This window comes from Acinetobacter sp. AR2-3 (assembly GCF_001878775.1).
GTDB classification, from domain to species: domain Bacteria; phylum Pseudomonadota; class Gammaproteobacteria; order Pseudomonadales; family Moraxellaceae; genus Acinetobacter; species Acinetobacter lwoffii_D.
In genome coordinates, this window is the sequence record NZ_MJIQ01000069.1 from 1 (window position 1) to 46,699 (window position 46,699).

The following is a 46,699-nucleotide window of genomic DNA, read 5'->3' on the forward strand; positions in this document are numbered from 1 at the left end:
ACTCACCCGTCCGCCGCTAGGTTAAGTAGCAAGCTACCTTTCCCCGCTCGACTTGCATGTGTTAAGCCTGCCGCCAGCGTTCAATCTGAGCCATGATCAAACTCTTCAGTTTAAAATCAATAGTGCTTTATTCAAAACACCAAATCTGGCTCATCAATTTTCTGACAAATATTTCTCAAATAAACTTCGAGTAATTTCTACCATCAATCAATGAAAATAATTTCGATCAATCAACCAGTAAAAATCCACACAAGTTGTTCTTCATAATCTCTTAATGATCTTCTTAAAACCTCGCCAGTTTCAAGCTCCAACCCAATCACTTAACGTTTCGTTTCATGCATTGCGTTGGTGTGCTGCGTATTCTATACAGTTTCAAAACGAGCGCAAGGGCTTTTCTTAAAAATATTCAAAAAAACCAATCATGCGTTTATTTTTTAATCTAAAAGGCTATTTTTAACACTTTTTTTGCGTTTTTCTAGCTAATTCCGCATGAAAAGTTTAAGCAAATGTTAATTTTCTAGCCTTCATCTCATAAAAAAAGATCACCTCAATGGTGATCTTTTTGATTCTTCATCAAAATATTTTAATTTGTCTGCTCAGCGAGCCAAGTCATAAATTTTTGACGTTCAGCTTTAGAAGCTTTCTGCCATAATTGAATCAGCTGCTGATCATTCTGTTCTACTGACTGAGTATATATAGCTGCCGGTTGATGAACTGGTGTCGCGGCTTGAGTTGTCATATCTACTTTTTTAGTCAATACGCGATTTCCAAACCATGGTTTCGCTGAATCTTTAGCGCCCGTCTGCTGGACTAAGAGCTGATTTTTCGCATCATATAGGCCAATAATGGGCTGATCTTTATATTTTTGCGCTGCATCAAAATCTTTAGGCGCCTGAATAAGTGCTAAACGGTAAGTTTCACCATCTTTAAGGCTTGGTGTTTTTACCGTAACCACACCTGACTTTAAAATGTCATGTGAATTGTCTGAATGCTGGAAAAATTCGTTATAGCGTACGCTGATCGCATTTACACCTGCATCCAAGCTATAAGTCTGATTAGAACGTAATAGACCCGAGTTCACCTCTTGATCATTTACGGCAACAATTTTTATTTCTTCAGGTACTGTGACGGTCACTGCCGAAAAAACTGGTGTGCTAAACAGAAACACTGCTGCAGTTGCCGCAATACGTAAACCCATATCCTATACTCATTTTTGGTTGTTTATTAAAAATTAGCTGCACTATGCCGCGTCTAAATGACAATCTTATGACAAAAGCTGGAACGATACAGCCTGTGTTCTTAGCATTTATTTGGCTAGACATATTACATCACATCTAAATACAACTCGAAGACATAAAAAAGAAGCATCAACGTGCTTCTTTTAAATCTACTTTTTAATCTAAAATTATTTATGCAAAGGTCTTAAAGCGCTCTGCATCATCCATAAAGGTTTTTTCACCTGCAGGAGCTTCAATCGAACCAAATACCAGTTGAGCGCGAAGTTTCCAGTGAGATGGAATCTCGAAAGTTTGTGCGACTTCTTCATCAATAATTGGATTGTAGTGCTGTAATGAAGCACCAATATTTCTTTCTGCCAAAGCGGTCCAGGTTGCAAACTGTGCAATAGCAGAAGAATGCTCAGACCAGACCGGGAAGTTATCGGCATAAAGTGCAAACTGCTCCTGCATCGACTTCACCACGTTCTGGTCTTCATAAAACAGTGCGGTACCATAACCTGCAGCAAAAGCATTGATCTTGCTATTGGTTGATTCAAATGCATCTGCTGAAACCAGATCACGTAAAGTTTCACGTACAATATGCCAGAAAGTATCATGTGATTGACCAAATAAAATCACCACACGCGAGGTTTGCGAGTTAAAAGATGACGGACTGTGCTTCACCGCATCTTTAATGATTTTCTCAATTTCTGCTTGATCCAGCTCTACATTTTTTCCAATTGAATAAATGCTACGGCGTTGTTTGATTTGATCTAAAAATGCCATGAATTCACCTCTATATATTTTGATTATTAAAAAATCGATAAAGTCATACTACGTGCTTTAAGCACCCAAGACAGGTGCATTTCGATAACAATGTGTTTTATTTATAGAACAATCAGATTTAGATCTGGGTAGCGTATTTGTATCTGATTTTATCCGCAGCTTCCATGCTGTCACATATAAAGTTCTCTATAAACTTTTAATTAAATACTTTGAAACGGTGCTGATCCGGCTTTTGTAATTTTTCTTCTACTGCTTGTTCAATTGATCCAAAGCAAAGTTGGGCTCGCAACAACCAGTTCTTTTCAATTTCAAAATGCTCAGCGACCCTTTCATCAATCAGTGGATTGTAGTGCTGTAAGGATGCCCCTAAGCCAGAATCTGCCAGCGTCGTCCACACAGCAAATTGCGCCATACCGGAAGTTTGTTCCGACCATGCTGGAAAATCTTCACTATTTAATGGCATTTTCTTTTGTAATTGTTGAATCACGGCTTGATCTTCATAAAACAAAACCGTGCCATAGGCAGCAGCACATTGATTCAACTTGATTTCCATTCCTTCGTAAATAGATGCCGGCATATGCTGACGCTGTACCTGTTTCACAATTTCCCAGAATTGATGATGAGAATCTGCAAATAACACCACAATGCGCGTAGTTTGAGAATCATAAGCCGAAGGGCAACTGCGCACTGCTTCCTGAATGATTTCGCCAAGCTAAGTCTGACTATAATGTACCCGCTTACCGAGTTGATCGATACTACGGCGCTTTTTCAATTGATCGACAAAAGTCAGTTCTAAATCACCATTCAGTTTATTTTTTCTTGAAAATTTAAAATCCTTGGTTATATCGCTTGTTAATACCTGACCAATCTTATTTAGCAATGCCATTTTCTACCCCACAAAAAACAAGCCAAATCAGCTTAGAAAATCCCCTACAATTATAAGGCCTTTATCAAGATGGGCAGATTTAGTGGTGGTTTTACTGTCGGTTTTTACAACACTCAAACCAGCCAAAAACAACAAACTCCGCACTTGGCGGAGTTTATGTGAAGCATTGCACATTATTTATTTTTCAGTTTCAAATAATGCAGCAACAAAAGATTTGGCAGAGAATGGACGCAGGTCATCAATTTTTTCACCCACACCAATAAAGCGAATCGGCACATGAGTACGACTGGCGATATTAAACAGTACCCCACCTTTGGCAGTACCATCAAGTTTGGTAATAGTTAAGCCCGTCAAGCCTACCGCCTCATCAAACATCTCGACCTGATTAATAGCATTCTGACCAGTACCGGCATCGACCACCAACATCACTTCATGAGGTGCAGTGGCATCGATTTTCTGCATTACACGTTTTACTTTAGTCAATTCCTGCATCAAATGACCTTTGTTATGCAAACGGCCCGCTGTGTCTGCAATCAATACATCCACACCTTTGGCACGCGCACTTTCAAAAGCATCGAAAATCACTGAAGCTGAGTCAGCACCATGACCCTGAGCAACAACCGCAATATTATTACGCTCACCCCAGATCTGGAGCTGTTCAGTTGCAGCCGCACGGAAAGTATCGCCTGCTGCCAACATGACGGTCTTGCCTTCACCTTGCAGGCGCTTTGCCAACTTGCCAATGGTAGTCGTTTTACCGACACCATTCACACCAACTACCAGAATCACATAAGGCGATTTATTCGGATCAATATGCAGCGGTTTTACCCGTGGTGCCAATAAAGCCACCAGTTCTTCCTGAAGCGCTTTATAGAGTGAATGCGAATAGATCAAATCACCACGTGCCGTACGTTCAGTCAGGTTAGCGATAATGGTCTTGGTGGCTTCCACACCGATATCGGCCACCAGAAGCTGCTCTTCGACTTCTTCTAATAATTCATCATCAATTTCTTTACCACCGATCAGGATATTTACCATCCCATCGGCAAGGTTTTTACGGGTTTTGGTTAAACCCACTTTCATACGGCTAAAGAAGCCACCTTTCGCCGCAGAATCTTCATTTTCAGTTTCTGTTTCGACAGGTGCAGAAACTACAGCTGTTTCGCTTGGCGTTTCTACGATAGGCACATTGACCGCAGGTAAGCTCGGTAATGTGACATCATCATCTCCGATATCAGCATCAATCAAAAATTTGTTTTGCCCATTAGATTGCTGTTGCATGCCGAATCCTTGAAAAGCATTGCGTTAAAAACCCAGATTCTACCATAACTTGCCTGCTTTGCAGCTAGCAATGCAAATGCTGGACAAACATACCAAAAAGCTACAGCTCTCGGTTGCTTTCAAGCACGCATTTATTAAAAATAACTCTAAATACAAACGCCTATTTCAGGAGATCTAGTGTTCATCACCTTTTTGACTATCTCCTCTTTCTCGCAAATGATCAAACAGACGCTTTATCCACTCGGTGCAGCAGTCTTGCTTAGCCTGAGTTTTAACTCGGTTCAGGCACAAACCCGAAGCGAATTGTCACGGACTACTTTTGAAACCACGTTAAGTAACGGTTTAAAAGTCATTATTCGGGAAGACCATCGTGCGCCCATGGTAATGACACAAATTTGGTACAAAGTCGGCAGTAGTGATGAATCCGGAAATATTCTGGGGGTATCCCATGCACTTGAACATATGATGTTCAAAGGCACTCATAAAGTCCCAAATGATGAATTTACCCGTCTTAGCCGGATTTATGGCGGCAGTATCAATGCGGCCACCTTTACCAATTACACCAATTATTATCAGCTTTATCCTAAGGCCTATTTTCCTATGGCCCTGGAACTTGAATCTGACCGGATGAGTAATTTATTACTTCGACAGCAGGACTTCGAGCCAGAAATTAAAGTCGTCATGGAAGAACGGCGCCAGCGCACCGATGACAATCCGCGTGCGCAAGCCTTTGAACGGTTTAAATGGATCAGTTATCCGACCAGCCACTACCGTCAGCCGGTGATTGGACACATGAAAACTCTGAATAATATTCAGTTGAATGATGTCAAAAAATGGTATCGGGACTGGTACAGTCCGAATAATGCCATTCTGGTGATTGTTGGAAATGTAGAATCTGAAGCTGCTTTGGCTCAGGTACAAAAATATTTTGCTGACATTCCCGCACGTCCAACCCCAGCACGCAATGATGTACTGGAGTTTGAGCGTTTGGGTTATCGCCATATGGAGATCAATAGCAATGTTCAGGTGCCCAATCTGTACATGACCTGGAATGTAAAATCCCTTGGCACTGCCAAAAACCCCCAAGATGCTTATGCCTTGACCATTATTCGCAGTCTTTTGGACAGTGGCATTTCTTCGCGCCTGCAAGACCGATTGGTACGTGATCGTAAAATTCTGACCTCTGTCAGCGTTTCTTATGATCCCTATAATCGCGGCGACAGCCTGTTTGGTATTTCTGCCTTACCTGCGCCGGGCATCTCTTTGCAAGAAGCACAACAAGCAATTCAGGATGAAGTGGATTTACTTAAAACTACAGCGATGACCCAACAGGAAGTGGATCGTATCAGTACCCGCTTTATTTCCAATTTGATCTATAGCCAGGATGATATTGCCGGACAAGCCAAAATGATTGGAAATCTAGAGGTCAATGGCTTGAGTTATCGCCTGATGGATGAATTACCGAAACACTTTGAAAGTGTCAGCGTTCAGGATATCCAGCGTGTCGCAAACGCCTATTTTGTACGTGAAAATCTCAGCACGCTTTATCTCTCTCCTGAACAAAACACCCAGCAACGGGGATTATAATGCTTCAACTTCGTTCATTTTTGCTTATTTCAATTTTAAGTCTTAGCTCGGCTACCCATGCAGAAAACTATCTGGATCCCCAGCCTAACCAAAATGATAATCCGAGTCAGTTACAGTCTATCCCTTTGCTGCAAAGCTTAAAAAATATTAATCAGCAACGGGATTTTCAGGCGCCTTATATTCATGATCTAAATAATCGCTACAAAGTACGCACGCTGTTTGTTGAAACGCAAGATCTTCCCATGGTAGATATCCAGCTGACCTTTAATGCCGGTTCGGCCCGTGATCAGGAAATTGCCAAAGGCCTATATGGTCTATCCAATATGGCAGCCAAGTTGATGCGTGAAGGAACCGACAAATATAGCGCCAATCAGGTGGCGGAAGTTTTTGACCAAACCGGAGCACAATTCAGCGTACAAGCCTATCGGGATATGTTTGTGGTTCGTCTGCGTACGCTTTCAGACCCGGAAAAACTGGAACCCGCATTGGGCATGCTGATGGAGGTTCTCAAGAATGCATCATTTAAACCATCCAGCATTAATCTGGCTTTAAGCAATACCCAAGTGGGACAAAAACAGCTGCAGGAAAATCCAAGCCGACTCATGGATATCCGTTTTTATCGCGCTTTATATGGTCAGCACCCTTATGCAGAACCAATCAGCGGCACCCAAGGCAGCACCAAGAAAATTAATGCAGAATTATTGAAAAAATTTCGTGATCAGTTTTTGGTGGCGCAAAATATGAATATTGCCATTACTGGCAAACTCAGCCCGAAACAGGCACTCGAACTGTCTGAACGAATTGCCGGCAACTTACCTCAAGGGCAAAAAGCAGAAGCATTGCCACAGCCTGAAATTCAATCTGGTTTTGAAGTGGTACATCTACCCTATAACTCGTCTCAGGCGCATGTCACCTTTGGGCATTTAGGCCCAACCCGCTTTACTGAAGGTAAACTGGCTTTAGAAGTCGCCAATCGCATGTTTGGCGGTAGCGGATTTAATGCAGTATTGATGCAGGAACTACGGGTGAAACGTGGTTTTACTTATGGCGCTTATAGTTCATTGAGCTTTAGTCAGGCACCCGGCGTATTCAGCTTTAAGTATTCCACGCGTCAGGATCAACTGCTAGACAGCATTCAGGTCGCACATCAAGCATTTATCCACTTTGTCAGCCAACCTATTGATACTCAGCGTCTGGAAGAAACCAAAGCAGGCATGTTACGTGCTTTTCCTAATAATTACAGCAGTAATGCCACCATTAATGCCCAGCTAGGCAATATGGGTTTTTATAGTGAGCAAACTGATTATTTATCCAGTTATCCAGAACGCTTGGCTAAAATCACAGCGGCAGATGTACAAAATGCAGTGCGCAAGCATTTTCATCCTGATCACTTAACCCTAGTCGTCGTCAACAAAGAACTGGATCAAAATGCCTTGAAAATGCGTTTGGAGCGAAATTTAATGGATGCCAATTATTACTTACCAACAAACCCTATGCCTAAGGCATCTCCACAGAGACCGGCGGAAGCTGACGTGCCCGAAGTGATTCCTGCTGATAAGCCTGCATCAATTTAAGATATTGCCCACGACGGATATGCTGCTGCTCTAATAAAGCGAGTGCCATATCCTGAGTTTGGGGAAGGTTTTGCTGTTTAGACAGTTGCTGAATCTGGGTGACTTGAGCAATGCTCAACGGACGATATAGGGCAAATGCGGCTAAAAGTAGAATGATCGCAATAATAAAAATAACCACACTGTTATAAATCTGTTCCAGTTTGATTCTGCTGAAAAATTGGCTTAGTTTTTCTGTATCTATAGACATACACTACCTCAGGTTAGAGGTAGTGTATGGTCGCAGTTACATAAGTTCAAGTCAGCGCACTGAATATTCATAAGAGCTGAATCCTGCTATTTCGAGGACTAATTCATGATTCTGGTAATAATTGTTGAATACAGCACCAATGCAACAACAAGCAATACCAGTGCAATTGCAAATTTACTTAAACCCGCTTCTGCTTCAGGCGGATGCAGACGATCCTCATCTGCAATGCGGACCAGCTCACCATTATAAAGCTTATAAAACTGCTCACGCTGGTTTTCATCCAGCGCACGGGTAAATTCGTAGACTTCTTTACGTTGTGCCAGTCCATAATCACCCAGATGGGTATGTTTACTGAATATAGCTTGATCGAGTTTTTTACGATGCAAATCGGCAAGTTCCATAATTTGACCTGCAGTCGGAGGCATATCAAATTTCACACCATCTAAAGTTCTTGTCATCATGGCCTTCTCCTTATTGTTTGCTATCCATTTACAATGTAGCTTAATAATATTTATAGTTGTGTATAGTTTAATCAGTTAAACTATAACTTAAGTAAACAAATAAAATCGAATAGTTGACTTTTCCATTATTTTGTAATATTAGTTTAACAATACTAATTTATATTTGTATTTAGACTAAATAGTCTATCCTGTAATCATAATTAAAATTAAGGAGTTTTTATATGATACAACAACTCTCTCAACACGATCTGGAACATCTGTACGCAGATGCCGTGAATACCATTCAATCGCAAATGAACTTTGCTGATGCAGTAAAACAGCTTGAAGAAGCCGCTCGTGCTGGCCATGGTAAAGCAGCGCTTTTTTTAGCAGAACTTTATTATCAAGGTTTCCGTGTAGAACGAGATTCACTCAAAGCCCAGTACTGGCAGAACATGGCCACCATGCAAGCATAAAGAAACGTCACCTAGGTGGCGTTTTTTTATGCCCTTTTTTCAATAAGTAGCAATCAATACATATTTTCTTACGAATCCTTGCAAAGCTGAAACAGTAATTTCATATAAAGTTTCTAGAATAGACCCTGAACTCCAATAGCACTTTATTCTAATGAAACCACGAAAAATTATTCAATTTGATCCGATCTGCAAAAACTTTCTGTTAAAGATCACGATGCTTAAATCTTTGATGAATTGTGGCGAGCTATGGGGCGCATATCACCAAGGCTGGGCGATGATGCGTGACCAGGAAGACTGCATCTTCCCATTCTGGCTCAATCCGCTGGATGCTAAAAATTATGCCCAGCAGCATTGGCCGGATTACATCCCGCGTAAAATCAATTCTGAAGATTTTGAAAATGCATTATTGCCGACCCTGTCGCGACTGAATGTTACGCCAGCCCTGTTCAACACCAATGGAACCAAACTCAAACTGACTGCTGCACAGATGCGTCATCTGTTTTTTTCGCAACAAAGACTGCACATTGCTTAAATAACATGCTATTTATAAAGACTAAAACCTAAACACTTAGAGATGTTCAGGTTGAATACATACTCTAGGATTAATAATAGGCCTCTTTCATAAATCAAAAAACAAACAGTCTCTTGCTGATTATTTGTACCGAAGAATTTTAAATATTCATGCATAATCTGCGGATGAAATACATCGATTCAAAGAAGCTTTCTGAAACACAGTTTAAGCGATACACAGGCATCTCATGGTCAACCTTTGATTTAATGGTGGAACAACTGAAAATGCATGTTCCTGCTAAAGGTAGACCCACCAAATTAAGCATAGAAGATCAAATCCTTCTGTGCTTAAGTTATTGGCGTGAATATCGAACATTGTTCCATGTTGCAACTAGTTATGGTGTGTCAGAGCCGACTGCTTCAAGAATTGTCCGTCATGTAGAGGACTGCCTGATCAAGTCTAATCTATTTAATTTACCGAAGCATTTACCTAAGGGCGAAGGCATCGACTGGAACGTGGTGATTGTTGATGCCACAGAAATTCCAATACAAAGACCTAAAAAAACAGAAGAAAAGCTATAGTGGCAAAAAGAAGGCACATACTTTCAAAGTACAGGCCATCATTCATTATAGAACTCAACAAATTCTGAGTTTATGCACGAGTCGTGGTGCTGTACATGATTTCGCACTCTTCAAACGAAACTTGCATCAGATTCCGGCAGGTGCCTTTATCCTTGCAGATAAAGGCTATCAAGGGATTTACTCAGTGTATCCAAATAGCCTATTGCCATTAAAAGCAAAAAAGCGCTGTAAATTGAATCCTGAACTAAAAATCTATAATCAAGAAATCAACAAAAGAAGAATTGGGATTGAGCATGTATTTGGCAGTTTAAAAACCTTCAAAATCCTTGCTGAGCGATATCGTAATCGAGGAAAAAGACTGGGTTTAAGATTCAATTTAATTGCTGGAATCTACAATATGGAACTGAGTAAAAAATGACTTATGAAATAAGTCTAATAAATTAACCAATAAGGATGATTAAGCATGACCAATGTGGCACAGGTGCTCAGTGAAAAAATGCATCAAGCTATTTATACCATCCGTCCAGATTCTACTGTTTTAGAAGCCATCACCTTGATGGCGGATAAAGGAATCGGGGCGCTTGTGGTAACCCATGAAGACAACGTGGTGGGGATTTTGTCAGAGCGGGATTACACTCGTAAAATCGCGCTGATGCAAAGAACCTCATTCGACACCACTGTTAATGAGATCATGACCTCTAAAGTGATTACCGTAAATACAGCTACTAGCGTAGAAGACTGTTTATCTCTGATGACTGAACGCCACCTACGCCACTTACCCGTGGTCGAACATGAAAAACTGATCGGTCTGATTTCAATTGGGGATTTGGTCAAGGCCGCCATGGATGACCAACGTAAATTGATTGAACAGTTACAGCAATATATCTCAGGTTAAAACATCATCTAGCTTTCTCTAAGGCATTTGAAGATCACTTAAGTGACACCAAGATAAAGTTTTATATCTGATGCATAAAAAATCCCGGTACGTGTATCGGGATTTTTTTATATGAACATTCTGAATAAAATCAGTTTAGACCTAATTTTTCTGCGACGTAATCTGAGTCTTTATCACCACGACCCGATAAGTTCACCACAATTTTGGTATCTTTTGACAATTTACCCGCTTCACGAATTGCCCAAGCCACCGCATGCGAACTTTCTAGTGCAGGCACAATCCCTTCTACACGGGACAAGGTCATAAATGCATCCAGACATTCCTGATCGGTTGCAGTCGTATACTCAACCCGACCCAAATCTTTAAGCAAGCTATGCTGCGGCCCCACACCCGGATAATCCAGACCAGAAGCAATTGAATGCACTGGCAATGGCTCGCCTTGTTCATCTTCAAGCACATAACAGGCCATCCCATGTAACTGGCTCGGTTTACCTAAAGTCAATGTTGCTGAGTGCTTGTCAGTATCCAGACCATGACCTGCCGGCTCAACGCCTACCAGTTTCACATCTGGTTCATTTAAAAATGCAGTGAATGCGCCCACTGCATTAGAACCGCCACCGACACAGGCAACGACATAATCAGGATTTGCACCAAAACGTTCATTGGCCTGAACTTTAATTTCATCACCAATAATCGACTGAAAATCACGAACCATCATCGGAAATGGATGCGGTCCAACCACCGAACCGATAGCATAGATGTAATTTTTCGGATCTTTCAAATATTCTTCAAAAGCACTGTCGACTGCATCTTTGAGTGTGGCTGTACCGCGAGTCACAGAAATCAGCTTGGCACCCAGAATTTTCATCTTGACGACGTTTGGATGCTCTTTTTCGATATCCACCTGCCCCATATGAATTTCACACGGAATACCCACCAAGGCACATGCAGTTGCCAAAGCAACACCATGCTGGCCGGCACCAGTTTCTGCGATGACTTTGGTCTTGCCCATATATTTGGCCAGTAGTGCTTCACCTAGGCAATGATTAATCTTGTGCGCGCCAGTATGGTTCAGATCTTCACGTTTCAGATAAATCTGCGCCCCGCCAAGCTGTTCAGAAAGACGTTTGGCATGAAATAAAGGACTTGGGCGACCGACATAATGGGCAAACAGATCTTTCAATTCATTCTGAAACTCTTCAGTCTGACGAATTTCCTGATAGGCCACATTAATATCATCCATGGCCTGTTTCAGATCGGGTGGAATAAACTGACCGCCATACTGACCAAAAAAACCCTCTTCATTCGGTAACGCAATACCATTAATTTGATGAGCCATAATCATGCCTGAAATTTTAAATAAGAGATAATGAGTGACTTTATACTAGAATAATTTTTTTTAAATCACTAATAACTCTAACTAAAGTCACTTATAGATAAATGGAATTAACGCGCCAGATATTTAGTCATGTCTTCAATGCCTTTCAGCGTCATTGGAAACATATGATTTTCAAATATTTGCTGGATCAGACCAATAGTATGGGTGTAATGCCAGTATTTTTCTTCTTCAGGATTCAGCCAAGCGGTTTTATCAAAATGCTGACGTAGACGCTGCAACCAGACTTGCCCAGCCTCATCATTCATATATTCAACCGAACCACCGACAGAATTCAGCTCATAGGGTGCCATGCTGGCATCACCGACTACAATCACGCGATAATCGCGCCCATAGGTATTGAACAAATCCCAGGTATTCATACGTGAACTGGAACGACGGACATTGTCTTTCCAGACATAGTCATACAGACAGTTATGGAAATAAAAATATTCCAGGGTTTTGAATTCGGTTTTCGCAGCACTGAACAACTTTTCACACTGGGCAATATGCGCATCCATCGAACCACCGACATCGAACAGCATTAAAACTTTGATGCGGTTACGACGCTCCGGCATCAGTTGTACATCCAGAATACCCTGCTTAGCCGTTTCACGAATCGTACCATCAATATCCAGTTCTTCGGCTGCACCCTGACGGGCAAACTTACGCAAACGGCGCAATGCCATCTGCATCTGGCGGCTACCCAAAATCTGCTCATCGTCCAGATTGCGGTATTGACGCTGCTCCCAGACTTTCACCGCAGAACGCTTACGCCCCGGCCCGCCAATACGCACGCCTTCAGGATGATCGCCATAAGCACCAAAGGGTGAAGTCCCACTGGTACCAATCATCTTGTTACCACCCTGATGTTTTTTATGCTGTTCGCGCAGACGCTCTTCTAGCATTTTCATCAGCTCTTCCAGCGATCCGGCTTTTTTCAGCTCTTCGCGCTGCTCTGGGGTCAAATGCTTTTCCAGCAACTCCAGATCAAACCAGTCTTTGGGCAGCTTATGCACCTGATTTAGCAGTTCATCCAGATCAAAGGTCGCGATACCATCAAAATAGTCTTTCATGGCGCGATCGAACTTATCGAAATAGCGCTCGTCCTTGACCATGACGGTTTTGGCCAGCTGATAGAATTCATCCTGATCGGCAAACACCAGACCTGCAGCAACCGCCTGATTCAGGTCAATCAGCTCACGAGTCGATACCGGCACGCCGTATTTGCGTAAGGTATAAAACAGTCGCACAAACATGCGTGTTTCTCCCTTAACGACGTGACATAAATGCTAGACGTTCGAGCAACTGCACATCTTGCTCATTCTTGATTAATGCACCGTACAAAGGTGGAATTGCTTTAGATTTATCAGTATTGCGCAGAATATCTTCCGGCATGTCGTCAGCCATGAGTAGACTGAGCCAGTCGATCAGTTCAGACGTTGAAGGTGGTTTTTTTAAACCCGGAATCTGGCGCAATTTAAAGAAAACCTGTAAGGCTTCATTCACCAGTGTGGTCGAGATATTGGCAAAATGCACATCAATGATTTCACGCATGGTGGCTTCATCTGGGAATTCGATGTAATGGAAGAAGCAACGACGCAGGAAAGCATCTGGCAATTCTTTTTCATTATTTGAGGTAATGATCACGATTGGGCGCTGAGTTGCGGTAATGGTCTCGCCTGTCTCGTACACATAGAACGACATTTTATCGAGTTCATGCAGCAAGTCATTTGGAAACTCGATGTCTGCCTTGTCAATTTCATCAATCAGCAGAACACAGCGTTCTTCACTGGTAAATGCTTCCCACAATTTGCCCGGCTTGATGTAGTTCTTGATGTCATAGACACGGTCATCACCCAACTGGCTATCGCGCAAGCGCGATACTGCATCATATTCATACAGACCTTGCTGTGCTTTGGTAGTAGACTTGATGTGCCAGGTGATCAGTTCCAAACCCAGACTTTCTGCAACTTGCTCGGCCAGTAAAGTCTTACCTGTACCCGGCTCCCCTTTGACCAGCAACGGTTTTTGCAAACTGCGTGCAGCTTTCACCGCAAGTTTTAAACTGTCAGTCGCGATGTACTGATCGGTACCTGAAAATTGTTGAATATCAGCAGACATGATTGAACCTTATTTTTTACTTACAGCGGTGAACTTTTCTCGTGAACACGAATATTGCTTTTGTTCGACACATAAGTCGACCAGCAATAGCCAATCACAGATCCGATCCCAATGACAAATAAAATAAGTGACGCATTAATCCAAACCAGGGATTGCTCTTTGGTCAACACCCCAAATAACAGACCGAAGATCGCAGGTGCAATAGAAGCATTCGCCCCCTCAGATACCGTCGGTGTCAACAGAATGGCAAAGGCCACAATCCACAAAAAACCGCCCATAGGTTTAGGTAGACGTTTGGTTACGCCATACCAGCACCATAAAGCAATCAGGCTGCCGAGCAAATAAACTGCTACGGCAATGCTCTGTTCAGGAATTGAGTCTAATACAGCCACATAACCATTCATTTCACAACTCCTGAATTAACATTAAGCACCGCGTAAACCTTCTGGTGCGACCGCATTTGGATCAATCAAGCCTTCTGGTGGCATTTGCAGGAAGAAACCGCGGGTTTCAATAGAATCCATGACATGCAAGACATTGGCACGTGCCAGTTTACGTGATTCGCTTAATTCAAGATGCATGACAAAAGTCGCACGTCCAAATGCTGCCTGTACTGCTTCAGTCAATACGCTTAAAGGTTCGAATGTTTCAGCTTCGCTTTCATTCGCAGGACGCGCCACATACAGATACATTTCACTTTTTTTACTGGATTTGTAGATAGACACTTGCATATTTCAAACGACTTTTCTGGAAAAACAACCGCAAGGATACATCAAAAAAAAGACAGAAACATTAGCCACGTCTCATGCATCAGTCGTGATTTTGTATAATTGCTTTTTCTTTAACCAATCCTGTAGCTAATCACTCGCTGACTTTCATCTGGGTAGACAGATAAGATTCGTCCTGATGCAATACCTGAATCAGTGGCCGAGTTAATAACTCATAGCGCCACCCAAGCAGATAATCCGGCAGATCCTGTTCATCCTTGTGAAAAACTACATGCTGATACAGTGCATTCAACCATTTCTTGCGCATCAGCACTTCTTTGGGAATCGAGGTTTCATTGACCACATGTTGAATAATTGAATCAATTTTTTCGCCAATATCTTTGGAAGAATGGCGAATTGGACGTGCCAGACGTAAAGGCCAATTTGCCGGCTCCGGCAGGAATTTCAATAAATCTAAAATGGTTTTGCCATGCTCACGAACCACATTCGAACGAATGTCTTTCACATGACTCAGCTGGAAATTATTGCGCGGGAACTTTTCCACCAGATCAATCATGCTGGCATTTTTTAAAATGAAACTGCGCGGTTGATTTAGTGCCTTGGCAATCTGATCACGCCAAACCATCAATTGCTGCAATTGCATCAGCTGACGGCGTGAATGCCGGTAATTGCCGACATCCTGATATAACAAGGCGGTTGGGGTATCTTCACCAATTTCCTGAGTCAGAAAACGACAATCTTGCAAGGCAAAATCCAGCAGATCTTTCGAATCCAGATCCTGTTTAATTTTCTCTGACAGTTGCACCAGATAATGCACATCATTGGCAGCATACAGCAACTGTTCGGAACTGAGTGGACGCGCCAGCCAGTCAGAACGGGTCTGGTCTTTTTGGATATCGACTTCCAACATCTGCTTCAGCGCATTTTGATAGCTGACTTGCAGACCATGCCCCAAAAATGACATGCCGACCTGGGTATCAAACACATTACTCAGCGATTTCTTCTGGGTATAGTGATAAATCAGATCGATATCTTCACTACAGGCATGAAAAATATTCTGCTGTGCGTTAAAAATTTTATTAAGGAACTCAGTCAGATCCAGCGTGGTTCCATCCAACAAATAGACCTTGTTGTCTACGTTAATCTGAAAAACACCCAGCTTAGGCCATAAGGTATCAACCTTGATAAACTCGGTATCCAGCCCATACACTGAATTCTGATCCATCAGCTTCAGTACATGAGTTAAGTCGTTTTGATGTTGAATAAATTGAAACATAGAACTGAGTCTAAGATTAGATTCTCGATAGATCCATATTAACTGATCTATAGAATTTTTGTATAAAAAATAAGGTCAATTCTGCCCTATTTCCCAAAAAATGGCGCTTACTTATCAGGTTTTATATTCTAATTAATATCTTTTTTATATTAAAACTAACAAGATATTTAAGCTCAGCTTACTTCATGCGCATCCGGTTATGTACTGCCTGACTCAAGGTATGGCTATCGACATATTCCAGCTCACCACCTTGAGGTACGCCTTGGGCAATTCGGGTCATCTGGATCGGCAAATGTTTGCTGGCCTCAACCAGATAATGCGCCGTGGCCTGACCTTCTACCGTAGCATTGGTCGCCAGAATCACTTCTTTCACCTGACCATTGGCCAAACGGTGCAATAAGTACGGAATACCGATTTCTTCTGGTCCAATACCATCCAGTGGCGATAAATGTCCACCCAATACATGATATTTACCTCTGAAGCTGCCACTTTGTTCAATCGCCATGACATCTGCAGGTGATTCTACTACGCAAAGCAATTCATCATCACGATCCAGCGAAGTACAGATATTGCAGACTTCGTCTTCGGTCAAAGAATGACAGACTGAACATTCATGAATGTGATTGGTTGCCTCAGTCAGCGCATGTGCCAGACCAATAGCACCCTCACGATTTTTCATGATCATATGCAATGCCATACGTTGAGCCGATTTTGGCCCAACGCTTGGCAAAATGCGTAATGCTTGAACGAGTTGATCAAAACGATCACTAAACATTGCGCATTCTTCCTTAGAACATACCTGCAAGACCAGGCGGTAAACCCATGCCTGAGTTCGCTGCTTTCATTCTTTCGTCAGATACCACTTCTGCCTGACGTGCTGCATCATTCATTGCAGCTGCAATCAGGTCCTCGATCATGTCTGGATCATCCTGAAGTAATTCAGGATTGATTTCGATACGCTTCACTACGTTACGGCAAGTCATGGTTACTTTCACCAGACCGCCACCCGCCTCGGCATGCACTTCAGTTTGCGCAAGCTCTTCTTTGGCTTTTTTTACGTTGTTTTCAACTTCTTTCTGCATGCGCTGAGCTTGCTGCATCAACATGTTAATGTTCATAAATATCTCCGAACATAAATTTATAAAATTAAATCAGGTCTAAACCGCGACGAATATCCTGGATAATATCACCAATCTCTTCCAAACCAACAGATACGCGAATTAAACCTTCACGAATACCAGCGGCTTCTTTGGCTTCAGGCGACAATTTACCGTGTGTCGTGGTCGCCGGATGGGTAATAGTCGATTTTACATCGCCCAGATTGCCGGTAATCGAAATAAACTGGGTATTGTCAATGACAGTCCACGCTTCCTCACGGCCACCTTTGACTTCAAAAGACACAATACCGCCAAAACCGCTCTGCTGTTTTGCTGCCAGTTCATGACCGACATGCTCAGGCAGGCCCGCATAATATACTTTTTCTACTTTTGGATGCTGATTCAAAAATTCAGCCAGCTGCTGTGCACTTGCTGAATGTTCACGCATACGCAAACGTAGTGTTTCCAAGCCTTTTAGGAAAACCCAGGCATTAAATGGGCTCATTGATGGGCCGGTAGTACGCACGTAGCCGAAGATTTCTTCAAGCAGCTTGTGATTACCTACGACAGCACCACCTAGCGCACGGCCTTGGCCATCCAGATATTTAGTCGCAGAATACACCACCAGGTCTGCACCAAATTTGAGTGGTTGTTGTAACACAGGTGTACAGAAGCTGTTATCAATCGCCAGTAAAGCATCATTGGCATGCGCAATATCGGCGAGTCCCTGTATATCAGCTACTTCTGCTAAAGGATTCGATGGAGATTCAACAAAGAGAATTTTGGTTTCAGGCTTAATGGCATTTTTCCATGCATCAAGATCAGTCAAATCGACGAAATCAACGCTGACGCCAAATTTTGCGACATATTTTTCAAACATGGAAACCGTAGAACCGAAGACTGCACGTGAACAAATCACATGGTCGCCCGCTTTTAAAAAAGCCATCATCACTGCCATAATAGCTGCCATACCCGAACTGGTGGCGACGGCGCGCTCTGCACCTTCAAGTGCAGCCAGACGCTTTTCAAACATGGCAACGGTCGGATTGGTAAAGCGAGAATAGATATTGCCCGGTTCCTGGCCTGAGAATTTGGCTGCGGCTTCTGCAGCATTTTCATAAACAAAGGACGATGTTAGAAAAATCGGTTCGCCATGCTCACCTTCAAAAGTGCGGGTATGGCCGGTACGAATGGCTAAAGTTTCTAATTGGTAAGAAATATCGTCTTGCTGGCTCATCGCTTTACCTCAGCCCTCGGGCTGCCTTTTCTAAAAATTTGCCAACATTTTGAGCGCCTAAGCTATTTCAGGTCAAGGCATAATAAGCGATTATTGCTTAGACTTCGATCAATCCTCCCGCGGATACGGATATTTTATTTACATGATTCAGTTAAAACAAAACTTTCAGCGCCAGCAAAAAAAATTGAAACACCTTAGTACCCGGGTGTTTAATGCCTCCTCACTGATCCTGTCGCAAAAAACCCCTTTTGAATATATTGCCGGCACCGAGTTTTGCAAGATTCGTTATTACGCTTCACCCGAAAAAAAATATAAGGAGCCTCTGGTTTTTATCGCACCCTTGGCGATTAATATGGATATCTATGATCTGTATCCTTATCGCTCTCTGGTCAAGCATTTTCAGCATAGCGGTTTTGATGTCTATCTGGTGGAATGGAAACGCTTTAACTTTAAGCATCGTCACCTGAATTTTTTATCTTTTATCGATGCCGCCATTCCTCAATCCATTGAAACCATCTGCAAGCATTCGGGCAGTCAGTTCATTTCCTTGCACGGCTGGAGTATGGCTGGCGTGTTTGTCACGCTCTATACCGCCTTGCATTCGCCTGAACATGTCAAGAATCTGATCGTGGTGGGCAGTCCTATCGACAGTTATGCGTCAGGACGTGTCGGCAAACTTTTTTCTACGACTAATAAACTGATTTCTAAAAATAAGAATTTGCAACAAGCCATTCATCAAGGACTGATCCCGAAGCAATATATTCATACGCCGGGTATTGTAAATGCCTTGGGCTTCAAGTTACTCGATCCGATCGGCTGGCTCAAAAGCCAGAAGCAGTTTTTGCTGAATCTGGATCATGTCGAAGATGTCTATGAACATGCCACCATGGGAAATTTCCTGAATAAGATGATTGATTATCCAGGTGGGATTAATCAGGACATGGTGCTGCATTTATGGCTGCAAAATCCTTTAAAACAGGGTTCTATCACTTTGGATGGCCGTGTCGTTGATCTTAAAAATATCAGCTGCTCCCTGTTGGTAGGTGCAGGTCAAACCGATCAGATTGTCACAGAACAGTCAGCTAAGCCTTTGATGGAATTGACAAGTAGCCAGGATAAGACGTTTACTCTTATACCGGGTGGTCATCTTGGACTAATGTCGAACCAGAAAACGGCCAATACATTCTGGCCCAAAATGACGACCTGGCTGGTGCAGCGCTCTACACGTCTTGATGCTTAGTGTAGATTCCCCGCACCAGAAAAAATATTAAATAGCTTTAAACATATTCAGAGGGTACAGCATGATTCAGTCAGTGGCATTTATCGGCCTAGGTGCAATGGGTTTTCGTATGGCAGCACATTTACCCAAGCAGTTTGATACGGTCTATGTCTGGAACCGCAGCTTTAACAAGGCAGAGCAACATGCGGCTGAATATGGCACCCAAGCGGTCACACTGGAACAGGCCGTACAGGCAGATGTGATTTTTTCCTGCCTGCCAACTAGCGCTGACGTTGAACGACTTCTGGAAAATCTGTCGCTTAAATCCGGTTCAGTCTGGGTCGACTGCACCAGTGGTGTACCGGATTCTGCCCAAAAATTGGCAGTACAATTGGCTAAACATGGGGTAATCTTTCTGGATGCACCGGTCAGCGGCCAAACCGTTGGTGCTGAGAATGGTACATTAACCGTGATGGTGGGCGGCAATGCAGAGGGCTATGAAAAAGCCCTTCCTGCGATGCAGGCATTTGGCAAGCTGATCAAGCATGTCGGTGAATCTGGCGCGGGTTTTGCAGTGAAAGCCGTAAATAATATGTTAATGGCTGTAAACCTGTGTGCCGTCGCAGAAGGCTTTACTACACTAAAAGCGCATGGGGTAAACTTGCATGAAGCGCTGGATTGTATTAATGCTTCAAGTGGTAAAAGCATGGTGACTGAAACCGTTTTGCCGCAGCGTATTTTAAACCGCAGTTTTCCTGTAACCTTTGCCCTGCCACTCTTGGCCAAAGATACAGGCATTGCAATCGACCTTGCGCGTGAAGCCAAAATTTCTGCGCCTGTGCTCTCGTTGACCCAGAATCTGATTCAAGCGGCCAGCGATCTGTCGGATAAAAACAGTGATTTTTCCAGTGCTGTGAAAATGTATGAATCATGGAGTAATATTACCATCGAGTAATATCTCGCCATTGAATAATGATAACGAAACCTCATATTGTGACTAGTAGGCAGGCACATATAGTGGATAACCCAGAGGAAACTCTCATGAAGAAATTTTCTGTTGCAGCATTGATTGGCTTTGCAACTTTGTTCGGGGCTTCAACATCGGTTCTTGCATCTGAACAAGAGTGCAAAAAATTAAAAAATGATCATGACGTGATTTATGCGTCTAAAGGTTTCTGTTTCAAAGATCCTGAAGCAAAAGCCAAGTTTGGTAATGACAATTGCTATACAACCAAGCCAAAATTCTCGGAAAAAGAGCAACAACGTCTTGACGCGATCAAAGATCGTCAGAAAGAATTGAACTGTAAATAATTCAGTTTAATGACGCTCAAGGAATATACTTATGACTTATGATGATCAGAATATTTTTGCACGAATTCTACGCGGTGAACTTCCTGCGATAAAAGTGTATGAAGATGACCAGGTTCTTGCATTTATGGACATCATGCCTCAGGCAGAAGGTCATACTCTCGTGGTTCCGAAAACTCCGGCGATCACTTTACTGGATCTACCCCCTGAAGCTGCAGCCTATACGATTCAGATCGTACAGAAAGTTGCAAAAGCCATTGAAAAAGGTTTAGGTGTGGACGGTATCGTGCTGATGCAATTATCAGGGGCCGCAGCGGGTCAGACCGTACCACACGTACATTTCCATCTGGTTCCTACCTCTTTGCACAATCTGGGCAAACATGCAGCACAAATGGGCGACCAGGAAAAAATTAAAGCGCTGGCTGAGAAAATTAAAGCTGCCCTTTAAGCTATTCTTAATACCTAAAAATGGAGCCTCGGCTCCATTTTTTATGTCTAATGTATTTCACTCTTGATTAAGCCAATAAAATATCAGTAAAAGTCACCTAGCCTATTTTTAAGTTTTGCAGCAAACACCGAGCTTAGCTGTATTTGCATCAATCCTGCTTACCCCACTCGTAATCCTATAAAAAATAAGACAATGATTGTCTTTAATATTTCTGAAATATTTCCTTAATCATATTGACTTATTTGTAATGAATACTTGGCACCAATAGAGCAGTAGATGTTTCAAAACAATACTGAAACTTGTTTTTAAGACGATGAATAAAAAAGTCTTTATTGGAGCAACACATGAAAAAAACGTTATCTGCATTAGCAATCGGGGCAACAATTTTAACACCAGTGATGGCAGCTGCTGCTGATGTTAAAGTGTATGGTCGTGCACACGTTTCTTTAGATTATCTGGATGATGGCCAGGATTATAACGAAGTAGGTCTTTCTTCAAACTCTTCACGCTTGGGTTTTAAAGCTGAACAAAAATTAGAAAATGGTATGACCGTATTTGGTCAAATCGAACAGGAAATTAACTTTGCAAGTGGTTCTGCAAACGATGATGTTGAATTTGCAACTCGCGATACTTTTGTTGGTTTAAAAGGTGATTTCGGTCAAGCGCGTATCGGCCGTTTTGACAGCCCATTCAAAGTAGCACGTGGCCCGGTCAACTTCTTTGGTGATATGGTCGGTGATGTTCGTAACGTCACACGTGCTGGCAACTTGCGTTTTGATGAACGTAATAACAATACCATTGAATATAAATCACCTAAGTTTGGCGGCGGCTTTAATGTTTTAGCAGCACTTTCTTTACACGAAGGTAATAGCCCTAATAGCGTGTCAACGTCTTCACCAAAAACTACTGTAATTGAAACTGTGAATGGTCCAGTAACAGTAGTCGTACCGGGAACCACAACTACTACCAATAAAGATAATCGCGATGATAAAGCATACGACCTCGCTTTAACTTATAAAGAAGGTAAAGTTGATTTTGCTGCTGCCTATGAACATTATGAAGAAGATGCAGGTCGTGGCGAACGCGATGGTTTCCGTATTGCTGGTGCTTACAAAATCACCCCTGAATTCAATCTGGGCGGTTTATACCAATTCCTTCAACACGATAATTCTGAAGCAAACCCAGATGCACAAGTATTTGGTGTAGCCGGTGAATATAAATTTGCACCAAAAACCTCATTCCGTGGTGAAGTATTCCACCGCGATGTCGATGCCGATGATGCGAATGCAACTTTACTGGCAATCGGACTTGAACACCGTTTAGATCCAACAGTCCGCATTTATGGCAACATAGCAACTGTATTAAATGATGAAAACTCAAACCTTACCCCTTGGGCACAAGGTCGTACCAATGCTGTAGGTGGCGCACGCGGTGAAGACAGCCTAGGTCTTTCTCTAGGCATGCGTTACGACTTCTAAGTCCAGTCTCCCTCACAAAGCTTAAAAAGAACATGCCTCCAGCATGTTCTTTTTTTGGTGTGTTTTTTATCAATATAAATATGGTGAGAATGATTGTGACACTGATATTCAACCCTTATAAAACCAACCAATTTAGTTTGATTAATTTTATTCTTCATTTTAAAACCAAGCACTTTAATCAGATTAAAAAAATAGAAAAAACATTAATCCAACTAAAATAATCCACATTTAAATATATAAATATAAGCATTTTAGTCGGATTTAAAAACCAATAAAATTACATAAAATAATAAAAAATATTTAGAATAAATTTTAACTCATATAAATATATATTTATTATTTTCAAATACTTATAAATATATATTTATTTAAGCTGTATCATCTATTTATTTTTTAGTTACAATAGATTAATAATATATAACAAGTCATATAACAGGCTTAGTCGAATGAGCTTAGTTCCCAAAAATCTAAACCAGAAAGTGGTTAGAGAAATAACTGCTATTTTAATTATCAAGGTTATTTTACTGATGGTAATTAAAAATATCTGGTTTGATGCGCCTACGATTCCTAAAAATTTTGATAACCAAGTCGCCGAGCGTATCGCCGGCAATCCTTCCCAAATCCAGGAGACACGTTGATGATTTCTGAAAGCGTGGTCGATCTCTCGCGGTTCCAATTCGCCATGACCGCGATGTATCACTTTATTTTTGTTCCACTAACTTTAGGCCTGGCTTTTCTGCTTGCCATTATGGAAACCACCTATGTGATTTCCGGCAAAGAAATCTATAAAGACATGACCAAGTTCTGGGGAAAACTGTTTGGTATTAACTTTGCCTTAGGGGTAACCACCGGCCTGACCATGGAGTTCCAGTTCGGAACCAACTGGGCGTATTACTCGCATTATGTCGGTGATATTTTTGGTGCACCGCTGGCGATTGAAGGTTTGATGGCCTTCTTCCTTGAATCAACCTTTATTGGCTTGTTCTTCTTTGGCTGGGATCGCCTGTCCAAAGTGCAACATCTGGCAGTGACCTGGCTGGTGGCTTTAGGTTCGAACATGTCCGCACTCTGGATTCTGGTCGCCAATGGCTGGATGCAAAACCCGGTCGGTTCGGCATTTAACTATGAAACTATGCGTATGGAAATGGTGGACTTTGCTGCATTGATCTTTAACCCGGTCGCTCAGGTTAAATTTGTGCATACAGTATCTGCCGGTTATGTCACAGGTGCCATTTTCGTACTGGCTATTTCAAGTTACTACATGCTGAAAAAACGTGACCTGCCTTTTGCACGCCGTTCTTTTGCCATTGCAGCCATCTTCGGGCTTGCTTCTACCCTTTCGGTGATTTTACTGGGTGATGAATCAGGGTATGAGCTGGGCGATGTACAGAAAACCAAACTGGCAGCGATTGAAGCCGAATGGGATACTCACCCTGCACCTGCGCCATTTACTTTGTTCGGGATTCCGAATAAGGAAACCATGACTACAGATTATGCAGTGAAAATTCCTTATGTGATGGGTCTGATCGCTACACGCTCTACGACTGAACAAGTCACGGGTATTAAAGACCTGCTGGTTCAGCACGAAGCGCGTATCCGTAATGGTATGGTGGCCTATTCGCAACTGGAAAAATTACGTGCTGGTGATCAGTCTCCAGAACTGAAAACCGCTTTTGAAGAGGGCCAAAAAGACTTAGGCTACGGTCTGCTTCTGAAAAAATACACGCCAAATGTCGTTGATGCCTCTGAAGAGCAAATCAAAGCAGCTGCTAAAGACACCATTCCACACGTACCAAGCCTGTTCTGGGCCTTCCGTGCCATGGTGGCTTCTGGCTTCCTGATGTTGCTTCTATTTGCACTGGCAACTTTTGCGGTAGCAAAACGTAATGCTGAAAACAAACCATGGTTATTGAAATTTGCTTTATTTGCACTGCCTTTACCTTGGGTTGCTGCGCAAACTGGCTGGTATGTAGCAGAAGTAGGTCGTCAACCTTGGACCATTGGTGAGGTATTACCGACGCATCTTTCAGCATCAAGCTTAAGTACAGGTGATGTCTGGGGTTCAATCCTTGCATTGGCAGCATTCTATACCGTGTTACTGATTATCGAGATGTATCTGATGATCAAGTTCTCACGTCTTGGCCCAAGCTCACTGCATACCGGTAAATACCATTTTGAAAAGCTTGCAGCTGCAGAGAAGGCAAATGAGGAGACTCACGCATGATCGAATATGAATTATTAAAAATCATTTGGTGGGTGCTGGTCGGCGTATTGCTGATTGGCTTTGCCCTCACCGATGGCTTCGATATGGGCTCCATGGCGATCATGCCATTTGTGGGCAAAAATGATAGCGAGCGCCGTGCAGCGATCAATACCATTGCCCCGCATTGGGACGGTAACCAAGTCTGGTTTATTACTGCCGGCGGTGCTTTGTTCGCTGCCTGGCCAATGGTCTATGCAACCGCCTTCTCTGGCATGTACTGGGCACTGTTGCTGGTACTGTTTGCCCTGTTCCTGCGTCCGGTCGGTTTTGACTATCGCTCAAAACTGGAAAATACCAAATGGCGCAATTCATGGGACTGGGGTCTAGCCATTGGTGGTGCAGTGCCTGCATTGGTCTTCGGTGTGGCATTCGGCAACATGTTCCTCGGTGTACCATTTACTTTAGATGAAACTGTACGTTCTACTTATACTGGTAGCTTCTTTGCCCTGCTGAATCCGTTTGCAATTGTCTGTGGGCTGGTCAGTTTATCGATGCTGTGTGCACATGGTGGTGCATGGTTAATGCTGCGTACAGATGGTGACCTACGCCAACGTTCTGCCAAAGCAACGCAAATCATGGGTCTGGTTTATCTGGCTACCTTTCTGGCAGCCGGTGCATGGTTGTATTTTGGTGGTATTCAAGGCTATACCTTGGTTACACCTTTTGATACCAATGGTGTTGCCAATCCGCTTGCAAAAGAAGTATTGACCAATGCTAATCCAGGCTGGATGAACAACTATTCGACTTATCCAATCACGATGGCAGCGCCTATTGCCGGCATTTTGGGTGGCTTGATCATTGTCTTGGCAGCAGGTAAAAACAAAGCAGGCTTGAGCTTCCTGGGTTCATCTCTGGCAGTTATCGGTGCAATTCTAACTGCCGGTTTTGCCCTATTCCCTTTCCTGATGCCTTCAAGCATTAATCCTGTTGCAAGTCTGACCATGTGGGATGCGGTATCTAGTAGAAATACTCTGACTGTAATGACCGTTGCTGCCTGTATCTTTGTTCCACTGATCCTCATCTATACCACTTGGTGTTATTACAAGATGTGGGGCGTGATTACCAACAAACACATTGAAGATAATTCACATAGCCTGTACTAAGGCTATGTCTTAAGGAGAGACAACTATGTGGTATTTTGCCTGGATTCTGGGTGTACTGATGGCATGTTTTGCCAGTGTGATTGCTGCCATTTACATGGAACAACACCAAGACCTGGATGAGGAATAAAACATGACAGAAGCTGCGCTTGAGAAAACCGTTGTAGACAAGAAACCAAACAAATTTGCGATGATGATTTCCTGCCTCCTGGCTTTTCCTCTCGCAGCCGTGTTATTGGTTCATCCTTCCGCAATGCTGGATGCCAATGGTGAATATAGCCATAGTGCCATGATGTATATCATGATTGGTATTTCTGGAGGCTTTGTCCATGGTGTGGGCTTTGTGCCGCGCCACTGGTTCTGGAAATGGCTATTTAGTCCATTTTTAACTTGGCCTTTAATGATCTGGGGCTATTACACCTGGTTTCTCAGTTAAAGTATTAAATTAAAAAGCCCTCATTTGAGGGCTTTTTAATTTAATACGAGTTCTAGAATACTCTTTTTTTCTTCTGGCCAAAACAGGATTTCTAAGACAACTTATTTTAAGTGTATAAAAAGCCGGAACCAGTCCGACTTTTAGAATGATTTATCGATGAGTATGGATCGACATCACAATGCCCATCCCGGCCAGCATGGAAATTACCGCTGTTCCACCATAACTCATCAGCGGCAATGGATCTCCGGTCACAGGTAAAATCCCGCTCACCATGCCTGAGTTTAAGAATACAAAGAAGAAAAAAGTCAGTCCCATGGCTCCAGCATATAAACGGCCAAAGTTATGAAAGCTTTTTAAACCAATCATCAGACAGCGAATAATAATGGCAGTGAATAAACTAAACAGCAGAAAAACACCGATAAAACCGAATTCTTCGGCATAAGTCGACATAATAAAGTCAGTATGATGTTCAGGAAGATAACCTAAATGTGATTGCGTACCTTCAGTATAGCCTTTACCCGTGGAACCACCTGAACCAATCGCAATTTTGGACTGGATAATATTCCAGCCTGCACCCAAGGCATCCGACTCCGGATCAAATAGCGTAGTAATACGCTTTTTTTGATACTCTTGTAATACAAACATCCATGCAGCCGGAGCTGCCACGGCTACTGCAGCGGCTGCACCACCAATCAGACGCCACGACATCCCACTTAAAAATAGAACAAAAATACCGGGAATCACCAAGCCAATGTTCAAGTCAGGCTGAAGCGCCACCAAAACAAATGGTACGCCCAATAAAATCAGAGCCCCCACAATATGCAAAAATTTGGGAGGAAACGGCTTACGTGCAAAATACCATGCCATCATCAAAGGCATCGCAAATTTCATTACCTCACTCGGTTGCATGCTTCCTACCCCCGGCAAGGTAATCCAGCGGGTTGCACCCAAGCGTTTTTCACCAATCACAAAGACCAGAAGCAGCATGAAGATCCCGAAGGCGTACAGGTATGGACTAATCGCCTGATAAACTTTCGGTGGAATCTGCGCACAGATAAACAGCAGCACAAAACCAATTCCAAAACTGATCGCCTGACGCACCACCATGCCAGAGTCTTCGGATGTCGCGCTATACACCACCATTAAACCCAGGATTGCATTGAGAACTAGAAAGCACAATAACCAGGGATCAAGGTGCAACTTGGTCCATCGAGATGAATCTTGCGGGTTAATACTACGTCCATCACGCAAAGAGTGACGTAAAAACCGATACTGCTGTGAAGGTATCATTGGCCAAAAGGTGAAAAAGAATGATGGCAAAATTATAAGTGAAAGCTATAGCGAATAGATCGCTATAGCCAGATTTATTCTGCTTTTATTTAAATATTATTTGAATATATTTTTAAGCCTGAGCCTGTAAAATCAGCTTGGCCAGTTCCAGATCGTCCGGATAGGTAATTTTAATATTATCGGAACGCCCTTGTACTACACTCACCTGTTCGCCGATATGTTCCAGCGCACTGGCTTCATCAGTAATCGTAGCACCATCTTGCAAAGCCTGCTCAATCGCCCGTTTCAACACACCTAGCTTGGCCATTTGTGGTGTTTGTGCCTGCCAGAGCATCGAGCGATCCACTGTTTCCTCGATATCAAAATTGGTTACTACACGCTTAAGTGTATCTCGCACCGGGATGGCCAGAATCGCAGCCTGATCATTTGTAATCGCCGTATTGACCAGTTGTTGCAGACAATCCAGACTGACACAGGGACGCGCCGCATCATGTACCAGCACCCAATCATTTTCAGAAGCGATTTGAGATAAATAGTTCAGTGCATTTAACACGGAATTCACCCGCTCGGCACCACCCAAACAAAAATGGGCTTTCTCCAGACTGGAAAATGGCAATGTTTTTGCCACGTTGTCCTGTGCACCAATCGCCAGGACATAACCCATCAAAGGCAGTTGATTCAGACGAGCCACCGTATGTTCAAGAACAGTTCGCTCTTGAATCATCTGATATTGTTTCAGTTCTGTTTTAGAGAAACGGCTACCGGAACCTGCAGCTGGAAGAATGACCCAAAGTTTAAGGTGTGGTTGGTGCTTCAGCTGACTCATTGGTTCGCAGGTCTACTTTAGAATTAGGATTAAGATAGATCGGTTTATATTGAGTACTGATCGTGCTCATTTGAATAAAAGTTTCGCGTGGCTTAATCAGACCAAGATCTAAACGCGCATGTTCTTCGATGGCTTCAATACCATTCTTCAAATCATAAACTTCTGCTGCCAGAACGCGATTACGCTCTTTTAGCTCATCATTCAATTCCATTTGTTGTTGGATTTTCTGGGTCAGTTGCTGATGATCATGATAACCACCTTCACCAAACCAGTATAAATATTGAAACCCTGCGATCAAAATGATCGCAAGGCCCAACAGTACTTTACTCGCAGTCGAGTCGAATACATTTAACATTGACATAAGTCGCTTAGTTCAAACCTTTGAACTCAGCTTTACCGCGATATGCAGCATTAGTCAATTCTTCAATACGAAGTAATTGATTATATTTCGCTACACGGTCAGAACGGCAAAGTGAACCCGTCTTGATTTGACCCGCTGCTGTACCTACTGCAAGATCAGCAATCGTTGAATCTTCAGTTTCGCCTGAACGGTGTGAAATTACCGTAGAGTAACCATTTTCTTTCGCAAGGTAGATGGCATCTAAAGTTTCAGTCAAGGTACCGATCTGGTTGTATTTAATCAGAATAGAGTTACCCACTTTTTCGTTGATACCACGCTGCAGGATTTTCGGATTCGTTACGAACAAGTCATCACCTACCAACTGGATCTTGTCACCAAGAATTGAAGTCAGGTAAGACCAGCCTTCCCAGTCAGATTCGTCCAGACCATCTTCAATCGAGATAATTGGGTACTGGTTTACAAGACCTGCTAAATAGTCAGAGAACTGGTTGCTTGTGAACGCTTTGTTGCCTTCGCCCGCAAGAATGTATTGACCATTTTTGTAGAATTCTGAAGATGCACAGTCAAGCGCAAGCATGATGTCAGAACCTGCTTTGTAGCCAGTTTGACCAATTGCTTCAAGAATAACCGTAATTGCTTCTTCGTTTGAACGTAAGTTCGGTGCAAAACCACCTTCATCACCTACCGCAGTGTTTAAACCTTTTTTGTTTAATACTGATTTAAGTGAATGGAAAATTTCAGCACCGGCACGTAGCGCTTCAGAGAATGAAGTGAAGCCTACTGGCTCAATCATGAATTCTTGAATATCGACGTTGTTGTCTGCATGTGAACCACCATTGATGATGTTCATCATTGGTACAGGCATGGTCAAAATCGTTTGACCGCGAAGATCTGCGATGTATTGGAAAAGAGGAATTTTCTTTTCTTCAGCAGCAGCGCGCGCAGCAGCCAAAGACACTGCCAAAGTTGCGTTTGCACCTAATTTTTCTTTGTTTTCAGTACCGTCAAGCGCGATCATCGTGTTATCGATGTCTTTTTGTTCGAATACTGATTTACCGACCAAAGCGTCACGGATTAACGTATTGACGTTATTTACCGCAGTTTTAACGCCTTTACCTAAGTAACGCGCTTTATCGCCATCACGAAGTTCTAAAGCTTCACGAGAACCAGTTGAAGCACCAGATGGTGCACATGCACGGCCAACTACGCCAGATGCTAAGATTACGTCTGCTTCGATGGTAGGGTTACCACGAGAGTCCAAAATTTCACGTGCACGAATGTCAACGATTTGGCTCATGAACTATTCCTCAGTTGATTAATATGAGCTGCCTATACGGCAGCGCAAGAGTGATAAACTCAGTGTGTATCTAACTTTTCGAAACCTTTAACCAAGGTATCCAATTCTTTTAGCTGTGCCAGGAACGGCTCAAGCTGAGACATGCGCAGCGCACATGGACCATCACACTTGGCTTTTTCCGGATCTGGATGTGCTTCCAGGAACAAGCCTGCAAGACCCGTTGCCATACCCGCACGTGCAAGCGTTGTAATTTGCGCACGACGACCACCGGCAGAATCTGCACGGCCGCCTGGGGTTTGTAAGGCATGGGTCACATCAAAGAAAACCGGGACATTCATTTCTTTCATGATGTCGAAGCCCAGCATGTCTACAACCAGATTGTTATAGCCAAATGCCGAACCGCGTTCACAAATGATCAGCTTGTCATTTCCGGCTTCCAGACACTTATGCAAAATATGACGCATTTCGTGCGGAGCCAGGAACTGGGCTTTTTTGATGTTGATGATCGCATCCGTTTTTGCCATGGCTTCAACCAGATCCGTCTGACGGCTTAAGAAAGCTGGCAATTGAATAATGTCTGCCACTTCCGCCACAGGAGCCGCTTGGTACGGCTCATGCACATCGGTGATGATCGGCACATTAAAGTGTTTTTTAATGTCAGCTAACCACTCGAGACCTTTTTCCAGGCCTGGGCCACGGAAAGAGTTCAGGCTTGAACGGTTGGCTTTATCAAAGCTGGCTTTGAACACATAAGGAATGCCCAAACGTGTACAGATATCGACATAAGTCTCTGCGATTTCAAAAGCCAGGTCTTTAGATTCAAGTACATTCATTCCGCCGAATAATACAAATGGCAAATGATTTGCCATTTGTATATCGCCCAAACGTACAATTTCTTGTGGTTTTAATTGCGACATTTAAACTTCCCTAGTTGTGTCCTACGCACCGATTATTTGGTTTTTTGGTACTGCTTTTTCGCAGCATCAATGAAACCTGCAAATAATGGGTGACCATCACGTGGCGAGCTGGTAAATTCCGGGTGGAATTGTACTGCAATAAACCAAGGATGTGCAGGAATTTCAACAGTTTCTACCAGATGCTGTACCGGAGAGTAACCAGAAATCTTCATGCCTTTTTCTTCCAGCACTGGGATATAACGGTTGTTCATCTCGTAACGGTGACGGTGACGCTCGATGATTTCTTCAGAACCATAAACTTCTGCAGTTTTAGTCCCTGCAACCAGTTCAGATTTTTGCGCGCCTAAACGCATCGTGCCACCCAGATCAGAATCAGCAGAACGTTGCTGAACTTCACCACGCTCATCTAACCATTCAGTAATTAAACCAATCAATGGAGATTTGGTTGAACGGTTAAATTCAGTCGAGGTCGCGTCTGCAATACCAGCAACATTACGTGCGTATTCGATCACAGCCAACTGCATACCCAAGCAAATACCGAGGAACGGCACACCGTTCTCACGTGCGAACTGAATCGCCTTCATTTTGCCTTCAGTACCGCGCTCACCGAAACCACCAGGAACTAGAATCGCATCAGCATCTTTCAATACTTCTGCTACATCTTGGCCTTCAAGCTCTTCAGCGTTTACGTAGTCAATCTGAACTTTCACACGGTTTTGAATACCCGCATGTAAAAGTGCTTCGTTGACAGATTTGTAAGCATCTGGAAGTTCAACGTATTTACCGACCATTGCAACACGTACGGTGTATTCAGGGTTCAGTAATGCTTCTACAACGTTATCCCAATCTGTTAAATCAGCTTCAGGAAGATCGTTATAACCAAAACGTTCACAGATTAAATCATCAACATTTTGTTCGTAGAATGTACGTGGAATCTGGTAGATCGAACGTGCGTCTTTACATACCACAACGGCACGTGCTTCAACGTTGGTAAATAATGCAATCTTACGCGTCGTATCTGCATCTACATCGTACTCTGTACGACAGATGAGAATGTCTGGCTGAATACCAATCGACAGGAGTTCTTTAACAGAGTGCTGTGTTGGTTTGGTTTTTAATTCTGCTGCAGACTTAATGTATGGGAGTAACGTTAAGTGCATTAACATGGTACGTTTATGACCAAGTTCAACCATTAACTGACGTACAGATTCCATGAATGGGAGAGATTCAATGTCACCTACAGTACCGCCGATCTCTACGATCGCAACGTCATAACCTTCGCCTGCACGAAGTACACGCTCTTTGATATTGTCAGTAATGTGTGGAATAACTTGAACAGTACCGCCTAGATAGTCACCACGGCGTTCTTTGTTTAGAACATCCTGGTAAACACGGCCTGATGTGAAGTTATTTAGTTTGGTCATTTTCGCACGACGCAAGAAACGTTCGTAGTAACCCAAGTCTAAGTCTGTTTCAGCACCATCTTCTGTAACAAAAACTTCACCATGCTGGAATGGGCTCATTGTCCCTGGATCGACATTAATGTATGGATCCATTTTTACCATGGTCACTTTTAAACCACGAGCTTCTAAAAGTGCAGCAACAGAAGCAGCTGAAATACCTTTACCTAGTGATGAAACTACACCACCAGTAACGAAAATAAAATGGGTCATTGGGTTTCTCGTACAATCGAGCCTAAATCGGCCTGCAATGTTGCGCAATTTTACTTTACCTTGTACCTAGAAAGCAAAGTCAATCCGCATCAATTCAAAGAACAATAAACAATTGACTATTCTAACAGCAATTCCTATAAAAAATTACAGTAAGTTCATATGATTTCTATCTTGCATTTTGCTGCTATAATAGTGTATCCACTCCACACTTTTATGTTTGATGCAATGATGATGAAGAAACTTTTAATCTCCACCCTAATCCTGACTGGCCTGACATTAACTGCGTGTGTAAAAAAAGAAGCACCAAAAGAAGAAGAGCAAGTAGAAGTTACTCCAGCATCTGAAATCTCGACTCCAGAACCAACGCAATTTGAACCGCTTGAACCTGTAGAGCCAGCGGCAATTGAAGAGGAAGTAGCGCCAACGGTTGAAATTCAACGTGAGCAAACTGAAAACACCACGACTGAAATCCGTCGTGAAATCAAAAAACCAGAAACTACTGAGCCGGCACCAGTGCCTGAAACCCGCGAAGAACCTGCGTCAAAGCCTGCTGCGACCACACCTAAAACCAATTCAAATCCAGAAAACAAGTCTGAGGATGATGCGGTTGCTGACGCAATTGCCGCAGCGATGCCAGCACTTGACTAATTACAGTATCATTCATCAAAAAACCCAGCAGATGCTGGGTTTTTTATTGGAACTTTTTAAGCAGATACTGTTGCCGGTGCACGAGATAAGTGAATCAAATAGTCTGCCATTAGTCGGGTAGCCCAAGATTCGGTTTGCATCAAGCCCTGATAAAAGCCGCAATGACTGCCTTTTTTGGTGGTAATCACCATAATATTGGACATCGCCCGAATTTTTTCTTTATAAGGTTCTAAATTTCGGATGTGACAAACCGGATCATCCTCCGCATTTAAAATCATCAGCGGAATTTTGATACTTTCAAATACATAAATCGGATTGGTTGCCTGGGTATAACTGGCATAATCCGTAAATCCGGCCAGTTCAAAATAGAGTTTTTCAAATTCGGACAGATCTTTAACTTCTAATAACTGTTTCCAGCTTGGGCAGACCTGCCAGGTTTCCTGATAAGGATGAATAAAGCGCTTAATCAGTTTTTTGGCCATAACTTTACTGTAAAACGGATGCACATTGGCAAAACCAGTTTCAGTGTTATAGCCAGGACATAAAGCAAAAGCTGCTTTTAATGGGGTTTGTTCACCCTCTTCGCCCAGATAACGCACTAACAATCCCGTACCCGCAGAAGAGCCAACCCCATAGAGATCGGACTGAGGAAATCTGTCCTGTATATACAAGAGTTGTTCACGCAAATCCTGAGTTGAACCAAACAGGTTCATTTTAGGCACAGGCATGGGTAAGTCTGCATGACCACGGCGTAAACACAATGCAACACGCCAACCCGTATATTTATGCAGATCACGAACCAGTTCACGCATTGATTCAGGAGAACCGGTTATCGTATGCAATAAAACAATGGTAGGGGTATTTGCAGGAAGATCCAGTCCATACCAGGCAATACCGGTAATTCCGCCATCTGACATTTTCAGCTGTTCAAGCGCGTCATATTTCAGCTTAATGGTACGTTTTTTAATTAAATCGAAATACAGAATATGTGCGTGTGCATTGGCTAACCAAGGTGTAGGACGATATTTTTGTTGCAGCTGCGGTAAGCTCTCAATGAGTCCTGAAAATACACCATTCGGATTGTAATACAGGGTCGGCTCGTCTGCTCCACTGAAACGATCCAGATACTCACTGGAAAGCTGACCCAATTTTTTAAGCAACATTTTCATCTGTCATCCCCCTCTAGTTGTACTAGCTGTGATTTACAAATTTCATGCCGACTTGAATCAATAGTTCGAATTAAGTTTTAGCTTGGAATGATTGCATCCGCTGGCCCATCTGTACAGCCAAGGCTTCAAGTCCGGACTTAGGTCGAATCATGACTTCAAAATCAATCATCTGCCCCTCTTCATTAAACTGAATCATGTCAACTCCCTTTAGTTTTTTATCGCCCACATTGGCAGAAAACTCAAGTACGACATTGTTACCATCTTCACTTATAAATTCACGGTGATAGGTGAATTTTTCAAAGACTTGAATGACATTGGTCAAAATAAAAAATACCACCTGTTTTCCAGGATAAGGCTGAAAAGCCACAGGCGAACGAAATACCACTTCTTCAGCAAGTAGTTCATTCAAGATCGACATATCACGGGTTTCCAGCATCTCATGCCAGCGTGCAATGGATTTTCTGGTATTTTCGATGGTCATTTTGGATTCCTTCTTTTTTGATATTTTTTAATAAAAGCTTAAATACTTCTTTCTTTTAATTGAAAGAATTCCCCCTTTTATTAAAGGTGAGAAGTACTGCTTCGCAAGGGGGGATTCTTTCTTACAAATCCTCTCCCTAACCCTCTCCTTTAATAAAGGAGAGGGGAAAAAGCAGGTTTTAATATTTTCAGATCACCGCCGCCAATTCAGCACCCTGACGGATTGCACGCTTGGCATCCAGCTCACCCGCTTCTTTCGCTCCACCAATCAGATGCACATTTTTACCCGCCGCTTTTAGCTCATCAAACATGGCGGTATAAGATTCCTGACCGGCACAAATAATCACGTGATCGACTTCCAACACAGCAGGCTTGTCATTCACGACAATATGTAAGCCCTGATCATCAATTTTTTCATAATTGGCGCCCGCAATCATTTTTACGTCACGGTGTTTTAAACCGGTACGATGAATCCAGCCTGTGGTTTTACCCAAACTCGCGCCGACTGAAGCAGCTTTACGTTGCAATAAATAAATTTCACGTTGCGGTTTTTCTACATTTGCAGCTTTTAAGCCACCGACATTTTCATAGTCAGTATCAATACCCCATTCATCATAGAATTTTTCCGGATTGATACTGCCACTTTCCCCTTCATGGCTCAAGAATTCGGCTGTATCAAAACCAATACCGCCTGCACCAATAATGGCAACTCGCTGACCCACCGGCTTACGTTCTTTCAAAACGTCCAGATAAGACAGTACTTTTGCATGATCAATGCCTGGAATCTCAAGCTGACGTGGTGTCACGCCTGTTGCCACCACAATATCATCAAAGCTTGACTGAGCCAGCTCTTCCAGACTCGCCTTATGATTCAGTTGCAATTTGATACGTGGTTGTAATTCAATCTGACGCTTGAAGTAGCGCAAGGTTTCATAAAACTCTTCCTTGCCCGGAATGGTCTTGGCAATATTAAACTGCCCGCCAATCTGAGCAGCGGCTTCAAATACCGTCACCTGATGACCGCGATTTGCTGCATATACAGCAAAGCTTAAACCTGCAGGACCCGCACCAATCACGGCAATATTTTTTGCTACATTGGTTTCTTTAAAAATGAGCTCTGTTTCATAGCAGGCACGTGGATTGACCAGACAGGTGGCAATTTTCATTGAGAAAATATGATCCAGACAGGCCTGATTACAACCGATACAGGTATTGATCTCATCGCTACGACCCTGCTCCGCTTTCAGGACAAACTCAGAGTCTGCCAGCATCGGACGGGCCATAGAAATCATATCAGCATCACCAGATGCCAATACATATTCAGCCATTTCCGGAGTATTGATACGGTTTGAAGTGATTAAAGGAATCTTCACTTGACCTTTCAGCTTACGCGTCACCCAAGTAAAGGCTGCACGAGGCACTTTGGTGGCAATGGTCGGAATACGCGCTTCATGCCAGCCAATGCCGGTATTGATAATGGTCGCACCGGCTTTTTCAATTTCTTTGGCCAACTGGATGACTTCTTCCAGAGTTGAACCGCCTTCGACCAGATCCAGCATAGATAGGCGATAAATAATGATAAAGTTCTCACCGACCATTTCACGGGTACGGCGTACGATTTCAATCGGGAAACGGATGCGGTTTGCATAGCTTCCACCCCACTCATCATCACGATGGTTGGTACGCGCGGCAATAAACTCGTTAATCAAATAGCCTTCCGAGCCCATGATTTCTACACCGTCATAATCGGCGTATTGAGCCAGCTTGGCACAATTGGCAAAATCATCAATGGTTTGCTGCACTTCAGCCGAAGTTAAAGCATGCGGTTTGACCGGATTGATCGGTGCCTGAATTGGGGATGGCGCGACATTTTCAGCCTGATAAGAATAGCGTCCGGTATGCAAAATCTGCATGGCAATTTTCCCGCCCGCCTCATGTACGGCCTGGGTAATTACCTTATGCTTTTCAGCTTCTTCAAGAGTGTCAAGTTTGGAACCACCATGAAACGTCACCCCATGATCATTTGGTGAAATCCCGCCGGTGACGATTAAAGCGACTCCACCTTTGGCACGCTCTGCATAGAAAGCTGCCATCCGATCATATCCGCCGGGTGCCTCTTCAAGACCAACGTGCATGGAACCCATTAACACGCGGTTTTTAAGCGTGGTAAAACCCAAGTTCAATGGGGCAAGTAAATTCGGATATTTAGACATTTCAACTCCTGAGCGTGCGTTTAGGCTGGCTATTGTTTTAGCAACTGGCAGTTTGATCCCTCAAACTTTCCAGTTTAATGCAACTTGTTGCACTAATTTATATGCCAGAATTGATTTTTATGCAACATGTTGCATAATAATCCTGAGTCACTTTTTTGAGACGCTTATGTCTTTAGCGCATGTTTTATTGACCAGCCTGATTGAAAAGCCCAGCACCGGAATCGAACTGGCCCGCCGTTTTGACCGATCCATGGGCTTCTTCTGGAATGCCACTCATCAGCAGATTTATCGCGAGCTGAATGCCATGCTGCAAAAAGGATGGATTTCGACGATAGAAGAGGAAGATTCCAATAGCCGCAAAAAGACTTATCAAGTGGAACGTCTGGGCCGGGAAGAACTGGCCAACTGGATGCTGCAACAAAGCCCACCGGCACAACTGCGCGAAGAACTGATGGTGCGTTTACGTGCCGAAGCCCAGCTTGGTGGCAATAACACCTTGGCAGAGCTGGAACGCCATCTAGAACTGCATAAAGAAAAACTGAAAACCTATCAGCAGATTTTTGCCAAGGACTTTGCCGAAGCGGACGAAACTGACCGTACCCTGTATATTCATAAAATGATTTTGCAACTGGGGATTGATCAGGAACTGGGCTGGATTTCCTGGCTGGAACAAGTCATTCCGCGACTCAAACAATTTGACGCAAAATAATTCTAAATACGGAGACACACATGCCCTTTTATCGCATGCCCGATGGTGAACAGCTATTTGTACGCGAATATGGTCAGGGACAGCCTGTACTGGTGCTCTCGGGACTTGGCATGCTGAGCTGGCAATGGAAAGCTTTTCTTTATCCGCATCAGAAAAATTTCTGTTTCATTATTCCAGAATGGCGCGGCTTTGGGGCTTCCAGTCGCTGTAAAATTCCGCCAGATAGGGATGCAATTTCCAGTCACTGGCTGGATGTGCGTTCAGTTCTGACCCAGCTAGAATTAGATCAAGTCATCGTCATTGCCTATTCCATGGGTGCAACCACCGCAATGCACGGCATGCATTATGACAACTTTGCCAGTCAGATTTCTGCTTATTTGCACATTGATCAGACTCCCAAAATTCCGGTCGATGATGCCTGGGATTTTGGTCTTTTTGGTCCACGTTATCAGGAATTTATCGACATCCTGCAGCAGCTCTCTGTCCTACTTACGCAATATCAGCAAGTTGAATTGATCCGTGATCTTGACGTTTCTGTCCGTAAACAAATTGCCGCCCTATGGCTAAAATTTATTCAGCTACAAAATCAACAAAAATATAGTCTGAAAGCTTTCGAATTCATTTTGAATCAACCTCGCCTGCAAAGTCTGTTAATGCCTTCCAGCCGGGTGGATTATATGGCGTGGTATATCAACAATTATTTATACCATCGTGAGGATTACCGAGAGGCATTGGCCCAGCTCAGCTGTTCGGTGACTTTCTTTAGCGGCGTACAATCCAAGCTATATCCTTTTGAAGGTCAGCACCTGATTGCAGAAAGCCTGCCTCAGGCCAAACAGATACTTTTCAGCAAATCCGGCCATACACCTTTACTGACTGAACCGCTAAAATTTGCCCGAGAACTTGGCATCTTTTTAAATGAAAATTCACAATCTAGCACTTCAGCTGCCTAAAGATTCAGGAGATAGAACAATGAAAAAGTTGGTGGCTTTTTCCGGTGCAGGCATGAGCGCCGAAAGTGGCATTCATACTTTTCGCGACAGTGATGGACTTTGGGAACAATACCGGATTGAAGAGGTCGCGACACCTGAAGCTTGGGCCAAAAATCCAGAACTGGTGCAACGCTTTTATAATGCCCGCCGTAAAAACATTCTGGAAGCACAGCCGAATGCCGCACATCAATTAATTGCCGATCTTGAAAATGAGTTTGATGTGCATGTAATCACCCAGAATATTGATGACTTGCATGAACGTGCCGGCAGCTCCAAGGTGATCCATTTACATGGCAATATTCGTCTGGCCAAAAGCTCAGGCCCCGATGCACAAAGCACGACCGAGTTTTATCCAATTGAAGGTGCTGAATTAGATTTAAATCAACACTTTTGTAAGGCAGGCTATCCGTTACGTCCGCATGTGGTCTGGTTTGGCGAAGCCGTGCCCGCGTATGAAGAAGCCCAAGACTGTGTACAGGATGCCGATATTTTTGTGGTGATTGGCACCAGCCTACAGGTTTATCCGGTCGCCGGGTTAATTCATGATATTCCTGCGTACTGTCAGGCCTATTACATCGACCCGAAAGCCGAGCAGCAGTATTTGCCTGCACAGTTTTACAAAATCCCCCAAAACGCGACCGATGGCATGCAAACACTGCTAGGTTTACTGAAATCCCCGAATTAAAATCTTTATGCACTACATTCTCTGATTGACAGTATGCAACAATCAATTTTTAATCAGCTTATCGTTGCAAGAATGGAATTAAACCATGCTGTCTGATCTGGATGACTTTTATTGTTTCGCTCAGGTGGTGGAACATGGCGGCTTTAGTGCAGCCGAACGTGCAACTGATATTCCCAAATCCAAACTTAGCCGCCGGGTGTTTAATCTGGAAGAGCGCCTGGGCGTACGTCTGATTCAGCGCAGTTCGCGTCATTTTGCTGTCACCGATATCGGCATGAATATTTACCGGCATGCCCAAGTCATGCTGAGTGCTGCACAGGCAGCGCATGATCTGGTCGACCATTTGAGTACCGAACCACGCGGAACCATTAAAGTCAGTCTACCAGTGTCTATTGCACAGAATGAACTGGCAAAAATTCTGCCGGATTTTTTGAAAAAATATCCTGAAATTAAAGTCCAGATGATGATCACCAATCGCCGGGTCGACATTATCAATGAAGGCTTTGATCTGGCCTTACGTGTCCGTTCCAGCCTGGATGATGATCCGAATCTGGTGATCCGCCAGTTTGAAAAAATTGAGCAGCATCTATTCGCCAGTCAGGGTTATTTAAATGAATTTGGTGAACTGAAAACCCCTGAGCAACTGGCTGAACATAAAATCCTGAGTATGGCTGAAGATCATACCGAACAGTTTCTGACCTTACAAAATGAACAGCAGGAACAGAAAAAAATTCGTGTCAGTCCAACCGTTATGGGTTCTGACTTAAATATGCTGGCACAATTGGCCGCGTCAGGATCAGGCGTTACTTTGTTACCAGATAACGTGGTCGAGCATTACGTGGCAAGTGGTGAACTTGTTCGGGTACTCCCTGACTGGAAAGCGCCGCATGGTATTTTCCATGTGGTTTATCCTTCACGTCGCGGTTTATTGCCCGCAGTACGGGTCTTTATTGACTATCTGGTTGCTGAATTAAATCAGCGCTAAGTGATATGCTGTTGAGGAAAACTGGACAAAAAAATAGCTCATTCTTGGGGAAAAATGAGCTAGAGAAACTTTCACTACAGCATAGTGAGCGAAAAAAAGGTAACCTATGTATCTGACTCTTATTTTAATCAGATATAAAACCCTAAACCACTGTTTAATGTAGTGTTTTGTATTTTTTCGTCAACAAGCACGAGTGAGTTGTAATTTATGTAAGTGGATTATCTAAATAAAGATCATGCAATCAATATTTTAAATCTCCGGATACTCACCTGTGCCTTCAGGCCAAGGCGACAACACTTCAAACCCGGTTTCGGTGACATAGACCATATGTTCCCATTGCGCAGACCAGGATTTATCCGTGGTGACCACAGTCCAGCCATCTTTCAGCTCTTTGACGCGGGCTTTTCCCATATTCACCATCGGCTCAATGGTAAACACCATGCCCGGAACCAGTTTAATGCCCTGACCCGGCTGGCCGTAATGCAGAATGTTTGGCTGCTCATGATAGACTTTGCCGATGCCATGACCACAATATTCGCGCACAATAGAATAACCTTCACGCTGTGCAACCGTTTGAATGGCATAACCAATATCACCTAGAGTCGCGCCCGGCTTCACCGCATGAATCCCGGCCACCATGGCTTCATAGGTGGTATTGACCAGTCGCTTGGCTTCTGGAGAAGGAGTTCCAACATAGTACATCCGGCTTGTATCACCAAAATAACCGTCTTTAATAATGGCAACATCAATATTGATAATATCGCCATCCTGAAGAACGACTTTTGATGATGGAATGCCGTGACAAACCACTTCATTCAGTGAAATACAGGTGGTTTTGGTATAGCCATAATAGCCAATATTGGCTGGCGTCACTTTTAATGTATTTACAATAAAATCATGACAGAGATCATCCAGATATTCAGTCGTGACACCTGGCTTGACATGCTCCCCGATCATCGCTAAAACCTCTGCAGCCAAACGCCCAGATATCCGCAGTTTTTCAACATCTTGCTCAGTTTTAAGACTAATCGCTGGAGCGCGCATATACCTATCCTCACTATGAATCCCTGAATTATAATCCCTTTTTTGCGAAATATGTCGCAGTTGTTGAGTTTCGGCACAGCAATTTTCCTTGAAATAGGACTTTTCACTGCTGCTTATTTGTACAAACAATAACTGACATATTTTGATATCAAGTGCAGATATTTTTTGAGCTTGTAAGGAAAAATATATTTTTCAGCGAATTATCAAACATATATTTCTACCAAGATTTGAATGACCGGTTATGTGATCCGCAAACTCACTAGAATCAAGGCTTCCAGCCTTAAAATAAACTCCAAAAAATTGGACATATACACTAAAATCGCTTTCTTTTGTTCTATTGATCTCCCTTTATGACAAGTCTGCGTACCCGGGATATTGTCGCCCTAGGTTTTATGACCTTTGCACTATTTATTGGTGCGGGCAACATTATCTTCCCACCGATTGTGGCTCAACAAGCCGGTGAACACGTATGGCTCGCTGCTTTAGGTTTCCTTATTACAGCAGTCGGCTTACCCGTGATTACCATTATTGCGTTGTCTCGCGTTGAAGGTTCCATTCAGGCACTAAGCTCGCCTCTTGGCAAAGCAGCCAGCATCTTGCTGACTGTAATCTGTTACTTAGCTGTTGGCCCTTTATTTGCGACGCCGCGTACCGCAACCGTTTCTTATGAAATCGGTTTTTCATCTTACTTTGGCAATGAATCTGGCAGCCTGCTCATTTACAGCATCATCTATTTTGCTGTGGTGACCATCGTATCTTTATATCCAAACAAGATTCTGGATACCGTCGGCTATTTCCTGTCACCACTTAAAATTATTTCTTTGATAATTTTGGGTGTAGCAGCCGTGATGATCCCTGCCAGCAATCCGCCTGCAGCGATCGATAATTACGTTACCAGTCCAGTGACTGAAGGCTTCGTAAATGGTTATTTAACCATGGATACTTTGGGCGCTTTAGTTTTCGGTATTGTGATTGTCAAAGCCATTACTTCACGTGGTGTAACGGATAAAAAACTGATTACCAAATATGCGGTTAATGCCGGCATTATTTCTGGTATTGGTTTAACTCTGGTGTATTTAAGTCTGTTTAAACTTGGACTGGGTAGCCATGAGATTGCACCAAATGCAGCCAACGGTGCCATTATCCTGCATGCATATGTACAACATGCTTTTGGCGATATGGGCGCTTACTTCCTGTCTGGCATGATTTTTATTGCCTGTATGGTCACTGCAATTGGTCTGACCTGTGCCTGCGCTGAGTATTTCTCCAGCTTGACCAAGATTCCATACAAGATCTTTGTCTTTATTCTGGTGGGCTTCTCACTGGTGATTTCAAACCTAGGTTTAACCAAACTGATTGCTGTTTCGGTTCCAGTCTTAAGCGCGATTTATCCGCCTGCAATTAGCGTCATTATGCTGAGCTTCTGTGCGAGCTTCTTCAAGAAACCATCTCATGTGATTGCGCCAGTGACCCTGGTAGCCTTGATCTTTGGTATTTTTGACGGATTAAAAGTTGCTGGTTTTGAATTGGCTGCATTACTGCAAAATTTACCTCTATCAGAACAGAATCTGGCCTGGTTTATTCCATCCATGATTGTATTGCTGATTACAGCTGTGATTGACCGTATTAGAAACTAAAATTTCTAGGATGTCTGAAAAATCGTATTTTTACCCAAAATCCGGTTTGAGCGTGATCAATAATTGTCAGGTTTTACCCAAACGGACATTTATTGTTTCTTAATAATGACATCAAATCACCACTGTAAATCTTGATACTAAGATTTTCTATAAAATATGATGTATAGAATTGAACTTTAATTATTTTATTTTTTATATAAATATAAACAGAACTTTTAATTTCCTGATTTTAGATACTTATTGTTGCCAACTTAAACCAAGTCCCCCTCCGAGTCATACGCAGGCTTACAAAGTATTGATTAACACTACATATCTTTGGCGTAGAATTTGCATTTTCTATCTGGTCGCATTAATCAAATGATGACTACATCTTATTTCCAAAATTAGCTGGAGGTGAAATCTGAAAATATAATTCTTGCCTAATCAAGTGATTATGTAGTTATACGACTAAAGATGAGCATTTTGACTGTAAAAGCCTGCCACAGCAGTTGCAAAGGTCCAAATTAAACAGTACAACTATATATTCAATTCTGACTGATTAAATCTGCTTTAATCTTCAATAATATGAATAAATGGGAGGGATGGAGATGTTATCATTACATTTCAACAAGCAAGTCTTCATTGACGCTCTTAAAGCCAACAACACCAATCTGGTGACATTTATATGCACCACTTTTGCACTCATGCTGACTTTAACCGTCCATTGCTTAATTCAAGGTAATTTAAAACTTGAATACTTTGGCTATGCACTGATTGTCTCAGCTGCATTTTTCCTATGGGCTGCCATAGACCAGAAATACCGATAATCAAATTTTAAATTAGCCCAGATGGATGATATGGCCAGTCATCCATCTGGTGAAAAAAGTGTTTTAATTTTCAGTCATTCCAGCATCCTTTCAGAATAACTATAAAAAGAAGATTAGAATAATCCCGCAAATGCTCCATAGACCAAAATCCCTGTCCCGCCCAATTCTGCGACAATTAAACCTAGCATGGCGAAAGTCATTAAACTTCCTGGCAAATGAAACTTACCCAGCTGATGCGGCTGTTTAAACTGATTCGTTGTGTCTTGCAGGAAACCATGCAGCATATAAGCCCCAATAGAAAAACTGAAAAATACAATATTGACCAGTACGCAAATCAGATTCACCATACTCGGCAACACTGAACAATAGGCCAGCACTGCCAGAATTAAGGTCGCGGGCGCATAAAGCAGGCTGCTGCGATGGGCAATATCGACATAATAATGTGCGCGTGACTGAGGCGATTGACGAATCTGCCAATATTTCCAGACGCCGGTGAACATCCCGACCCACAAAAATATTCCACTAAAAATAATGGCGATTTTAACGGCCAGCTCAAGTTCCATTAGCTGCATAATTTTATTCCATCTCTATTATTTTACTGACTTTTAAGTCATGTTTTCCCCGAGCTACCCTGCTAAAAATCTATACAGTAAAAGCTTCATCAGGATTATAAAAATCATAGTGTATCGTATGTCTGAATTTGAAACATTGACTCTCCAGTGTCAGGATGGCTATCGCTTAAGTGCACGTTTTTATGCAGCTATTTCTGAAACTGAAAAACTTCCAGTATTAGTCTGTCCGGCAACTGGCATTACTAAACAGTTTTATCATCAGTTTTGTGTGTGGTTACAAGCTCAAGGCTATGCCGTTATGGTCTTTGATTTCCGGGGGATTGGTGATTCACTACATGGCCCGTTGAAAAATTCAAAAGCCAGTATTGTGCAATGGGGTCAACTGGATATACCGGCCGCGATTGATGCTTTATTAACGCGTACCAATGCAAGAAAAGTGATACTACTTGGACATAGTGCCGATGGTCAGCTTTTAGGTATTGTGCCAAATTACGATAAAGTCGCAAAAGTGGTGGCCGTCTCTGGCTCTACTGGACATGTGAAAGGACTCAAAGGTAAAACCAAGTTACTTGCGCCAGTGATGTTTAATGTTATTTTCCCACTGGCACGCATCACTAAAGGCTATGGCCCGACTCAAGCGATTGGTATGGGTGAAAACCTGCCTAAAGATGTGGCACGAGAATGGGCGCAGTTCTGTAGTAAACCGGGTTATGTAATCAACGCGATTGGTAAAAATATTGCACCATCCCATGATTATCATGCTCAAGTCACCTGCCCGATTACCTCAATCTGGTCATCGGATGATGAAATTGCCACGGAAGCCAACGTGAAAGATTTACTGCGTTTATATCCAAACGCAAAAACCCAGATAATTGAACTTAGACCTAAAAGTTATGCCTATAAAACCATTGGTCATATGCTGATGTTCAAGAAATCGCATCAGAATTTATGGCCGGTGATTGAACAACAATTGACTGTTTAAATCAGATTTAGATGGTTATTTGCAGGCTGCTGTGTTCTAATACTCTCAGTTTGAGATGAGCCTCTTACAGTATATGGGCTTGACCTATATACGACTAGCCCCTAACCATGGGGCTTTTTATTGTCTGAATATTTTAAAACGTATATAAAAATGGGCTGACGATAACGCCAACCCATGTCTTTCTTTATCGAATTAAATATTATTTTGACTCAATGTCATAGACCCAGTTTCGAGCTTGTTTCTCAGTCGTGGTTTCACAAACATAATAGTCATGATCCCATGAATCAGGATGGAAGATTTCACGTTTGTGATAAGTCACTTGTTTGGTATTTTCAACACAGGTGAAGTTATCACCTTGGTCTTTGACCTGCGTTCCGTTGAGGAAACCACCAATACAGAGGAAGCGGGATTGTTTGGGCATTTTACTTTAACCACTTTTCCAACCAATGTAAAGTTAGATATTACTTTAGTTATTTAGCTTAATAAAAATATTACAATTATTTATTTCCTGTTTTTTAAAAATATCCTACCTTTGGAGTTTTGAGCTTTCTATTTTTGAGCCAATCTTTATACACCTCATAATCCCCCTGTACACTCAACATTTTATCCAAACATGTCTGCATTGTTTCTACACAATATGCCCCTGATCTTTCCAAATATCCTTTTAGAACAGCCTCTTCATAATCTAAAATTATAAAACTTGGCGAATTCAAACATGACTGTCTCTTATACACATCTCCGAGCCCACGAGACAAAAAAAAAAAAACAACGACGTAAATAACTTATGACGCTACTGAGAGTAAAACCGACACTGTATTCACTGTATTTATTTAACAACACTAA

Annotated in this window: 51 protein-coding genes, 1 rRNA gene and 1 pseudogene; 25 read left to right on the forward strand and 28 right to left on the reverse strand. The window is 42.8% G+C overall.

Annotated elements, in window-relative coordinates; genetic code table 11:
• The 5 genes and pseudogenes from BFN00_RS12890 to ftsY form a co-directional block, all read right to left on the reverse strand.
• Positions 1–112, reverse strand: a 16S ribosomal RNA gene (locus BFN00_RS12890); the annotation flags it as partial.
• Between the two features lie 471 nt (positions 113–583).
• On the reverse strand, positions 584–1,198 hold the full coding sequence (locus BFN00_RS12895) for a DUF2057 family protein (RefSeq protein WP_005100087.1): 615 nt from the start codon (positions 1,196–1,198) through the stop codon (positions 584–586).
• A 211-nt stretch (positions 1,199–1,409) separates the two neighbouring features.
• Positions 1,410–2,003 (reverse strand): nitroreductase family protein, encoded by a 594-nt coding sequence (locus BFN00_RS12900; RefSeq protein ID WP_004278677.1) that lies wholly within the window; start codon positions 2,001–2,003, stop codon positions 1,410–1,412.
• Positions 2,004–2,199: 196 nt separating this feature from the next.
• A pseudogene (locus BFN00_RS12905) lies at positions 2,200–2,889 on the reverse strand (nitroreductase family protein).
• A gap of 177 nt (positions 2,890–3,066) precedes the next feature.
• Entirely contained in the window at positions 3,067–4,170 is a 1,104-nt protein-coding gene (gene ftsY, locus BFN00_RS12910) for a signal recognition particle-docking protein FtsY (RefSeq protein WP_004278679.1), read from the reverse strand.
• 177 nt (positions 4,171–4,347) lie between these two features.
• On the opposite strand from ftsY, the gene BFN00_RS12915 reads away from it, so the two are divergent.
• Both BFN00_RS12915 and BFN00_RS12920 read left to right on the forward strand, forming a co-directional pair.
• Positions 4,348–5,757 carry a M16 family metallopeptidase gene (locus BFN00_RS12915; protein WP_082180573.1) on the forward strand — a complete coding sequence of 470 codons (1,410 nt, stop codon included), beginning with the start codon at positions 4,348–4,350 and terminating at the stop codon, positions 5,755–5,757.
• Entirely contained in the window at positions 5,757–7,331 is a 1,575-nt protein-coding gene (locus tag BFN00_RS12920; protein WP_071852052.1) for a M16 family metallopeptidase, read from the forward strand. Before BFN00_RS12915 ends, BFN00_RS12920 begins: the two co-directional genes overlap by 1 nt.
• Here BFN00_RS12920 and BFN00_RS12925 read toward each other — a convergent pair.
• Complete coding sequence (locus BFN00_RS12925) at positions 7,255–7,578, reverse strand: hypothetical protein (protein ID WP_004645254.1); 324 nt, start codon at positions 7,576–7,578, stop codon at positions 7,255–7,257. The genes BFN00_RS12920 and BFN00_RS12925 overlap by 77 nt on opposite strands.
• Before the next feature lie 98 nt (positions 7,579–7,676).
• A complete protein-coding gene (locus BFN00_RS12930) occupies positions 7,677–8,036 on the reverse strand; it encodes a hypothetical protein (protein ID WP_071852082.1) in 360 nt (119 codons plus the stop codon).
• A gap of 224 nt (positions 8,037–8,260) precedes the next feature.
• Here BFN00_RS12930 and BFN00_RS12935 point away from each other — a divergent pair, with 224 nt between their 5' ends.
• The 5 genes from BFN00_RS12935 to BFN00_RS12955 all read left to right on the forward strand — a co-directional run bounded on the left by BFN00_RS12935 (position 8,261) and on the right by BFN00_RS12955 (position 10,481).
• A complete protein-coding gene (locus tag BFN00_RS12935) occupies positions 8,261–8,494 on the forward strand; it encodes an SEL1-like repeat protein (protein WP_004278686.1) in 234 nt (77 codons plus the stop codon).
• A gap of 151 nt (positions 8,495–8,645) precedes the next feature.
• Positions 8,646–9,026 carry a DUF2750 domain-containing protein gene (locus BFN00_RS12940; protein WP_004645256.1) on the forward strand — a complete coding sequence of 127 codons (381 nt, stop codon included), beginning with the start codon at positions 8,646–8,648 and terminating at the stop codon, positions 9,024–9,026.
• A gap of 164 nt (positions 9,027–9,190) precedes the next feature.
• Positions 9,191–9,586 carry a transposase family protein gene (locus BFN00_RS12945; RefSeq protein ID WP_004646478.1) on the forward strand — a complete coding sequence of 132 codons (396 nt, stop codon included), beginning with the start codon at positions 9,191–9,193 and terminating at the stop codon, positions 9,584–9,586.
• The gene (locus BFN00_RS12950; RefSeq protein ID WP_004646477.1) at positions 9,534–10,004 is read left to right on the forward strand and encodes an IS5/IS1182 family transposase; all 471 of its coding nucleotides are present in this window, start codon (positions 9,534–9,536) and stop codon (positions 10,002–10,004) included. The genes BFN00_RS12945 and BFN00_RS12950 overlap by 53 nt, the downstream gene beginning before the upstream one ends.
• A 45-nt stretch (positions 10,005–10,049) precedes the next feature.
• Positions 10,050–10,481: a CBS domain-containing protein gene (locus BFN00_RS12955; protein ID WP_004278688.1), complete on the forward strand. Its 432-nt coding sequence runs from the start codon at positions 10,050–10,052 to the stop codon at positions 10,479–10,481.
• Positions 10,482–10,611: 130 nt separating this feature from the next.
• On the opposite strand, the gene trpB is transcribed toward BFN00_RS12955, so the two are convergent.
• The 9 genes from trpB to BFN00_RS13000 all read right to left on the reverse strand — a co-directional run bounded on the left by trpB (position 10,612) and on the right by BFN00_RS13000 (position 18,318).
• On the reverse strand, positions 10,612–11,820 hold the full coding sequence (trpB, locus tag BFN00_RS12960; RefSeq protein WP_071852054.1) for a tryptophan synthase subunit beta: 1,209 nt from the start codon (positions 11,818–11,820) through the stop codon (positions 10,612–10,614).
• 107 nt (positions 11,821–11,927) lie between these two features.
• Positions 11,928–13,115: a vWA domain-containing protein gene (locus BFN00_RS12965; protein ID WP_071852056.1), complete on the reverse strand. Its 1,188-nt coding sequence runs from the start codon at positions 13,113–13,115 to the stop codon at positions 11,928–11,930.
• A 13-nt stretch (positions 13,116–13,128) separates the two neighbouring features.
• Positions 13,129–13,980, reverse strand: a complete 852-nt coding sequence (locus BFN00_RS12970; RefSeq protein ID WP_005262763.1) for an AAA family ATPase — start codon at positions 13,978–13,980, stop codon at positions 13,129–13,131.
• Positions 13,981–14,000: 20 nt separating this feature from the next.
• Positions 14,001–14,384 carry a hypothetical protein gene (locus BFN00_RS12975; RefSeq protein ID WP_005106668.1) on the reverse strand — a complete coding sequence of 128 codons (384 nt, stop codon included), beginning with the start codon at positions 14,382–14,384 and terminating at the stop codon, positions 14,001–14,003.
• 21 nt (positions 14,385–14,405) lie between these two features.
• Complete coding sequence (locus tag BFN00_RS12980) at positions 14,406–14,711, reverse strand: YcgL domain-containing protein (protein WP_004278695.1); 306 nt, start codon at positions 14,709–14,711, stop codon at positions 14,406–14,408.
• 130 nt (positions 14,712–14,841) lie between these two features.
• Positions 14,842–15,984, reverse strand: coding sequence for a ribonuclease D (locus BFN00_RS12985; RefSeq protein WP_071852061.1), 1,143 nt, complete (start codon positions 15,982–15,984; stop codon positions 14,842–14,844).
• A 178-nt stretch (positions 15,985–16,162) separates the two neighbouring features.
• Positions 16,163–16,759 carry a recombination mediator RecR gene (gene recR, locus BFN00_RS12990; protein WP_005247207.1) on the reverse strand — a complete coding sequence of 199 codons (597 nt, stop codon included), beginning with the start codon at positions 16,757–16,759 and terminating at the stop codon, positions 16,163–16,165.
• Between the two features lie 13 nt (positions 16,760–16,772).
• Positions 16,773–17,102 (reverse strand): YbaB/EbfC family nucleoid-associated protein, encoded by a 330-nt coding sequence (locus tag BFN00_RS12995; protein ID WP_004278699.1) that lies wholly within the window; start codon positions 17,100–17,102, stop codon positions 16,773–16,775.
• A gap of 28 nt (positions 17,103–17,130) precedes the next feature.
• Positions 17,131–18,318, reverse strand: a complete 1,188-nt coding sequence (locus BFN00_RS13000; RefSeq protein ID WP_004278701.1) for an O-succinylhomoserine sulfhydrylase — start codon at positions 18,316–18,318, stop codon at positions 17,131–17,133.
• A 142-nt stretch (positions 18,319–18,460) separates the two neighbouring features.
• On the opposite strand from BFN00_RS13000, the gene BFN00_RS13005 reads away from it, so the two are divergent.
• The 10 genes from BFN00_RS13005 (at position 18,461) to BFN00_RS13055 (ending at position 26,570) form a co-directional block, all read left to right on the forward strand.
• Positions 18,461–19,558, forward strand: a complete 1,098-nt coding sequence (locus tag BFN00_RS13005) for an alpha/beta fold hydrolase (protein WP_071852063.1) — start codon at positions 18,461–18,463, stop codon at positions 19,556–19,558.
• A gap of 61 nt (positions 19,559–19,619) precedes the next feature.
• On the forward strand, positions 19,620–20,492 hold the full coding sequence (locus BFN00_RS13010; protein WP_071852065.1) for an NAD(P)-dependent oxidoreductase: 873 nt from the start codon (positions 19,620–19,622) through the stop codon (positions 20,490–20,492).
• Positions 20,493–20,578: 86 nt separating this feature from the next.
• Entirely contained in the window at positions 20,579–20,848 is a 270-nt protein-coding gene (locus BFN00_RS13015; RefSeq protein WP_004278704.1) for a YARHG domain-containing protein, read from the forward strand.
• A 31-nt stretch (positions 20,849–20,879) separates the two neighbouring features.
• Positions 20,880–21,293 (forward strand): HIT family protein, encoded by a 414-nt coding sequence (locus tag BFN00_RS13020; protein ID WP_004278705.1) that lies wholly within the window; start codon positions 20,880–20,882, stop codon positions 21,291–21,293.
• A 344-nt stretch (positions 21,294–21,637) separates the two neighbouring features.
• Positions 21,638–22,771, forward strand: coding sequence for a porin (locus BFN00_RS13025; protein WP_071852066.1), 1,134 nt, complete (start codon positions 21,638–21,640; stop codon positions 22,769–22,771).
• A gap of 446 nt (positions 22,772–23,217) precedes the next feature.
• The gene (gene cydP, locus BFN00_RS13035; RefSeq protein ID WP_071852068.1) at positions 23,218–23,409 is read left to right on the forward strand and encodes a cytochrome oxidase putative small subunit CydP; all 192 of its coding nucleotides are present in this window, start codon (positions 23,218–23,220) and stop codon (positions 23,407–23,409) included.
• Positions 23,409–24,995, forward strand: a complete 1,587-nt coding sequence (locus BFN00_RS13040; protein WP_071852069.1) for a cytochrome ubiquinol oxidase subunit I — start codon at positions 23,409–23,411, stop codon at positions 24,993–24,995. Before cydP ends, BFN00_RS13040 begins: the two co-directional genes overlap by 1 nt.
• Positions 24,992–26,137 (forward strand): cytochrome d ubiquinol oxidase subunit II, encoded by a 1,146-nt coding sequence (gene cydB / locus BFN00_RS13045; protein ID WP_071852071.1) that lies wholly within the window; start codon positions 24,992–24,994, stop codon positions 26,135–26,137. The genes BFN00_RS13040 and cydB overlap by 4 nt, the downstream gene beginning before the upstream one ends.
• A 25-nt stretch (positions 26,138–26,162) precedes the next feature.
• Positions 26,163–26,264, forward strand: coding sequence for a cytochrome bd-I oxidase subunit CydX (gene cydX, locus BFN00_RS13050; protein ID WP_004278713.1), 102 nt, complete (start codon positions 26,163–26,165; stop codon positions 26,262–26,264).
• Positions 26,265–26,267: 3 nt separating this feature from the next.
• A complete protein-coding gene (locus tag BFN00_RS13055) occupies positions 26,268–26,570 on the forward strand; it encodes a cyd operon YbgE family protein (RefSeq protein ID WP_071852073.1) in 303 nt (100 codons plus the stop codon).
• A 150-nt stretch (positions 26,571–26,720) separates the two neighbouring features.
• Here the strand turns inward: BFN00_RS13055 and rodA are convergent, their stop codons facing one another.
• The 6 genes from rodA to pyrG form a co-directional block, all read right to left on the reverse strand.
• Positions 26,721–27,860: a rod shape-determining protein RodA gene (gene rodA, locus BFN00_RS13060; protein ID WP_071852075.1), complete on the reverse strand. Its 1,140-nt coding sequence runs from the start codon at positions 27,858–27,860 to the stop codon at positions 26,721–26,723.
• A gap of 112 nt (positions 27,861–27,972) precedes the next feature.
• Positions 27,973–28,686, reverse strand: a complete 714-nt coding sequence (ispD, locus tag BFN00_RS13065) for a 2-C-methyl-D-erythritol 4-phosphate cytidylyltransferase (protein WP_071852077.1) — start codon at positions 28,684–28,686, stop codon at positions 27,973–27,975.
• Positions 28,655–29,047, reverse strand: coding sequence for a septum formation initiator family protein (locus BFN00_RS13070; RefSeq protein WP_004645271.1), 393 nt, complete (start codon positions 29,045–29,047; stop codon positions 28,655–28,657). Before BFN00_RS13070 ends, ispD begins: the two co-directional genes overlap by 32 nt.
• 7 nt (positions 29,048–29,054) lie before the next feature.
• The gene (eno, locus tag BFN00_RS13075) at positions 29,055–30,344 is read right to left on the reverse strand and encodes a phosphopyruvate hydratase (RefSeq protein ID WP_004278719.1); all 1,290 of its coding nucleotides are present in this window, start codon (positions 30,342–30,344) and stop codon (positions 29,055–29,057) included.
• A gap of 59 nt (positions 30,345–30,403) precedes the next feature.
• The gene (kdsA, locus tag BFN00_RS13080) at positions 30,404–31,261 is read right to left on the reverse strand and encodes a 3-deoxy-8-phosphooctulonate synthase (RefSeq protein WP_004278721.1); all 858 of its coding nucleotides are present in this window, start codon (positions 31,259–31,261) and stop codon (positions 30,404–30,406) included.
• Between the two features lie 32 nt (positions 31,262–31,293).
• Positions 31,294–32,934 carry a CTP synthase gene (pyrG, locus tag BFN00_RS13085; protein WP_004278723.1) on the reverse strand — a complete coding sequence of 547 codons (1,641 nt, stop codon included), beginning with the start codon at positions 32,932–32,934 and terminating at the stop codon, positions 31,294–31,296.
• A 225-nt stretch (positions 32,935–33,159) separates the two neighbouring features.
• Between pyrG and BFN00_RS13090 the strand changes: the two genes are divergently transcribed.
• On the forward strand, positions 33,160–33,582 hold the full coding sequence (locus BFN00_RS13090) for a hypothetical protein (protein WP_370940779.1): 423 nt from the start codon (positions 33,160–33,162) through the stop codon (positions 33,580–33,582).
• A gap of 56 nt (positions 33,583–33,638) precedes the next feature.
• Here the strand turns inward: BFN00_RS13090 and BFN00_RS13095 are convergent, their stop codons facing one another.
• The 3 genes from BFN00_RS13095 to BFN00_RS13105 all read right to left on the reverse strand — a co-directional run bounded on the left by BFN00_RS13095 (position 33,639) and on the right by BFN00_RS13105 (position 37,444).
• Positions 33,639–34,751: a YheT family hydrolase gene (locus BFN00_RS13095; RefSeq protein WP_044108914.1), complete on the reverse strand. Its 1,113-nt coding sequence runs from the start codon at positions 34,749–34,751 to the stop codon at positions 33,639–33,641.
• A 70-nt stretch (positions 34,752–34,821) separates the two neighbouring features.
• A complete protein-coding gene (locus BFN00_RS13100) occupies positions 34,822–35,232 on the reverse strand; it encodes a nuclear transport factor 2 family protein (protein ID WP_044108912.1) in 411 nt (136 codons plus the stop codon).
• A 187-nt stretch (positions 35,233–35,419) separates the two neighbouring features.
• Positions 35,420–37,444: an NADPH-dependent 2,4-dienoyl-CoA reductase gene (locus tag BFN00_RS13105; protein ID WP_005247222.1), complete on the reverse strand. Its 2,025-nt coding sequence runs from the start codon at positions 37,442–37,444 to the stop codon at positions 35,420–35,422.
• A gap of 166 nt (positions 37,445–37,610) precedes the next feature.
• On the opposite strand from BFN00_RS13105, the gene BFN00_RS13110 reads away from it, so the two are divergent.
• From BFN00_RS13110 to BFN00_RS13125, 4 genes are all read left to right on the forward strand, one after another.
• The gene (locus BFN00_RS13110; RefSeq protein ID WP_005262757.1) at positions 37,611–38,153 is read left to right on the forward strand and encodes a PadR family transcriptional regulator; all 543 of its coding nucleotides are present in this window, start codon (positions 37,611–37,613) and stop codon (positions 38,151–38,153) included.
• 20 nt (positions 38,154–38,173) lie between these two features.
• Complete coding sequence (locus BFN00_RS13115; protein ID WP_044108910.1) at positions 38,174–39,106, forward strand: alpha/beta fold hydrolase; 933 nt, start codon at positions 38,174–38,176, stop codon at positions 39,104–39,106.
• 19 nt (positions 39,107–39,125) lie between these two features.
• Complete coding sequence (locus BFN00_RS13120; RefSeq protein ID WP_044108908.1) at positions 39,126–39,830, forward strand: SIR2 family NAD-dependent protein deacylase; 705 nt, start codon at positions 39,126–39,128, stop codon at positions 39,828–39,830.
• 85 nt (positions 39,831–39,915) lie between these two features.
• Positions 39,916–40,815, forward strand: coding sequence for a LysR substrate-binding domain-containing protein (locus BFN00_RS13125; RefSeq protein WP_044108906.1), 900 nt, complete (start codon positions 39,916–39,918; stop codon positions 40,813–40,815).
• 249 nt (positions 40,816–41,064) lie between these two features.
• Here BFN00_RS13125 and map read toward each other — a convergent pair whose 3' ends face one another.
• On the reverse strand, positions 41,065–41,859 hold the full coding sequence (gene map / locus BFN00_RS13130; protein ID WP_071852079.1) for a type I methionyl aminopeptidase: 795 nt from the start codon (positions 41,857–41,859) through the stop codon (positions 41,065–41,067).
• 350 nt (positions 41,860–42,209) lie between these two features.
• On the opposite strand from map, the gene brnQ reads away from it, so the two are divergent.
• Positions 42,210–43,496: a branched-chain amino acid transport system II carrier protein gene (brnQ, locus tag BFN00_RS13135; RefSeq protein WP_005247229.1), complete on the forward strand. Its 1,287-nt coding sequence runs from the start codon at positions 42,210–42,212 to the stop codon at positions 43,494–43,496.
• A gap of 587 nt (positions 43,497–44,083) precedes the next feature.
• Positions 44,084–44,302, forward strand: coding sequence for a hypothetical protein (locus tag BFN00_RS13140; protein WP_004645284.1), 219 nt, complete (start codon positions 44,084–44,086; stop codon positions 44,300–44,302).
• A 113-nt stretch (positions 44,303–44,415) separates the two neighbouring features.
• On the opposite strand, the gene BFN00_RS13145 is transcribed toward BFN00_RS13140, so the two are convergent.
• On the reverse strand, positions 44,416–44,874 hold the full coding sequence (locus BFN00_RS13145) for a hypothetical protein (RefSeq protein WP_044108901.1): 459 nt from the start codon (positions 44,872–44,874) through the stop codon (positions 44,416–44,418).
• 118 nt (positions 44,875–44,992) lie between these two features.
• Between BFN00_RS13145 and BFN00_RS13150 the strand changes: the two genes are divergently transcribed.
• Positions 44,993–45,856, forward strand: a complete 864-nt coding sequence (locus BFN00_RS13150) for an alpha/beta hydrolase family protein (protein ID WP_071852080.1) — start codon at positions 44,993–44,995, stop codon at positions 45,854–45,856.
• A 199-nt stretch (positions 45,857–46,055) separates the two neighbouring features.
• On the opposite strand, the gene BFN00_RS13155 is transcribed toward BFN00_RS13150, so the two are convergent.
• Positions 46,056–46,277 carry a hypothetical protein gene (locus BFN00_RS13155; RefSeq protein ID WP_044108897.1) on the reverse strand — a complete coding sequence of 74 codons (222 nt, stop codon included), beginning with the start codon at positions 46,275–46,277 and terminating at the stop codon, positions 46,056–46,058.
• Positions 46,278–46,699: the final 422 nt, after the last annotated feature.

Coding starts and splice junctions, on each gene's coding strand:
- ftsY (WP_004278679.1), bottom strand. CDS start 4,170: ATGCAACAGCAATCTAATGGGCAAAACAAATTTTTGATTGATGCTGAT.
- BFN00_RS13120 (WP_044108908.1), top strand. CDS start 39,126: ATGAAAAAGTTGGTGGCTTTTTCCGGTGCAGGCATGAGCGCCGAAAGT.
- BFN00_RS13005 (WP_071852063.1), top strand. CDS start 18,461: ATGATTCAGTTAAAACAAAACTTTCAGCGCCAGCAAAAAAAATTGAAA.
- BFN00_RS13040 (WP_071852069.1), top strand. CDS start 23,409: ATGATTTCTGAAAGCGTGGTCGATCTCTCGCGGTTCCAATTCGCCATG.
- BFN00_RS12995 (WP_004278699.1), bottom strand. CDS start 17,102: ATGAACATTAACATGTTGATGCAGCAAGCTCAGCGCATGCAGAAAGAA.
- BFN00_RS13100 (WP_044108912.1), bottom strand. CDS start 35,232: ATGACCATCGAAAATACCAGAAAATCCATTGCACGCTGGCATGAGATG.
- BFN00_RS13145 (WP_044108901.1), bottom strand. CDS start 44,874: ATGCAGCTAATGGAACTTGAGCTGGCCGTTAAAATCGCCATTATTTTT.
- BFN00_RS12925 (WP_004645254.1), bottom strand. CDS start 7,578: ATGTCTATAGATACAGAAAAACTAAGCCAATTTTTCAGCAGAATCAAA.
- recR (WP_005247207.1), bottom strand. CDS start 16,759: ATGTTTAGTGATCGTTTTGATCAACTCGTTCAAGCATTACGCATTTTG.
- kdsA (WP_004278721.1), bottom strand. CDS start 31,261: ATGTCGCAATTAAAACCACAAGAAATTGTACGTTTGGGCGATATACAA.
- BFN00_RS12980 (WP_004278695.1), bottom strand. CDS start 14,711: ATGCAAGTGTCTATCTACAAATCCAGTAAAAAAAGTGAAATGTATCTG.
- trpB (WP_071852054.1), bottom strand. CDS start 11,820: ATGGCTCATCAAATTAATGGTATTGCGTTACCGAATGAAGAGGGTTTT.
- BFN00_RS12900 (WP_004278677.1), bottom strand. CDS start 2,003: ATGGCATTTTTAGATCAAATCAAACAACGCCGTAGCATTTATTCAATT.
- BFN00_RS12950 (WP_004646477.1), top strand. CDS start 9,534: ATGCCACAGAAATTCCAATACAAAGACCTAAAAAAACAGAAGAAAAGC.
- BFN00_RS13110 (WP_005262757.1), top strand. CDS start 37,611: ATGTCTTTAGCGCATGTTTTATTGACCAGCCTGATTGAAAAGCCCAGC.
- BFN00_RS12965 (WP_071852056.1), bottom strand. CDS start 13,115: ATGTTTGTGCGACTGTTTTATACCTTACGCAAATACGGCGTGCCGGTA.
- cydB (WP_071852071.1), top strand. CDS start 24,992: ATGATCGAATATGAATTATTAAAAATCATTTGGTGGGTGCTGGTCGGC.
- BFN00_RS13150 (WP_071852080.1), top strand. CDS start 44,993: ATGTCTGAATTTGAAACATTGACTCTCCAGTGTCAGGATGGCTATCGC.
- BFN00_RS13010 (WP_071852065.1), top strand. CDS start 19,620: ATGATTCAGTCAGTGGCATTTATCGGCCTAGGTGCAATGGGTTTTCGT.
- BFN00_RS13105 (WP_005247222.1), bottom strand. CDS start 37,444: ATGTCTAAATATCCGAATTTACTTGCCCCATTGAACTTGGGTTTTACC.
- BFN00_RS12920 (WP_071852052.1), top strand. CDS start 5,757: ATGCTTCAACTTCGTTCATTTTTGCTTATTTCAATTTTAAGTCTTAGC.
- BFN00_RS12945 (WP_004646478.1), top strand. CDS start 9,191: ATGAAATACATCGATTCAAAGAAGCTTTCTGAAACACAGTTTAAGCGA.
- BFN00_RS13020 (WP_004278705.1), top strand. CDS start 20,880: ATGACTTATGATGATCAGAATATTTTTGCACGAATTCTACGCGGTGAA.
- BFN00_RS13015 (WP_004278704.1), top strand. CDS start 20,579: ATGAAGAAATTTTCTGTTGCAGCATTGATTGGCTTTGCAACTTTGTTC.
- BFN00_RS13095 (WP_044108914.1), bottom strand. CDS start 34,751: ATGAAAATGTTGCTTAAAAAATTGGGTCAGCTTTCCAGTGAGTATCTG.
- ispD (WP_071852077.1), bottom strand. CDS start 28,686: ATGAGTCAGCTGAAGCACCAACCACACCTTAAACTTTGGGTCATTCTT.
- BFN00_RS13000 (WP_004278701.1), bottom strand. CDS start 18,318: ATGAGCCAGCAAGACGATATTTCTTACCAATTAGAAACTTTAGCCATT.
- BFN00_RS13125 (WP_044108906.1), top strand. CDS start 39,916: ATGCTGTCTGATCTGGATGACTTTTATTGTTTCGCTCAGGTGGTGGAA.
- BFN00_RS12940 (WP_004645256.1), top strand. CDS start 8,646: ATGAAACCACGAAAAATTATTCAATTTGATCCGATCTGCAAAAACTTT.
- BFN00_RS12935 (WP_004278686.1), top strand. CDS start 8,261: ATGATACAACAACTCTCTCAACACGATCTGGAACATCTGTACGCAGAT.
- pyrG (WP_004278723.1), bottom strand. CDS start 32,934: ATGACCCATTTTATTTTCGTTACTGGTGGTGTAGTTTCATCACTAGGT.
- eno (WP_004278719.1), bottom strand. CDS start 30,344: ATGAGCCAAATCGTTGACATTCGTGCACGTGAAATTTTGGACTCTCGT.
- BFN00_RS12975 (WP_005106668.1), bottom strand. CDS start 14,384: ATGAATGGTTATGTGGCTGTATTAGACTCAATTCCTGAACAGAGCATT.
- BFN00_RS12895 (WP_005100087.1), bottom strand. CDS start 1,198: ATGGGTTTACGTATTGCGGCAACTGCAGCAGTGTTTCTGTTTAGCACA.
- BFN00_RS12985 (WP_071852061.1), bottom strand. CDS start 15,984: ATGTTTCAATTTATTCAACATCAAAACGACTTAACTCATGTACTGAAG.
- BFN00_RS13140 (WP_004645284.1), top strand. CDS start 44,084: ATGTTATCATTACATTTCAACAAGCAAGTCTTCATTGACGCTCTTAAA.
- BFN00_RS13155 (WP_044108897.1), bottom strand. CDS start 46,277: ATGCCCAAACAATCCCGCTTCCTCTGTATTGGTGGTTTCCTCAACGGA.
- rodA (WP_071852075.1), bottom strand. CDS start 27,860: ATGATACCTTCACAGCAGTATCGGTTTTTACGTCACTCTTTGCGTGAT.
- BFN00_RS12955 (WP_004278688.1), top strand. CDS start 10,050: ATGACCAATGTGGCACAGGTGCTCAGTGAAAAAATGCATCAAGCTATT.
- BFN00_RS12930 (WP_071852082.1), bottom strand. CDS start 8,036: ATGACAAGAACTTTAGATGGTGTGAAATTTGATATGCCTCCGACTGCA.
- BFN00_RS13115 (WP_044108910.1), top strand. CDS start 38,174: ATGCCCTTTTATCGCATGCCCGATGGTGAACAGCTATTTGTACGCGAA.
- map (WP_071852079.1), bottom strand. CDS start 41,859: ATGCGCGCTCCAGCGATTAGTCTTAAAACTGAGCAAGATGTTGAAAAA.
- BFN00_RS13025 (WP_071852066.1), top strand. CDS start 21,638: ATGAAAAAAACGTTATCTGCATTAGCAATCGGGGCAACAATTTTAACA.
- BFN00_RS13070 (WP_004645271.1), bottom strand. CDS start 29,047: ATGTCAATGTTAAATGTATTCGACTCGACTGCGAGTAAAGTACTGTTG.
- cydX (WP_004278713.1), top strand. CDS start 26,163: ATGTGGTATTTTGCCTGGATTCTGGGTGTACTGATGGCATGTTTTGCC.
- brnQ (WP_005247229.1), top strand. CDS start 42,210: ATGACAAGTCTGCGTACCCGGGATATTGTCGCCCTAGGTTTTATGACC.
- BFN00_RS13055 (WP_071852073.1), top strand. CDS start 26,268: ATGACAGAAGCTGCGCTTGAGAAAACCGTTGTAGACAAGAAACCAAAC.
- BFN00_RS12970 (WP_005262763.1), bottom strand. CDS start 13,980: ATGTCTGCTGATATTCAACAATTTTCAGGTACCGATCAGTACATCGCG.
- BFN00_RS13090 (WP_370940779.1), top strand. CDS start 33,160: ATGATGATGAAGAAACTTTTAATCTCCACCCTAATCCTGACTGGCCTG.
- cydP (WP_071852068.1), top strand. CDS start 23,218: ATGAGCTTAGTTCCCAAAAATCTAAACCAGAAAGTGGTTAGAGAAATA.